This is a genomic window from Pseudomonas sp. AIG, assembly GCF_977020205.1.
Genome location: NZ_CDROCK010000031.1, coordinates 1 through 57,544, shown reverse-complemented (window position 1 = coordinate 57,544; position 57,544 = coordinate 1). Strand labels below are relative to the sequence as shown.

At 58.7% G+C, this 57,544-nt stretch carries 54 protein-coding genes and 1 pseudogene (1 of these 55 cut by a window edge); 34 read left to right on the top strand and 21 right to left on the bottom strand.

Features of this window, described 5'->3' with window-relative positions; all coding sequences use genetic code 11:
- Positions 1–613, top strand: partial view of a c-type cytochrome gene (locus ACWR1S_RS18355; protein WP_454564496.1) — the 3' portion only. The gene continues 209 nt to the left of window position 1, outside the view; the window shows 613 of its 822 coding nt (coding positions 210–822); its start codon lies beyond the left edge, outside the window; the stop codon is at positions 611–613.
- A 59-nt stretch (positions 614–672) separates the two neighbouring features.
- Here ACWR1S_RS18355 and ACWR1S_RS18350 read toward each other — a convergent pair whose 3' ends face one another.
- The 10 genes from ACWR1S_RS18350 to ACWR1S_RS18305 form a co-directional block, all read right to left on the bottom strand.
- Positions 673–1,476, bottom strand: coding sequence for a transglutaminase family protein (locus tag ACWR1S_RS18350; protein WP_454564469.1), 804 nt, complete (start codon positions 1,474–1,476; stop codon positions 673–675).
- Positions 1,473–2,423 carry an alpha-E domain-containing protein gene (locus ACWR1S_RS18345; protein ID WP_016982907.1) on the bottom strand — a complete coding sequence of 317 codons (951 nt, stop codon included), beginning with the start codon at positions 2,421–2,423 and terminating at the stop codon, positions 1,473–1,475. The genes ACWR1S_RS18350 and ACWR1S_RS18345 overlap by 4 nt, the downstream gene beginning before the upstream one ends.
- Before the next feature lie 12 nt (positions 2,424–2,435).
- Positions 2,436–3,845 carry a circularly permuted type 2 ATP-grasp protein gene (locus ACWR1S_RS18340; protein WP_007914061.1) on the bottom strand — a complete coding sequence of 470 codons (1,410 nt, stop codon included), beginning with the start codon at positions 3,843–3,845 and terminating at the stop codon, positions 2,436–2,438.
- Between the two features lie 489 nt (positions 3,846–4,334).
- A complete protein-coding gene (locus ACWR1S_RS18335) occupies positions 4,335–4,682 on the bottom strand; it encodes a ribonuclease E inhibitor RraB (RefSeq protein WP_008080948.1) in 348 nt (115 codons plus the stop codon).
- Positions 4,683–4,891: 209 nt separating this feature from the next.
- The gene (locus ACWR1S_RS18330; RefSeq protein WP_007914057.1) at positions 4,892–5,125 is read right to left on the bottom strand and encodes a hypothetical protein; all 234 of its coding nucleotides are present in this window, start codon (positions 5,123–5,125) and stop codon (positions 4,892–4,894) included.
- Positions 5,126–5,370: 245 nt separating this feature from the next.
- On the bottom strand, positions 5,371–6,246 hold the full coding sequence (speE, locus tag ACWR1S_RS18325) for a polyamine aminopropyltransferase (protein ID WP_454564468.1): 876 nt from the start codon (positions 6,244–6,246) through the stop codon (positions 5,371–5,373).
- A gap of 240 nt (positions 6,247–6,486) precedes the next feature.
- A complete protein-coding gene (locus ACWR1S_RS18320) occupies positions 6,487–6,678 on the bottom strand; it encodes a PLDc N-terminal domain-containing protein (RefSeq protein ID WP_007914053.1) in 192 nt (63 codons plus the stop codon).
- A gap of 71 nt (positions 6,679–6,749) precedes the next feature.
- Positions 6,750–7,280 (bottom strand): hypothetical protein, encoded by a 531-nt coding sequence (locus tag ACWR1S_RS18315; RefSeq protein WP_454564467.1) that lies wholly within the window; start codon positions 7,278–7,280, stop codon positions 6,750–6,752.
- Positions 7,281–7,366: 86 nt separating this feature from the next.
- Positions 7,367–7,885: an ankyrin repeat domain-containing protein gene (locus ACWR1S_RS18310; RefSeq protein ID WP_454564466.1), complete on the bottom strand. Its 519-nt coding sequence runs from the start codon at positions 7,883–7,885 to the stop codon at positions 7,367–7,369.
- 97 nt (positions 7,886–7,982) lie between these two features.
- The gene (locus ACWR1S_RS18305) at positions 7,983–9,821 is read right to left on the bottom strand and encodes a long-chain-acyl-CoA synthetase (protein ID WP_454564465.1); all 1,839 of its coding nucleotides are present in this window, start codon (positions 9,819–9,821) and stop codon (positions 7,983–7,985) included.
- A gap of 390 nt (positions 9,822–10,211) precedes the next feature.
- Here ACWR1S_RS18305 and ACWR1S_RS18300 point away from each other — a divergent pair, with 390 nt between their 5' ends.
- Positions 10,212–10,490, top strand: a complete 279-nt coding sequence (locus ACWR1S_RS18300) for a DUF3509 domain-containing protein (protein WP_008080936.1) — start codon at positions 10,212–10,214, stop codon at positions 10,488–10,490.
- A gap of 185 nt (positions 10,491–10,675) precedes the next feature.
- Here ACWR1S_RS18300 and mtnC read toward each other — a convergent pair whose 3' ends face one another.
- The 5 genes from mtnC to aroC all read right to left on the bottom strand — a co-directional run bounded on the left by mtnC (position 10,676) and on the right by aroC (position 14,898).
- Positions 10,676–11,359: an acireductone synthase gene (gene mtnC, locus ACWR1S_RS18295; RefSeq protein ID WP_454564464.1), complete on the bottom strand. Its 684-nt coding sequence runs from the start codon at positions 11,357–11,359 to the stop codon at positions 10,676–10,678.
- Between the two features lie 4 nt (positions 11,360–11,363).
- Positions 11,364–11,909 carry a 1,2-dihydroxy-3-keto-5-methylthiopentene dioxygenase gene (locus ACWR1S_RS18290; protein ID WP_141129882.1) on the bottom strand — a complete coding sequence of 182 codons (546 nt, stop codon included), beginning with the start codon at positions 11,907–11,909 and terminating at the stop codon, positions 11,364–11,366.
- A gap of 94 nt (positions 11,910–12,003) precedes the next feature.
- On the bottom strand, positions 12,004–12,630 hold the full coding sequence (locus ACWR1S_RS18285; protein ID WP_085710648.1) for a methylthioribulose 1-phosphate dehydratase: 627 nt from the start codon (positions 12,628–12,630) through the stop codon (positions 12,004–12,006).
- Positions 12,627–13,772: an MFS transporter gene (locus ACWR1S_RS18280; RefSeq protein WP_454564463.1), complete on the bottom strand. Its 1,146-nt coding sequence runs from the start codon at positions 13,770–13,772 to the stop codon at positions 12,627–12,629. Before ACWR1S_RS18280 ends, ACWR1S_RS18285 begins: the two co-directional genes overlap by 4 nt.
- A gap of 34 nt (positions 13,773–13,806) precedes the next feature.
- Positions 13,807–14,898 carry a chorismate synthase gene (aroC, locus tag ACWR1S_RS18275; RefSeq protein WP_454564462.1) on the bottom strand — a complete coding sequence of 364 codons (1,092 nt, stop codon included), beginning with the start codon at positions 14,896–14,898 and terminating at the stop codon, positions 13,807–13,809.
- A gap of 130 nt (positions 14,899–15,028) precedes the next feature.
- On the opposite strand from aroC, the gene ACWR1S_RS18270 reads away from it, so the two are divergent.
- Both ACWR1S_RS18270 and ACWR1S_RS18265 read left to right on the top strand, forming a co-directional pair.
- Positions 15,029–15,982 carry an alpha/beta hydrolase gene (locus ACWR1S_RS18270; protein WP_454564461.1) on the top strand — a complete coding sequence of 318 codons (954 nt, stop codon included), beginning with the start codon at positions 15,029–15,031 and terminating at the stop codon, positions 15,980–15,982.
- A gap of 99 nt (positions 15,983–16,081) precedes the next feature.
- Positions 16,082–16,873: a hypothetical protein gene (locus ACWR1S_RS18265; RefSeq protein WP_454564460.1), complete on the top strand. Its 792-nt coding sequence runs from the start codon at positions 16,082–16,084 to the stop codon at positions 16,871–16,873.
- A 137-nt stretch (positions 16,874–17,010) separates the two neighbouring features.
- On the opposite strand, the gene prmB is transcribed toward ACWR1S_RS18265, so the two are convergent.
- Positions 17,011–17,919: a 50S ribosomal protein L3 N(5)-glutamine methyltransferase gene (gene prmB, locus ACWR1S_RS18260; RefSeq protein ID WP_454564459.1), complete on the bottom strand. Its 909-nt coding sequence runs from the start codon at positions 17,917–17,919 to the stop codon at positions 17,011–17,013.
- A gap of 239 nt (positions 17,920–18,158) precedes the next feature.
- On the opposite strand from prmB, the gene ACWR1S_RS18255 reads away from it, so the two are divergent.
- The 3 genes from ACWR1S_RS18255 to ACWR1S_RS18245 all read left to right on the top strand — a co-directional run bounded on the left by ACWR1S_RS18255 (position 18,159) and on the right by ACWR1S_RS18245 (position 19,832).
- Positions 18,159–18,749 (top strand): cysteine hydrolase family protein, encoded by a 591-nt coding sequence (locus tag ACWR1S_RS18255; protein ID WP_007914026.1) that lies wholly within the window; start codon positions 18,159–18,161, stop codon positions 18,747–18,749.
- Positions 18,750–18,879: 130 nt separating this feature from the next.
- Positions 18,880–19,200 (top strand): hypothetical protein, encoded by a 321-nt coding sequence (locus ACWR1S_RS18250; protein WP_007914024.1) that lies wholly within the window; start codon positions 18,880–18,882, stop codon positions 19,198–19,200.
- A gap of 74 nt (positions 19,201–19,274) precedes the next feature.
- Positions 19,275–19,832: a Smr/MutS family protein gene (locus ACWR1S_RS18245; RefSeq protein WP_454564458.1), complete on the top strand. Its 558-nt coding sequence runs from the start codon at positions 19,275–19,277 to the stop codon at positions 19,830–19,832.
- A 142-nt stretch (positions 19,833–19,974) separates the two neighbouring features.
- On the opposite strand, the gene ACWR1S_RS18240 is transcribed toward ACWR1S_RS18245, so the two are convergent.
- Positions 19,975–20,595, bottom strand: a complete 621-nt coding sequence (locus ACWR1S_RS18240) for a hypothetical protein (protein ID WP_454564457.1) — start codon at positions 20,593–20,595, stop codon at positions 19,975–19,977.
- Positions 20,596–20,844: 249 nt separating this feature from the next.
- Here ACWR1S_RS18240 and ACWR1S_RS18235 point away from each other — a divergent pair.
- From ACWR1S_RS18235 to ACWR1S_RS18225, 3 genes and pseudogenes are all read left to right on the top strand, one after another.
- A pseudogene (locus ACWR1S_RS18235) lies at positions 20,845–21,093 on the top strand (site-specific integrase); the annotation flags it as partial.
- Positions 21,094–21,115: 22 nt separating this feature from the next.
- Positions 21,116–21,661 carry a GTP cyclohydrolase I FolE gene (gene folE, locus ACWR1S_RS18230; protein ID WP_010456659.1) on the top strand — a complete coding sequence of 182 codons (546 nt, stop codon included), beginning with the start codon at positions 21,116–21,118 and terminating at the stop codon, positions 21,659–21,661.
- Between the two features lie 104 nt (positions 21,662–21,765).
- Positions 21,766–22,137, top strand: a complete 372-nt coding sequence (locus ACWR1S_RS18225; RefSeq protein ID WP_454564456.1) for a glutathione S-transferase N-terminal domain-containing protein — start codon at positions 21,766–21,768, stop codon at positions 22,135–22,137.
- A gap of 174 nt (positions 22,138–22,311) precedes the next feature.
- Here ACWR1S_RS18225 and ACWR1S_RS18220 read toward each other — a convergent pair whose 3' ends face one another.
- Entirely contained in the window at positions 22,312–23,478 is a 1,167-nt protein-coding gene (locus ACWR1S_RS18220; protein WP_454564455.1) for an aminotransferase-like domain-containing protein, read from the bottom strand.
- A gap of 82 nt (positions 23,479–23,560) precedes the next feature.
- On the opposite strand from ACWR1S_RS18220, the gene ACWR1S_RS18215 reads away from it, so the two are divergent.
- The 8 genes from ACWR1S_RS18215 to ACWR1S_RS18180 all read left to right on the top strand — a co-directional run bounded on the left by ACWR1S_RS18215 (position 23,561) and on the right by ACWR1S_RS18180 (position 37,837).
- On the top strand, positions 23,561–24,007 hold the full coding sequence (locus ACWR1S_RS18215) for a MarR family winged helix-turn-helix transcriptional regulator (protein ID WP_454564454.1): 447 nt from the start codon (positions 23,561–23,563) through the stop codon (positions 24,005–24,007).
- Between the two features lie 213 nt (positions 24,008–24,220).
- Entirely contained in the window at positions 24,221–25,570 is a 1,350-nt protein-coding gene (locus ACWR1S_RS18210) for an NCS2 family permease (RefSeq protein WP_454564453.1), read from the top strand.
- 86 nt (positions 25,571–25,656) lie between these two features.
- Positions 25,657–26,286, top strand: a complete 630-nt coding sequence (locus ACWR1S_RS18205) for a LysE family translocator (RefSeq protein ID WP_454564452.1) — start codon at positions 25,657–25,659, stop codon at positions 26,284–26,286.
- Positions 26,287–26,512: 226 nt separating this feature from the next.
- Positions 26,513–30,040 carry a calcium-binding protein gene (locus ACWR1S_RS18200; RefSeq protein WP_454564451.1) on the top strand — a complete coding sequence of 1,176 codons (3,528 nt, stop codon included), beginning with the start codon at positions 26,513–26,515 and terminating at the stop codon, positions 30,038–30,040.
- Positions 30,041–30,198: 158 nt separating this feature from the next.
- Positions 30,199–32,058, top strand: coding sequence for a hypothetical protein (locus tag ACWR1S_RS18195; RefSeq protein ID WP_454564450.1), 1,860 nt, complete (start codon positions 30,199–30,201; stop codon positions 32,056–32,058).
- 241 nt (positions 32,059–32,299) lie between these two features.
- Positions 32,300–33,973, top strand: coding sequence for a hypothetical protein (locus tag ACWR1S_RS18190; RefSeq protein ID WP_454564449.1), 1,674 nt, complete (start codon positions 32,300–32,302; stop codon positions 33,971–33,973).
- 53 nt (positions 33,974–34,026) lie between these two features.
- Positions 34,027–35,880 (top strand): hypothetical protein, encoded by a 1,854-nt coding sequence (locus ACWR1S_RS18185; RefSeq protein ID WP_454564448.1) that lies wholly within the window; start codon positions 34,027–34,029, stop codon positions 35,878–35,880.
- A 181-nt stretch (positions 35,881–36,061) separates the two neighbouring features.
- Positions 36,062–37,837, top strand: coding sequence for a hypothetical protein (locus ACWR1S_RS18180; protein WP_454564447.1), 1,776 nt, complete (start codon positions 36,062–36,064; stop codon positions 37,835–37,837).
- Positions 37,838–37,952: 115 nt separating this feature from the next.
- Here the strand turns inward: ACWR1S_RS18180 and uraH are convergent, their stop codons facing one another.
- A complete protein-coding gene (gene uraH / locus ACWR1S_RS18175; protein WP_008080901.1) occupies positions 37,953–38,306 on the bottom strand; it encodes a hydroxyisourate hydrolase in 354 nt (117 codons plus the stop codon).
- Between the two features lie 420 nt (positions 38,307–38,726).
- Here uraH and puuE point away from each other — a divergent pair, with 420 nt between their 5' ends.
- The 8 genes from puuE to ACWR1S_RS18135 all read left to right on the top strand — a co-directional run bounded on the left by puuE (position 38,727) and on the right by ACWR1S_RS18135 (position 46,896).
- Entirely contained in the window at positions 38,727–39,653 is a 927-nt protein-coding gene (gene puuE, locus ACWR1S_RS18170; protein WP_095120001.1) for an allantoinase PuuE, read from the top strand.
- Positions 39,650–40,165: a 2-oxo-4-hydroxy-4-carboxy-5-ureidoimidazoline decarboxylase gene (gene uraD, locus ACWR1S_RS18165; protein WP_454564446.1), complete on the top strand. Its 516-nt coding sequence runs from the start codon at positions 39,650–39,652 to the stop codon at positions 40,163–40,165. The genes puuE and uraD overlap by 4 nt, the downstream gene beginning before the upstream one ends.
- Positions 40,166–40,252: 87 nt before the next feature.
- Positions 40,253–41,248 (top strand): allantoicase, encoded by a 996-nt coding sequence (gene alc / locus ACWR1S_RS18160; protein WP_095120000.1) that lies wholly within the window; start codon positions 40,253–40,255, stop codon positions 41,246–41,248.
- A 141-nt stretch (positions 41,249–41,389) separates the two neighbouring features.
- Entirely contained in the window at positions 41,390–41,893 is a 504-nt protein-coding gene (locus ACWR1S_RS18155) for an ureidoglycolate lyase (protein WP_034151759.1), read from the top strand.
- A gap of 51 nt (positions 41,894–41,944) precedes the next feature.
- Entirely contained in the window at positions 41,945–43,261 is a 1,317-nt protein-coding gene (locus ACWR1S_RS18150; RefSeq protein ID WP_454564445.1) for a urate hydroxylase PuuD, read from the top strand.
- A gap of 165 nt (positions 43,262–43,426) precedes the next feature.
- Complete coding sequence (locus ACWR1S_RS18145; RefSeq protein ID WP_454564444.1) at positions 43,427–44,785, top strand: nucleobase:cation symporter-2 family protein; 1,359 nt, start codon at positions 43,427–43,429, stop codon at positions 44,783–44,785.
- A 163-nt stretch (positions 44,786–44,948) separates the two neighbouring features.
- Positions 44,949–45,734, top strand: a complete 786-nt coding sequence (locus tag ACWR1S_RS18140) for an outer membrane protein OmpK (RefSeq protein ID WP_016982869.1) — start codon at positions 44,949–44,951, stop codon at positions 45,732–45,734.
- Positions 45,735–46,110: 376 nt separating this feature from the next.
- Entirely contained in the window at positions 46,111–46,896 is a 786-nt protein-coding gene (locus ACWR1S_RS18135; protein WP_129391263.1) for an outer membrane protein OmpK, read from the top strand.
- Positions 46,897–47,029: 133 nt separating this feature from the next.
- On the opposite strand, the gene ACWR1S_RS18130 is transcribed toward ACWR1S_RS18135, so the two are convergent.
- Positions 47,030–48,202, bottom strand: coding sequence for a patatin-like phospholipase family protein (locus ACWR1S_RS18130; protein WP_454564443.1), 1,173 nt, complete (start codon positions 48,200–48,202; stop codon positions 47,030–47,032).
- Positions 48,203–48,237: 35 nt separating this feature from the next.
- Complete coding sequence (locus ACWR1S_RS18125) at positions 48,238–49,170, bottom strand: lipid A biosynthesis lauroyl acyltransferase (protein WP_016982867.1); 933 nt, start codon at positions 49,168–49,170, stop codon at positions 48,238–48,240.
- A 117-nt stretch (positions 49,171–49,287) separates the two neighbouring features.
- Between ACWR1S_RS18125 and minC the strand changes: the two genes are divergently transcribed.
- From minC to ACWR1S_RS18085, 8 genes are all read left to right on the top strand, one after another.
- The gene (gene minC / locus ACWR1S_RS18120; protein ID WP_454564442.1) at positions 49,288–50,025 is read left to right on the top strand and encodes a septum site-determining protein MinC; all 738 of its coding nucleotides are present in this window, start codon (positions 49,288–49,290) and stop codon (positions 50,023–50,025) included.
- Between the two features lie 169 nt (positions 50,026–50,194).
- Complete coding sequence (gene minD / locus ACWR1S_RS18115; RefSeq protein WP_007913953.1) at positions 50,195–51,007, top strand: septum site-determining protein MinD; 813 nt, start codon at positions 50,195–50,197, stop codon at positions 51,005–51,007.
- Positions 51,007–51,261: a cell division topological specificity factor MinE gene (minE, locus tag ACWR1S_RS18110; RefSeq protein WP_003223146.1), complete on the top strand. Its 255-nt coding sequence runs from the start codon at positions 51,007–51,009 to the stop codon at positions 51,259–51,261. The genes minD and minE overlap by 1 nt, the downstream gene beginning before the upstream one ends.
- Positions 51,262–51,352: 91 nt before the next feature.
- A complete protein-coding gene (locus ACWR1S_RS18105; protein WP_311997802.1) occupies positions 51,353–51,988 on the top strand; it encodes an RluA family pseudouridine synthase in 636 nt (211 codons plus the stop codon).
- Between the two features lie 198 nt (positions 51,989–52,186).
- The gene (locus tag ACWR1S_RS18100) at positions 52,187–53,476 is read left to right on the top strand and encodes a M18 family aminopeptidase (RefSeq protein ID WP_454564441.1); all 1,290 of its coding nucleotides are present in this window, start codon (positions 52,187–52,189) and stop codon (positions 53,474–53,476) included.
- A 166-nt stretch (positions 53,477–53,642) separates the two neighbouring features.
- Complete coding sequence (locus ACWR1S_RS18095; protein ID WP_016982863.1) at positions 53,643–53,819, top strand: hypothetical protein; 177 nt, start codon at positions 53,643–53,645, stop codon at positions 53,817–53,819.
- Between the two features lie 77 nt (positions 53,820–53,896).
- A complete protein-coding gene (locus ACWR1S_RS18090) occupies positions 53,897–56,050 on the top strand; it encodes a mechanosensitive ion channel domain-containing protein (protein WP_454564440.1) in 2,154 nt (717 codons plus the stop codon).
- A gap of 64 nt (positions 56,051–56,114) precedes the next feature.
- Positions 56,115–57,449, top strand: coding sequence for an amidohydrolase (locus ACWR1S_RS18085; protein ID WP_454564439.1), 1,335 nt, complete (start codon positions 56,115–56,117; stop codon positions 57,447–57,449).
- Positions 57,450–57,544: the final 95 nt, after the last annotated feature.

The window sequence follows — 57,544 nt, the reverse complement described above, 5'->3', positions numbered from 1 at the left end:
GGCCGCGCTGCTGACCGGGATCAAACCGCAAGATCACTTGCAAGCGGTGGCACTGGACGGGTTTGCCGCAGAACTGGCCGCTGCGCCGTTGCTCAACCGTGAAGGTGCGCGCGCATGGTTGGCCATCGAAGATCCAGCGCAACCGTGGCCACCGCTGTCGGCAGACAAACACAGCGCCGGGCCGTTCTATTTGGTCTGGACCGACCCCCAGGCCGGCAATATCAGCCCGGAGCAATGGCCGTTCCAGGTCGCGAGCATCAAGCGCATGGCGCCAGTGGCCGAACGCTTCCCGGCCCTGCTGCCGGATCCTGCATTGACGGCGGATGACCCGGTGAATCTGGGGTTTGCGCTGTTTCAGAAGAATTGTCTGGCGTGTCACCGGTTGAACGGTGCGGGCGATGCGCAGTTCGGGCCGGACCTGAATATTCCGTATAACCCGACCGAGTATTTCGGTGCGGATTTCCTCAAGCGTTACATTCGTGATCCGCAGAGTCTGCGTCAGTGGCCGCAGGCGAAGATGCCGGGGTTTTCAGTGGGAGTGTTGCCAGAGGGGGATCTAGAGATGCTGGTCGGGTATCTCAAGCACATGGCCGGACGCAAAGTTAAGCCCTGACGCCATTTCCCTTGTGGGAGCGAGCCTGCTCGCTCCCACAAGGTTTGGTATGAAGCAAACTACTGTTGCTGGACGGAGATGATCGGGGTCGGCGAGACGAACACTTTCGCATGCATCTGCTCACACCCGCCGCCCCGGCGCATACCGCGCACCGGGCAGGCATCCAGATAATCGAGGCCCACCGCCAGCTTCAGGTGCCGCTCCGGCCGCGCCAGCTCATTGGTCACGTCAAAGCTGTACCAGGCGTCATCCAGCCAGGCTTCCGCCCAGGCATGGCTGGCCAGATGCTCGCAATCTTCGCTGTACAAATACCCGGACACATAACGCGACGGCACGCCCAGACTGCGCGCGCAGGCCAGAAACGCATGAGTGTGATCCTGACAGACTCCCGCGCGCCCGGCGAAGGCCTCAACGGCGCTGGTGTCGACCTCGGTCGAACCGGGCGTATACGTCATGTGCTGATTCAAACCGTGCATCAAATCGATCAACGCCGTGCGATCGCGCCGCTGCTTGCAGGACCTCTCGGCGAACGCGCGCAGCGCTTCGTCGGCTTCGGTCAATCGGGTAAAGCGCAGAAACGGCAGCGCCGACTGGCTCTCATGCTCGGCCTCGCGCAGCTCATCGATATCAACCTGACCTCGCGCACCGATGATGATCGCCTCGTGCGGTTCGTCCATGGTCAGCACGTGCAGGATATTGCCGAACGGATCGAGTTGCGCGCGCACCGGGCGCGGCAGGTCGAGCTGCCAGCTCAGCACGTGCTGCCGCTCGCTGTCGTGGGGTGTCAGTCGCAGGTACTGGATGCTCGCGCGCACCTGATCTTCGTAGTGATAGGTGGTCTCGTGGCTAATGGAGAGTCTCATGCAGCCTCCAGGTAGGAACTGTGAATGGCGTTGCCCAACTGGCGCACCAGCGGGATGAATTCGGTCAGCCAGGCGTGCAGGCCTTCCTCGAGAATTTCGTTGATGCCGGTGTAACGCAGGCGTGCGTCCATTTCTGCCGCGAGGCGCTGGGCCGGGCGGCCGTTGGCCCCAGGCAGTTGCGCGAGAATCTGGTCGATCTCCTCGGTGCAGGCGCGCAGTGAACGCGGTACGTCGGCACGTAACAGCAGCAACTCGGCAACATGCCGGGCGCCCGGCGCATCGCGGTAGATTTCGGTGTAGGCCTCGAAGGAGGACAAGGCGCGCAGCAAAGCACTCCACTGGTAATAGGCGTGGGCCGTGCCGTCGCTGACCGCTTCGGCCTGATCGCCGGCCATTTCGTAGCGCGCATCGAGCAGTCGCAGCGTGTTGTCCGCGCGCTCGATAAACGTGCCGAGGCGAATGAAACGGAATGCATCGTTACGCATGATCGTGCCGTAAGAGGCGCCACGAAACAGGTGCGAACGCTCCTTGATCCATTCGCAGAAGCGGCTCATGCCATAGCGACTGAGGCCTTGTTCGGCGATCCCGCGAATCTCCAGCCACGTCGAGTTGATGTTCTCCCACATGTCCGCCGTGATGCGTCCACGCACCGCATGCGCACTGGCCCGCGCCGCGCCGAGGCAGCTGTAAATGCTCGCCGGGTTGGCCGCATCGAGGGCAAAAAAGTGCAGCAGGCGTTCCGCATGCAGCGCGCCGTGACGCTCCAGGTAATCGTCGAGCGTACCGGTGATCAACAGCGGCATAGCCAGTTCGTGCAGACCGTCACCGCGACCGTCCTGCGGCATCAGCGACAGCGAATAGCTGATGTCGAGCATCCGTGCGAGGTTTTCCGCCCGCTCCAGGTAACGCGACATCCAATACAGATCCGAGGCAGTTCTACTTAACATGGCAAGCTTCCTTCAATCCTCGACCACCCAGGTGTCCTTGGTTCCGCCGCCCTGTGATGAATTCACCACCAGAGAGCCTTCACGCAGCGCCACGCGGGTCAAGCCGCCGGGCACCACGCGGGTTTCGCGACCGGACAAGACAAACGGACGCAAGTCGATGTGGCGTGGCGCGATGCCGTTTTCGACAAAGGTCGGACAGGTCGACAGCGACAGCGTCGGTTGCGCGATGTACGCGTGGGGTTTGGCCTTGATGCGTTCGCGGAAGGCATCGATTTCGGCCTTCGTCGACGCCGGTCCCACCAGCATTCCGTAACCGCCAGAGCCTTGGGTTTCCTTGACCACCAGATCTGGAAGATTGGCCAGCACATGGGAAAGTTCAGACGGGTTGCGGCATTGCCAGGTCGGCACGTTCTTCAGGATCGGTTCTTCGTCGAGGTAGAAACGGATCATGTCGGTGACAAACGGATACACCGATTTGTCGTCCGCCACCCCGGTGCCGATGGCATTGGCCAACACGACGTTGCCCGAGCGATAGGATGACAGCAGCCCCGGCACGCCGAGCATCGAGTCCGGGTTGAACGCCAGCGGATCGAGGAATGCGTCATCGAGGCGGCGGTAAATCACGTCCACCGCTTTCGGTCCGTCGGTGGTGCGCATGAAGACCTTGTCGTCACGCACGAACAGATCCGCACCCTCGACCAGCTCCACGCCCATTTCCCGCGCGAGAAACGCGTGCTCGAAGAACGCACTGTTGAAGCGCCCGGGCGTCAGCACCACCACACTTGGGTCGTCGATCGGGCTGGAGCTTTTCAAGGTGTCGAGCAACAGGTTCGGGTAATGATCGATCGGCGCGATACGCTGGGCGGCGAACAGTTCCGGGAACAGGCGCATCATCATCTTGCGGTCTTCGAGCATGTAGCTCACGCCGCTCGGAGTGCGCAGGTTGTCTTCAAGCACGTAGTAAGTGCCGTCGCCATCGCGCACCAGATCGACGCCGGAAATGTGCGAATAGATATCGCGGTGCAGATCCAGCCCCTGCATCGCCAACTGATATTGCTCGTTGGCCAGCACCTGTTCGGCGGGAATGATCCCGGCCTTGATGATGCGCTGTTCGTGATAGAGGTCGGCGAGGAACATGTTCAGCGCCTTGACCCGCTGGATGCAGCCGCGCTCGACGATCCGCCATTCGCTGGCGGGAATGCTGCGCGGAATGGTATCGAAAGGAATCAGGCGCTCGGTGCCCTGCTCGTCGCCGTAGAGCGTGAAGGTAATGCCGGCGCGATGGAACAGCAGATCGGCCTCACGTCGCCGTTGGGCCAACAGTTCGTCAGGCGTGTCAGCCAGCCATCGGGCGAACTCCCGATAATGCGGGCGAACCTGGCCGCCGGCATCGTACATCTCATCAAAATAGGTGCGGATCATGCCGTACTCCTTGTCACCCGGACCTACAGGCCTTCGCAAGGCCCGTGCCATCGGCATAAACGCTTTGATTTCAATCGGTTGGATATTCGCTTCGCAGCCACCGCACCATTCCTGTGCGGCAAATGCCCCAACCGGATTGCCCCCGCTTCATTGCGACGCACTGCATCGCCTATCACCAGCATAGTCAGAGTTGATTTCACTGCCCGGCATCGGCCGCGGATAATCCGCGCATTCGCTGCAAAACTTCGCCGACTACAACGTCACGAAGCGCCCAGCTCAACTGATTGGGATTGCCTCGGCAGCCCGCCCCGCTGTAACCCTGACCGGTTTCCTCTCCTTATCGGTCTTCCCTTTTAGCCACCTTCTCCGGTGGCTTTTTTTTGCCCCGGATTCTTGTTTCAGGGTTTTGCCACGGCGTTTTTACGGACGCCGGAAACGACAACGGCCGACCCAAAAGGTCAGCCGTTGCTAAACAGTTGATTCAAGAGATCAGTTTAAACGGTGGCGGCTACGCACCTCCTGTTTCACGCCCCAGCCCTCGATGATGCCGCCCAGCGGTTCGACCACGGCGGAAAAGCCCTGCTCGAAATCGCCAATATCGTCATACGTCGCGTACATCACTTTGCTCAATTCCAGCGCCCACGCACCGTCATCACGCACGCTGACCTGGGCATTGATGGATTCACCGCGAAATTTTCCTGCCGCCCTGCGCGCCCGCTCCTCGTCCGGGAAAATGGCGTAGAACTCGATGGGATGGAATCGGGAAAAATCGAAACCGCCTTCTTTCATGCGGCGCAGAACATTGCTGCTGATGTCTTCTTGATAGGCTGTGCTCATGAATCGTCCCCCTCGCATAGATGGATAGACTTTCCGTATTCCCGCCCCGGGCCTTTGGCCAAAGTACGACGGCAACGTGGTTGCACGCGGGAACAAGCATGTAGCTGACAAGACCAGACCTTAGCGATCCGTTCGCTGATCTCGCTTGCAGAGTAGCCCCAAGTCAGAGCTGCTGCCAAGGCCTGGTGTTAAAGGTGACAGGAAGAATGTCAGATGGGAGTGATGCTGCGGATTTCAATGCTGTTCTGGGTTTTCAGGCTTTTCACGCCCGCATCGGCGGTGCGCCCTTCCAGATCGTTCAGGTCCAGTTCGGCGGCGACGGGCAGAAGCCGTGCCTTGATCAATCGAGCGGCCTCATCATCGCTGGGGCATTCCGCGCGCTCGAACACCTCATCGACAATTTCACCATGATCGTCCACGAAAGTGACTTTCCACTTTTGCATCGGTGCCTCCTCGATCAAACCCGCAAATGGGCTTACACCTATCTCGACTGTTTACGCCGAAAGTTGGTTCAAAAGGATTACAGCGGACAAAGATGAAAAAAACGACATTTACTGTAAGGGGAAGCAAATGTGCGAGCCGGCTCCGGGCGGCGTTCCGACGAAGGCGGTGTGTCAGCAACATTTTTGTTGAGTGACGCACCGCTTTCGCGAGCAGGCTCGCTCCCACAGGGTATTGCAGTGTTTTTTTAGTCGTTGCTTGGCTTGTTGATCGCCTGCAGCACGTACTGCGGCAAGGCGAATGCGCCGATGTGGATTTCCGGGTTGTAGTAGCGCGTGACGATGCCGCTGCCGATGAAGCGCTGTTGCAGGGTTTCACGGCTCAGTTTGCGGTACGCCGGGTTGGACGAACCCCAGGCGAAGGTCATCGAACCGCCGATGTAGGTCGGTACGGCCGCCTGATAGAAGTGCCAGTCCGGGAACAGGCTGTTCAGGCGCCCTGCAGTGGTCTTCACTTCGTCGATCTGCATGAACGGCGTGCCGTTCTGGGTCACGAGGATGCCGCCCTCGTTCAGGCAGCGGTGGCAGGCCTGATAAAAGTTCTCCGAGAACAGCACTTCGCCCGGGCCGATCGGGTCGGTGGAGTCGGAGATGATCACGTCGAATTTTTCCGTGGTGGTGGCGACGAAACGCATGCCGTCGTCGATCACCAGGTTCAGACGCGGATCGTCGTAGGCGCCGCTGGAGTGGTTCGGCAGGAACTCTTTGCACATGTCGACCACGGTGCCGTCGATCTCGACCATGGTGATGTGCTCGACGCCGGCGTGCTTGGTCACTTCGCGCAACATGCCACCGTCACCACCGCCGATGATCAGCACGCGCTTGGCGCTGCCGTGAGCGAGGATCGGCACGTGAGTGAGCATTTCGTGGTAGATGAATTCGTCGGCTTCGGTGGTCTGGATCACGCCGTCCAGCGCCATGACACGGCCCATGCGCGGGTTCTGGAAGATCACCAGGTGCTGGTGTTCGGTGCGCACTTCGTGCAGCAGTTTTTCCATGCGAAAACGCTGGCCGTAGCCTTCGTAGAGGGTTTCCAGGTACTCGCTGGTTTTGGTGACGGTCATGGTCAAGTGCTCCGATGAATGCGCGGGCGCCAATCGTGGGGACGATTGCCCGGGAAAGGCGCGCATTCTACGTTGCCGAAGATGACAGGTCGAACCTCACTTCATCGGCAACCCGCAATCCCTTGTAGGAGTGAGCCTGCTCGCGATAGCGGTTTTTCAGTCACTGACTCATTGACTGAAGGATAGCTATCGCGAGCAGGCTCACTCCTACAGGGTATTGCGGTGTTCTCGGGATCAGTGTCAGATCCGCACGTTGCCCCGCGGTCCGGCGATCGCCCAGATAATCAGGCCCAGTACCGGCAGGAGGATGATCAGCAGCACCCAGACGATTTTCATCCCGGTGGTCGCGCCGCTTTTCAGCACATTGATGATGGCCCAGATGTCGAGGGCAAGGATGATCAGGCCAATCAGACCGTTGAACGTGGAACCCATGGTGTCGCTCCAGAGTAGTGGCATGCACTTTTAGGATAGACGGTCGCGCGCAGGGTTCCCTTTTATTGCACTCAGACGTGAACGGCGATCTTCAAGGCTTCGAGCGAGGGCGCGGCGGCGATGCCGACTTCGGCGCAGAGTTCCAGCACCCGAGGCACGTCGTTGCCGTAGACCAGCACCATTTGCAGTTCGTCGTCGAGCAACTGGCTGAAGTTCATCAGCGTGTAGCCGCCGTTTTCCTTGTTCATGCTGCTCATCTGCACCTGGATGCGATTGAGTGCAGTCAGCGCTTCGGTCTTGGCCAGTTGCTTGGGCTTGAGGTTGAAGTCCACGCCCGGGCCGAACGAAGCAACGATCTGCGCAAACAGGTCGACGTAAGTGTCAGCCTGGAACAGCACGGTTTCCGGCAAGCTACCGACCACGACCCACTCGCCCAGCGGGATCGGGAAGGTGTCGTCGTAGTTGATGTCGGGGTTGGCTGCCAGAAAAGCACCGGAATCGGCGTAGGCCTGTGCCGCTTCGTCGGCGACGTTCAGGATCTCGTCCTCGCCCATGCAGCCGGAGCTGATTTTGCTGATGAGTTCGACGAGTGCGGCTTTCATGAGGGCGGATCCTGTGGCGAAGGTGAATTTCGAGGGCGCGAAGGATAGCGCATTCTCCCCTTCGCCACAGTCCATCAGAAGGGATTTCAGCCCGACAGCTTTTCCAGTTGCGCAGTGGTATCAACCGCGCCCATGGTGCGCGCCGCATCCAGCGCGGTCACGCCATTGGCGTCCTTGGCCTGCGCATTGGCGCCTTTGCTGAGCAGGTATTCGACGATTTCGACACGGTTGAACATCGCCGCCATCATCAGCGCCGTGCGGCCATCAAACGACGAACCTTCAATCTCGGCGCCCGCCTCGACCAGCGCCTTGACCACCGCCAGATCACCTTTGAACGCCGCACCGGCAATCGGACTCTGGCCGTTACCATTGCGCATTTCCGGATCGGCTTTGTGTTTAAGCAGCACCTGCACCGCATCGACGTGGCCGTAATAGCTGGCCAGCATCAGCAATGTGTCGCCCTTGCTGTTTTTCAGGTTGACCGGCAAACCGGCCGTGACCAGACGATCAAGCATCTCGGCATCACCGTCGCGCGCCTTGTTGAAAACCTGCTCGGTGAATTCGGCAGCTTCTTCAGGGGTCATCTGGCGGCTTTGGTCGGACATGGGGCAACTCCACTTTCGGTCAATCGGAAAGCCGACAGTTTCCCGAGCGAGACGCTGGCTGTCACCCCCTTTTTCTCAAGTCAACCCATAGCCAGATTCAATAACGATGCTTTCCCTGATGAATTTCCGCCAACACTTGATCGGTGACTCGAACATAAGTGTGCGTGCCGGGCAGCCAGGCGTAGATCGGGTCATCGCCCGTCTGACCGGGATCGAACCCTTCATTTTTTAGTCGGGTTTTCTGGTATTTGAAGGTGCCGGTGGTTTCCATCTTGACCTTCACTCGCAGAAACAACGGCACCGCATAGGCCGGCATGCGCTCCCGGGCAAAGGTCAGCAACTCGGCGAAATCCAGCGTCGCAAGGGATTCCGCTGGCGTGATTGCCGCCATCCCGGCACGGCCGTTGGTGTTGCGGATTTCCACGCCATACGCCACCGCCTCGGAGATGTGCGGATGTTGCAGCAGCAGGTTTTCGACTTCAGTGGTTGAAACGTTTTCGCCCTTCCAGCGATAGGTATCGCCGAGCCGATCAACGAATTGTGCATGGCCGAACCCGATGTTGCGCAGCAGGTCACCGGTGTTGAAGAAGCGGTCGCCCTTGGTAAATACGTCGTGCAGCACAACCTTGGCGGTTTTCTGCGGATCGGTATAGCCATCCAGCGGCGCCTTCTCGTCGATCCGCGCCAGCAGCAAGCCCTGCTCGCCCTTACCGACCTTGCGCATGAAACCGTCAGCGCTGCGGATGGGTTCGCCGCTGTCATGATCGTAGGCCACCAGCTCCCAGGCCATCAGCGAAAAACCGATGGTGTTGTCGAAGTTGAGAATGTTGGTGAAGCCGATGTTGCCGTCACTCGCCGCGTACAGCTCACAGATGTGCTCGACGGCAAAGCGCGTCTTGAACTCGGCCCAGGCGCCGGGGCGCAAGCCGTTGCCGATCATCTTGCGCACGTCGTGGCGGCTGTCATCGGCACTGGCCGGTTGATCGACCAGATACCGGCACAACTCGCCGACGTAACCGAGGGTGGTCGCGCGATAACGACGCACGTCGTTCCAGAACTGGCTGGCGCTGAATTTGCGCCGTATCGCGAAGCCCGAGGCGCCGTTGACCGCAGACCCCCAACACACGCAGAGACCGGTGGCGTGGTACAGCGGCAAGGTGCAGTAGACGACGTCGTCGGGGCCCATATTGAGGGCGATCATGCCGAAACTGGCGGAGCTGCGCATCCAGCGTCCATGCTTGAACACCCCGGCCTTGGGCAGACCGGTGGTGCCCGAGGTGTAAATGTAGAAACACGGGTCGTCGAAAAAAATCTGCTGGCTGCTCGGCGGATTCTCGCTGGAAGCATCGGCACTGGCGCTGACCAGATTGACGTAACCTTCGGGCGCAATGCCCGGCTGGCTATAGGTGTCCTGATCGGCGACAAACCAGGTGCGCGGCGCGGTAATCGTCACTTGATCGCGAATCGCCGCATAAGCCGGAACCAGTTCTTCACCCAGCACAATTGCTACCGGCGCCACCAGCTTCACGCTGTGGATCAGGGTGTCGCGGGTTTGTGAGGTATTGAGCAGCGCGCTGACCGCGCCGACCTTGGCCAGCGCCAGAATGGTCACCAGCAACTCAGGACGATTTTCGATGAATACCGCGACCACATCGCCCTTGCCGATACCTTGCCCGTTCAGATAGTGAGCGATGCGGTTCGCCCACTGGTTGACCTGCGCATAGGTCAGCCGCACATCACCCTGCAATAACGCCGGACCCTCGGGATTGCGCAGCGTCGCTTGTTCGAATGTCCAGCCAAGGCCACAGCTTTGGGTCGGATCCGTGACGTTGGCCACCTTCATGCCCTTGACCACCCGTGGGATGGCTTTGGCAATCATCGGCAGTTTGCGGAGCATCATGCTCCAGGTAATCGTGTCGCTTGGCGCGTGACTCATGGACGCTCCCCGTTCGACCTTGGCGTGCAGGTCGATGTTTTTATTTTTCGGGCTTGGGCTTGAAGCAACCGACGCGTGCGAGCGTGGGTCGAGATCGAAAATACGTCAGCGCTTCTCACGCTGTACATGCGGTTTTTGCAATGTTTTGTATCCGCTGATCTGGCGGCTGACGCGCTGATCTCCGGGTCAGCGATTGGTTCCGTTGAATCGACAACGATCCCGCAAAATGCAGGATGCACGATGGCCATTCATGCAGTTTGCACGACCCCTGCAAATCGCATTGTTTTTAAGCTATTGATTTATAAACATTTTTTATTTAACAAATGCTGGCACAATCGCTGCAACCTCCTCTGCATGCTTGCCATTCAAGTGCATACGGAGCTGAAAGACATGAGCCTGATCCAAGAAAAATTTACCTCCCTGTTCTCCAACTTCGACGTCACCACTGCGCCACGCCCTGATGGCGGGATCCTGCTGACTCTGCGCAGCAGCGACGGCAAAGTGTTTAAACGCGCTCTGACTTATCAACAACTGCATGCCGGCGACCAACTGTCGTGGGCGATCAGTGCGATTCGCCGTGACTTGGCTGAGCAAGCCAGTGAGCTGCCGCAAATTGCCATGCTGCAGAGCCAGCAGCGTTTTGCCCTGCCGACATATCACTCGCTGTAATTTTTCAAACGCTTTAAACAAAACAGGCCGTGGAGCTTTCGCTTCACGGCCTGTTTTTTTTTGTGCCTGACGCCAATCCCCTGTGGGAGCGAGCTTGCTCTCGAAAGCGGTGTGTCAGGGAGAAATTTTTATCTGATACTCCGCCTTCGCGAGCAAGCTCGCTCCCACATTGGGTTTTTGTGTGGTCAGAAGGCTTCGGGTTCGATGCCGGTGAAGGTGTCGACGGTGATGTGGCTGCCCAGCTCGCCGCCTTCGCGGGCCAGGCCGCAGGTTTGCAGACCTGCCGACTGAGCGGCGTCGAGTTCTTCAACAATGTCCGAGAGAAACAGGATTTCCCCTGGTTCAACACCGATGGCTTGCTGAATATTGGTGTACGACTGCGCCTCGCGCTTGGGCCCCGATGTCGTATCGAAAAACCCGCTGAACAGCGGCGTCAGATCCCCCGCCTCCGAGCAGCCGAAAATCAGCTTCTGCGCCTGAATCGACCCAGACGAGTACACAAACAGTTGATAACCCGCCGCATGCCAGCGTTGCAGCGCTTCAACAGCGTCCGGGTAGACATGCCCTTTCAACTGCCCGGCGTGATAGCCCTGGGCCCAGACCATGCCTTGCAAAGCCTTGAGCGGCGTGGCTTTGCGGTCTTCTTCGATCCAGCTCAGCAGAATTTCAACAACCCGTTCAACATCGGCCTGTGGTGCATTGCTGTCACGGCGCACGGCGTCGAGTTGCTCGGCCACATCGGCACGTTCAGCGTTCTGGCGGACGAAATCCGGCAGGTGTTTAGCCGCGTACGGAAATAGCACATCAAACACGAAACTCACCGCGCTGGTGGTGCCTTCGATGTCTGTGACTATGGCTTTGATCGACATCGAATCAGTCCTCCAGGCGCGGGAAGCGGCCGGCGATGTCTTCGCCGGTGAAGTTGGCAACCCAGCCTTCCGGGTTGTTGAACAGGCGGATCGCCACGAAGTGCGGATGCTCGCCCATGTCGAACCAGTGCCTGGTGCCGGCCGGCACCGAAATCAAATCGTTCTTCTCGCAGAGTACGGCGTAGACGTAATCATCGATGTGCAGGGTAAACAACCCACGACCAGCGACGAAAAATCTGACTTCGTCTTCGCCATGGCGATGCTCTTCGAGGAACTTGGCGCGCAATTCGGCTTTTTGCGGATGATCGCTGTTCAGGCTGATGACGTCGACAGTGATGTAACCGCGCTCGGTCATCAGTTTGTCGATCTGTTCTTTGTACGCGCTGATCACTTCTTCCTGGGTGGCGCCGGGCTGAATCTTCGCGGCGGCTTGCCAGCGGTCGAAGCGCACGCCCTGCTCGGCCAGGGTCGAGGCGATGTCTTCAAAGTGGGTCAGCACTTTGTTGGGAATGTCGGGGCTGGAGACGTGATAGACGGACAGGCTGCTCATTGGGGCAATTCCTCGGTATCGGCCTTGCCGTCCGGTTCTTGCAGACCGGTCGGGCACAGCATTTCATCAGGCAAATGGGCTACTTCCGGTGAAGTCAGCCTTGGCGGTTCATAACGCTGCGGGTTTTCAACTCGCATTCAAACAAAAATTCAAAGGCCTCGATCTGCCGCAGCGCGTCGCTCATCTGTGCGCCCCAGGTGTAGAGGCCGTGGCCGCGAATCAGATAACCGACGCAATCGGGATGGGCGTCGAGCCAAGGCTGCACCTTGGCGGCGAGGCGCGCAATGTCCTGATCGTTGTCGAAAATCGGCACGCGCACACGCGATTCATGGGTCGAGATGCCGCTGAAGGCTTTTTGCAGTTCGTAGTCTTCGAACTCGATAAAGTCTTCCGGGGTCAGGCGCGACAGCACCGTGGCGTTGACCGAATGGGTGTGCAGCACTGCGCCGATCTCCGGCCGCCAGCTATAAAGCTGAGTGTGCAGCAGGGTTTCGGCGGACGGTTTTTTACCCGGTTCCAGGCTGTTGCCCGACAGGTCGGTGGCGAGCACATCGTCCAGACCCAACTGGCCCTTGTGCTTGCCGGACACGGTCAGCAGCGCTTCGCTCGGCGACAGGCGTGTCGAGTAATTGCTGCTGGTGGCTGGCGACCAGCCGCGACCATAAAGAAAACGCCCGGCGTCGACGATTTGCTGGGCAAGCTGTTCACGCGTAAGGCTCATGGCCTGTCCTCTTGCATACGTGTGGCAATGATAACGGCAGCAGCGAGCGCCGCGAGACTGGCAATACTAAAGGTCAATGTCGCGCCGAGGGCATTCCAGCTGTAACCGGAATACAACGCGCCCAAGGCACCGCCGGTGCCGGCCAGTGCGGCGTACAACGCTTGGCCCTGCCCTTGCTGGCGCGCGCCGAAGCTACGTTGCACGAAAGCGATGGCAGCGGCGTGAAAACTGCCGAAGGTCGCCGCATGCAGAATCTGCGCGAACAACAGCACCGACAGAAACTCGGCGAACGAACCTAGCAGCAACCAACGCAGCGCCGCCAGCAGAAAACTCGCCATCAGCACCCGGCGCAGGGAAAACCGCGCAAGAATCCGGCTCATCGCCATGAACATCAGCACCTCGGCGACCACACCCACGGCCCAGAGCATGCCGATGGTGCCGCGTGTGTAGCCGAGTCGTTCAAGGTGCAGGGTGAGAAAGGTGTAATACGGGCCATGGCTCATTTGCATTAGCGCCACGCAGCCGTAAAACGCCAGCACGCCGGGATTGCGCAGTTGCTTGAGAAAACCCTCGCCGTTCGGCCGATTGCCCTGCGGCGGTTGCGCGTTTGGCACCCACAAACTGCTGAGGACGATGCCGGTCATGATCAGCACCAGCGCCGCCGGGTAAATGTCGAGGCTCAGCCATTCGAACAGCCGGCCCAACACAACCACGGTGATGATGAAACCGATCGAGCCCCAGAGGCGAATCTGGCTGTACCGCGAGGTCTGCCCCTGCAAATGCGCCAAGGTGATGACTTCGAACTGCGGCAGTACCGCGTGCCAGAAGAACGCGTGCAACGCCATGACCATCGCCAGCCAGGCGTAGGTCTTGCTGACGAAAATCAGGGAAAACGTCAGCAGCGTACACACCGCGCCAAAGCGCACGATGGCCAGGCGCTTGCCGGTGTAATCGCCAAGCCAGCCCCAGATGTTCGGCGCCACGCAGCGCATCAGCATCGGGATGGCGACCAGTTCACCGATCCGCGCCGGACTGAAGCCGAGGTGATCGAAGTACAGCGCCAGAAACGGCGCTGTCGACCCGAGCAAGGCGAAATAGAAGAGGTAGAAACTGGACAGCCGCCAGTAAGGAAGCGCCGCCACGCCGGTTATGCCGCGACGGCTTTAAGGCCCGCCATCAAAGCTGACCCAGCACCGGCGTGCTCACACGCACATCGGCGTTCTGCCCACGGTGACGCAGCAGGTGATCCATCAGCACAATGGCCATCATCGCTTCGGCAATCGGCGTGGCGCGGATGCCGACGCACGGATCATGACGGCCCTTGGTGATCACATCGACCGGGTTACCGTGGATGTCGATCGAACGACCCGGGGTGGTGATGCTGGAAGTCGGCTTCAACGCCAGATGGGCAACGATCGGCTGACCGGAGGAAATACCGCCGAGGATGCCGCCCGCGTTGTTGCTGAGGAAACCCTCCGGGGTCATTTCATCACGGTGCTCGGTGCCGCGTTGGGCAACCGAGGCGAAACCGGCGCCGATTTCCACGCCCTTCACCGCGTTGATGCTCATCAGCGCGTGGGCCAGTTCAGCGTCGAGACGGTCGAAAATCGGCTCGCCCAGACCCGGCATCACGCCTTCGGCGACCACGGTAATCTTCGCCCCGACCGAGTCCTGATCGCGACGCAACCGGTCCATGTAGGCTTCCAGTTCTGGAACCTTGTCCGGATCCGGGCTGAAGAAGGCGTTCTCTTCCACCGAATCCCAGGTCTTGAACGGGATTTCGATCGGACCGAGCTGGCTCATGTAGCCACGAATGACGATGCCTTGAGTGGCCAGATATTTCTTGGCAATTGCACCAGCGGCAACGCGCATCGCGGTTTCGCGCGCCGAGCTGCGGCCACCACCACGGTAATCGCGCTCGCCGTATTTGTGGTGATAGGTGTAGTCGGCGTGGGCCGGGCGGAACAGATCCTTGATCGCCGAGTAGTCCTTGGACTTCTGGTCGGTGTTGCGGATCAGCAGGCCGATCGAGCAACCGGTGGTGCGCCCTTCGAACACGCCGGAAAGGATTTCGACTTCGTCGGCTTCCTGACGCTGGGTGGTGTGACGGCTGGTGCCCGGCTTGCGGCGATCGAGGTCGCGCTGCAGGTCTTCGAGGGAGATCTCCAGGCCCGGCGGGCAGCCGTCGACAATGGCGACCAACGCCGGACCATGGCTTTCGCCAGCGGTGGTGACAGTGAACAACTTGCCGTAGGTATTGCCGGACATGCAGGACGCTCCGTGAAATCAAACCCAAATTCGTGATGCGCGCCAGTATACGCAGGCTAACCGAGTAGTTCATCCTCGAACCTTAGTGGTGCTGGCGAGTCCAACCGGCACCTTGGCGAATGATGGCGTGATGATGCTGCGAGTTTTGATCTTGAGTCTTACCCTGTTTACGGGCTTTGCCCAAGCGACGGTCCTACAACGTCCGGTGACATTGGATACCGGCACCGGCGAACTTTTCGGTTCGCTGCTGCTGCCAAAATCTGACAACCCGGTGCCGGTTGTCCTGATTATTTCTGGCTCGGGTCCTACGGATCGTGACGGAAACAACCCCGACGGCGGGCGCAACGATAGCCTCAAGCGCCTGGCCTGGGTGCTGGCCAAACACAACATTGCCAGCGTGCGTTACGACAAACGCGGGGTGGCCGCGAGCCTGGCGGCGACGCCGGATGAGCGCAATTTGTCGGTGGAAGCCTACGCGGCAGACGCCGTGGCGTGGGGGCAGAAACTCAAGGCCGACCCGCGTTTCGGCACGCTGATTCTGCTCGGCCACAGCGAAGGTGCGTTGATCGCCAGCCTTGCCGCGCCAAAAGTCGATGCGGCGGCGGTGATTTCCTTGTCCGGTAGCGCCCGACCGGTCGATCAGGTGATCCGCGAACAATTGGCCCGCAGCCTGCCGCCGCCACTGATGCTGCGCAGTAATGAACTGCTCGACAGCCTCAAGGCCGGCCACACTGATGACAATGTGCCGCAACCGTTGCAGGTCATTTTCCGTCCGAGCGTGCAGCCGTACCTGATTTCACTGTTCCGCCAGGATCCGGCAAAAGCCTTCGCGCAACTGAAGATGCCGGCGCTGATTGTTCAGGGCAGTAACGACATGCAAGTCGGCGTTGGCGATGCGCAGGCGCTGAAAGCCGCCAAACCGGACGCCGAACTGGCGGTGATCGATGGCATGAACCATGTCATGCGCATCGTGCACAACGATATGAAGCGGCAATTGGCCTCGTACAAGGACCCTAATTTGCCGCTGGCCGCCGAACTCGGCGCCAAAATCATCGAGTTTATTGACGGACTTCGCACCCGTTAAACGGCGTTTGCCCTCCAGTCCTGACAAAAACGGCCGATAAGCCTTTGTCGCCAGCGCAACGGCTGGCGGCAAGCAGGGCTTGGACAGGATCTCGCCGTTATGACTGATACCCAGACTTCACCCGACACCACCGCTGAAAAAGACGCACCGCCAGCGGTCGAGCTGCCGTGGGCGGATGTCCACGTCGAGCACCACAAGATGCTCCGCCTGGCCCCGCTACAGACCGACCGCAACACCGGCGGGCGCCCCTTGCGCTTCGTCGAATTCGGCTATGCCGAGCGCAACGGCAAAGAAAAAAGCCTGATGCGCATGGCGATCAAACTGCCCGGCCAGCGAGTGCGCAAAGAGCAGAATCAGCTGGACGTGTGGGTGGATCACACCACCAAGCGTGTGCACTTCGGCCCCGACAGCGGCTTGCAGATCGAACCGTTGAACCGTGGCATCGGCCGTTACATGGCCGCGCAAGGCATCAACTGGGCGAAAAAGCGCTGGCCCACTTACACCGTCGACGGCATGGACTTGAACAACAAGGATGCGCTGAACGAAGACACGCGTCTGCGTCGCGATCACTTCCTGCGTGTGCATGGTTTTGATGTGGTCTATGCCGACGCCCAGCATTTGAAGGGCAGCATCAAGGATGTGCTGGTTGGCGATCTGCTCGGTGACTGGAACAGCGAGAAACTGCAGATCGTCGAGATTCTTGAAGCGGCGCAGATGCTTCAGCAGGCCGAACAGAATCTGGCCGAGCAGGAAGTGAAGCTGAAGAAACAGGAAGACAAGGTCAGCAAGTTCAAGCGTGAAGACGCTGGGCTGCGTTTCACCATTACCTGTCTAGTGGCGTTTGCGGTGTTTCAGGCGGGGTTGTTGATCTGGATTGCCACGCACCGCTGATCGCTTGAAACCGCGTCGCGGCCATTCGCGAGCAAGCTCGCTCCCACAGGATTTGTGTCGTACACCGAACCTGTGGGAGCGAGCTTGCTCGCGAAGCTTTTGATCGTTCCCACGCTCCGCGTCGGAATGCAGCCCGATTAGACGCGGGAAGCGAACAAGGCCTGATGATCGCGGCACTGCTCCGCCGTCAGCATGAACACGCCATGCCCGCCACGCTCGAATTCCAGCCAGGCAAAATCGACTTCCGGGTACAACGCGTCAACGTGCACCTGGCTGTTGCCCACTTCGACAATCAGCAAACCTTTATAGGTCAGGTGATCCGCCGCTTCGGCGAGCATGCGTCGAACCAGATTCAGCCCATCATCGCCACAGGCCAGACCCAGTTCCGGTTCATGTTGATATTCGTCCGGCATATCAGCGAAATCTTCCGCATCCACGTAAGGCGGGTTCGACACGATCAGGTCGAAACGCTGACCCGGCAGCCCATCGAAACCATCGCCCTGTACGGTGTAGACGCGCTCATCGACGCCATGTCGCTCGATGTTCTGGTTGGCCACTTCCAACGCTTCAAAGGACAGATCGGCCAGTACCACTTCAGCGTTCTGGAACTCGTAGGCGCAGGCAATACCGATGCAACCGGAGCCGGTGCAGAGGTCGAGAATCCGCGCGGGTTCGGTGCCAATCCATGGGGCAAAGCGGTTTTCGATCAGCTCGCCGATTGGCGAGCGCGGGATCAACACGCGCTCGTCGACGATGAACGACATGCCGCAGAACCACGCTTCGCCCAACAGGTAAGCGGTGGGAATGCGCTCTTCGATACGGCGCTTGAGCAGGCGTTGCAGGTTGACCAGTTCGTCGTCTTCCAGCGCGCAATCGAGGTAGCTGTCGGCGATTTCCCACGGCAAGTGCAAAGCGCCAAGCACGAGTTGCCGGGCTTCGTCCCAGGCATTGTCGGTGCCATGGCCGAAAAACAGATCCTCCCCATGGAAGCGGCTGACGGCCCAACGGATATGGTCACGCAGGGTACGAAGGCGGGAAGTGATCACGGCGCAGAACTCCAGAAAAAACGACTGGCGATTCTAGCAGCCAAAACGCCTGACGACGACGCGGGAAAAACATCGCGACGACAGTAGGAGTTTTCTGTTTTTTGCATCAGCTATTGAACAGAACGTGTAACTTGACAAGGCTGCAGGCCAATAACGACGGTGCCTACGATGGTAGCGATTCACAGAACCGCTCAGCCAGAGGACAATGTCGCAAAAGCCCCACCCCAAGGAGCCCCAGAATGTCCGTTCCAAAAACGATGTTTCAACTCAGCGGTCGCGGTTACGCAGCGGCCACTCTGAGCCATGCCACCGTGGTCATCATCGATGCCCAGAAAGAGTATCTCAGTGGCCCGCTGGCCCTGAGCGGCATGGACGCGGCCGTCGCGAACATCAAACAAGTGGTTGCCGCAGCCCGTGCAGCCGGTCGGCCGATCGTGCACGTGCGTCACCTCGGCACCGTCGGTGGCCTGTTCGACCCGCAGGGCGAGCGCGGCGAATTCATCCCTGGCCTCGAGCCGCAGGGCGATGAAACCATTATCGGCAAACTGCTGCCGAGCGCGTTCCATGGCACCGAGTTGCTCGATCGTCTGCAAAACCTTGGCTCGCTCGACTTGATCGTCTGCGGTTTCATGAGCCACTCCAGCGTCAGCACCACCGTGCGCGCGGCGAAGAACCTGGGTTTCCGCTGCACCCTGGTGGAAGACGCCTGCGCCACCCGCGATTTGCCGTTCAAGGGCCGCGTGCTCAGCGCCGCCGTGGTGCAGGAGGCCGAAATGGCGATCATGGCGGACAACTTCGCCACTCTCGCGTTGACGCAAGACCTGATCTGATCCGCTCCGATGGGCGGCTCAGCGCGCCGCTCATCTGCAAAATCCTCTCATTTGCCGCAAATGCCATAGCCTCAGGAACAACCCGGTCAACTCCCGGTCGAAGGGCCGATACCCATTGAGGAAGGTCGGAATGAAGTTATCCGATGGATTTGACGCACGCCGCTTGCGGCCCAAAGGCCAAAGCAACTGGCGTTTTCGATTCGGCGCAGCGATCGCGGCCATTCTGGCGACGTTCGGTGTACTGCTGGCGATGGCTGGAGCGGCCAGCCTGCTCGGGCGCCCGCCGGCGCTCGGTGACTTGAATGCCACGCCGATGGGCTCGGCGATCATTCTGGCGGTCGGTTTGCTGTTTCTGTATTTCGGCGTCGCCTTGTGGCGTCGCTGCCGCCGTCGCGCACGGCAATCGCGGGAACTGAACATGTCCCCGCACCTGATGAAAAAACACGACTGACTCACCGGCCTGGCTTTTTGCCGGGCCGTTTTGTTTCGACTTGGGTAAACTGGCCGCCCTTCGCGGAGGCTGACATGCAAGACGACGATTTTTCTCTGTTCAAAAACGAGTTGCGCGGCGTCAAGCCGATCAAACACGACCGCGCCGACACCGGCAAACCCAAGGCTGACCGCGCGCAGATCGCCAAGCTGCGCCAGTCCGCCACCGTGCGCACCGACACCGCGACCGTTGATGGCCTGTCCGATCAGTTCGTGATCGACGTCGGCCCGGAAGACGAGTTGATGTGGGCGCGTGACGGCGTGCAGGAAAGTCAGATGCGCAAGCTCAAGGTCGGCCAGATCCCGTTCGAAGGCAGCCTCGACCTGCATGGCATGAGCGTCGAGAAAGCCCGGGAAACACTTTGGGCGTTTCTTGCCGAAGCGACCAAATTCGAAATCCGCTGCGTGCGCGTCACCCACGGCAAGGCTGTGCGTCTGGACGGCAAGCGGCCAATGATCAAAAGCCACGTCAACACCTGGCTGCGCCAACATGCGCAGGTGCTCGGTTTCTGCTCGTGCCAGGCCAGACACGGCGGTGCCGGCGCGGTTTACGTAATGCTTAAACGCACGATGATGGAAGGTCGCGACGAATAATCCGCCCCCTCTGAAGCCCCGCATCGTTAGTCACGATGCGGGGCTTTCACTTTGCTGAAGCTGTTCGAATGGCGGTGCTGAACGGCAGCTTTCGGCAGTCGGCTATGCACCCACTGCTAGCGGCCGCCGCGATAGGCGGGATTCAATGAGTGACAGGCGATAGCGCATCGTTTGCTGACGATGAGGGCACATAAACTGAGTTGCTCTGCTCATGTTCCTCTTGGTGAGCCTTTTCGATGCGGTACGTAAGTTCTTCTTCAAGGTTCTCATAGTCGACGTTTTTGCCGTCCTCGTCGCGCAGCCCCCCATAGTTGAACACGACGAGATGCTTACGAAAGCCTTTGCCCTTACGCGCACTTGGCATCTTGAAAAAGATCTTCCACCGGCTGTCGTTAAAGTTCGGCAGGGTGTCAGCCTTTTCGGCAATGATATGAAGTACAGTATTGAGCTGCATCTGAGCTATTCCGCTGTACGATTCGACCTCTGTGGCTTCAATCGATGTGTAGGGGACTAACCCATCAGCATTGAAAAACCAGATGCCTTTGTCCTTGAGGATCATCAAGGTTTGCGAGCCCGCGTTGCGATTCAGCCACGCCATGCCCAAATACCATAACGAACACACCAGCAGCAGCGCAGCGATTCCATTGGACTCCATACGGAACCCCTGGATGGCCATAACCAAGAATAGAACTCCACCTAATAGAGCTCTCACAGGCACGCGGCGACGCTCGGTAAACGCCATATCATTGATTGTACTTTCCATGATTTTCCTTTGGCTAACGGGCGCGAAAATCGCATCCCGGTCATGCAAAAGGCCCTTTCGGGCCGTCGTTTTAATGAACCTTTCACTCAACATTTGTTGCCTTCCACATGCCAAGGCTCAGCCTCGACACGCAGCCGTTCTGCGGGCTCTTTACACGGTAAAGATGACCTGCGGTCCGCGATTTTACTCGATAAAATCGCTGAAGCGAGAGATCGGGTCTGGCGCTCTGGGTGTCGGTGACCGTTTCAGGCTGCGCTGATCGAATTGGGGATTCGCGCCCGCCGGCAATACAACTGCCGACACACATACGCTACCATGTGCCTCATGGCGGGTATGAACCCTGCGTTTATTGCCACTCAGCTCGGTCATAGCGTTCAGATGTTGCTATCGACTTACGCCCGATGGCTCAATTCCAGCACTGACTGGGGTGAACTCGGTAAGCTCGAAAACAGCTTGATTGGTACAAAATTGGTACAGACAGAAACAGTACCCCTCTGAAACCCTTATGGAATCAGCCCCTGTGACACTGGAACAGAACTACACCGCGATTCTCGGCCAATTGGGCGAGGACGTGTCCCGCGAGGGCCTGCTCGACACGCCAAAGCGTGCCGCCAAAGCCATGCAGTACCTCTGCCGCGGTTATGAACAGACGCTCGAAGAGGTTACCAACGGTGCCCTGTTCAGCTCCGACAACAGCGAAATGGTGTTGGTCAAGGACATCGAGTTGTACTCGTTGTGTGAACACCACCTGCTGCCGTTCATCGGCAAGGCGCACGTTGCGTACATCCCGAGCGGCAAAGTGTTGGGCCTGTCGAAGGTCGCGCGGATCGTCGACATGTACGCCCGCCGTCTGCAGATTCAGGAAAACCTCAGCCGTCAGATCGCCGACGCCGTCCAGCAAGTCACCGGCGCGCTGGGCGTTGCCGTGGTGATCGAGGCCAAGCACATGTGCATGATGATGCGCGGTGTCGAAAAGCAGAATTCGTCGATGATCACCTCGGTGATGCTCGGTGAGTTCCGTGAAAACGCCGCGACTCGCAGCGAGTTTCTCAGCCTGATCAAGTAATTCGCAGCACGAAAAAAACCGGCATTCATCGCCGGTTTTTTTTCGCCCGGGAAAAATCGGGTAAGCTGCGCGCCTTTCTCAATCTGCACCGTGAGGCTTTCAACGTGTTCGTCAAAGCGCTTCGTGTCGGCCTCGGCCAACTGGTTATCTTCATCGACTTCATCACCCGTCCGGGCAAGAAAAAACGCCCCGCCGCTGCTCAGACTCAGGTCGATGCAGCCGCGAAGGATCTGACGCTGTATCAGTTCCACGCCTGCCCGTTCTGTGTGAAAACCCGCCGTACTCTGCGTCGTCTGAATGTGCCGGTAGCACTGAAAGATGCGAAGAATAATGAGCAGGATCGTCAGGCCCTGCTGGAACAGGGTGGCCGTATCAAGGTGCCTTGCCTGCGCATTGAAGAGAATGGCCAGACCACCTGGATGTATGAGTCCAAGGTGATTATTGATTATCTGGACAAGCGCTTCGCTGCGGTCTGATGATTATGTGGTGGGCTGATTGACGCCTTCGCGAGCAGGCTCGCGCCCACCCTTTGGAATGCATTTCCACTGTGGGAGCGAGCCTGCTCGCGAAGAGGCCCGCACAGACACAGCAAATTCCAGACAAAAATAAACCGACCCTTGAGCCAGGCCCTTGAGCCGGTTTATTTGTTTTCACGCCGCTTTATCGATCTGCGCCTGACGCACCACCGCCGCCAATCGCTTCAACCCTTCATCCAGCCGCGCCGGATCAATGTGGCTGAAATTCAAGCGCAAATGCCCGTGATGCTTATCCGGATCCGGAAAGAACGGCTCGCCCGGCATAAACGCCACATCATTGGCCAACGCCTCGTTCAACAACGTTCGCGTATCCAGCGGCTGCTTCAGCGTCAGCCAGAAAAACAACCCACCCTGCGGCATGTTCCAATCCGCCAGATCAGCAAAATGCGTTTCCAGCACCGCTTGAAAGGCATCCCGCCGCTGTCGATAGAAGCCGCGCAACGCACTCAAATGCTGCTGATACTTTTCAGTACCGATCCACTGCAACGCCTGCCATTGACCGATGCGATTGGTGTGCAGATCCGCTGATTGCTTGAGTTTGAGCAAGTGCGGAAACAGATCGGGACTGGCGATCAGATAGCCGACACGCAAACCCGGCAGCAAGGTTTTCGACACGGTGCCGGTGTAGATCCAGCTGGATTTCTGCAGGCGCCCGGCAATCGGCTTGGCGCTGCCGCCATCGAAAGTCAGTTCGCGGTAAGGCTCATCTTCGATCAGCGTGACGCCAAACTCGTCGAGCAAAGCCGCTACCGCTGCACGCTTTTCTTCGCTGTAGCGCACGGCGGAAGGGTTCTGGAATGTGGGAATCAAGTAGATGAACGCCGGTCGATGCTGCTTCAGACGCTCGCGCAACTGCGCCAGGTTCGGGCCGTCAGACTCCTGCGGCACGGTCAGGCAATCGGCGCCGAACAGCTGGAATATCTGTAGTGCGGCCAGATAAGTCGGTGCCTCCAGCAAAATTTCCGTGCCCTTGTCGATGTACAGCTTGGCTGCCAGATCGAGGGTCTGCTGGGAACCGCTGACCACCAATACCTGACTCGCCTGACATTCCAGCCCAAGCGCCCTCGCCTCCGCCGCCAACGCTTCGCGCAACGCCGGCTCGCCTTCGCTCATGCCGTACTGACCAAGCGACAGCGGCATTTCAGCCCATTCGACTTTGGGCAACATGGCCTCGGCCGGCAAACCGCCAGCGAACGACATCACCTCAGGGCGCTGAGCGGCAGCGAGGATTTCACGGATCAAAGAACTTTTAAGGCGCGAGACACGTTCGGAAAAAGCCATGGAAGTCACCGATAGCGAGGCGTGTGAAAAATGAGTCAAACTGGTTGACTGAAACTACGACAGCTTGAGTGAGTACGTCAATATGCTTGACCTTAAAAACCCTGCAAGCCAACAACAGGCCATGGAAGCGTTTTTCTTTGGCTATCAGGCGTTCACCGCCAAGGCTGACGAAATGCTGGAACGCCGCGGCCTCTCTCGAGTGCATCAGCGCATTGTATTTTTCATCGCGCGTTACCCGAATTTGAGTGTGAAGGAATTGCTGGGATTGCTCGGGGTGAGCAAGCAGGCGTTGAACATGCCGTTGCGGCAGTTGCAGGAGATGCACCTGGTCGACAGCGTGGCGTCGCAAGCTGACAAGCGTAAGCGGCTGCTGGAGTTGACGGCGGAAGGCGCGAAGTTTGAGCAGGCCCTGCGGCGTGAGCAGGTGAAGCTGCTGGAGCGGGTGTTTGCCGAAGCTGGGGAGGCGGCGGTGAATGGCTGGTTGGCGGTGAATCTGGCATTGGGCAAAAGTCAGACGGCTCTCGATTGAAGGGCCGGCACAGGCGATATATCCCTATCGACGGAACTTTCGTAAACAAAACCAAAAACAATATTTGCTTTATTTGTACACAAAAGCATAATCCACAGCGTGCGAGTTCCTGACCGCATGGTCAACAAATTCGCGTATGCCTCAAAGGGCCGCTGCCACCCCTCATGGGTCCGGCCCTGGAAATAACAATAAAACTCTTGAGGAGTACTCGCTGTGGAAAGCCGCAAATCCGAAGCATCGACGCTGGACCTCTCGCCACCATTACGCAGTGGTCTGCTGGAACGTCTGTTTAAACTCAGCTTGCACGGCACCACGGTGAAGACCGAGCTGATTGCCGGTCTGACAACCTTCATCACCATGGCTTACATCATCTTCGTCAACCCGAACATCATGGCCGATGCCGGGATTGACCACGGTGCAGCCTTCGTCGCCACCTGTATCGCCGCGGCGTTGGGCTGCCTGTTGATGGGTCTGTACGCCAACTGGCCGGTCGGTCTGGCGCCGGGCATGGGCCTCAACGCGTTTTTCACCTACACCGTGGTCGGCACCATGGGCTACAACTGGGAAACCGCGCTCGGTGCGGTGTTTGTCTCCGGTGTGCTGTTCATGATCCTGACCTTCTCGCGGATTCGTGAGTGGCTGCTCAACAGTATTCCGGTCAGCCTGCGCTTTGCGATGGGTGCCGGCGTGGGGTTATTCCTTGGTCTGATCGGCCTGAAAACCGCAGGCATCGTCGTCGATAGCCCGGCGACCCTGATCAAACTCGGTTCCCTGCGTGAGCCTGGCCCGCTGCTCGCCGCCATCTGCTTCCTGATGATCGCGATCCTCAGCTATCACAAAGTGTTCGGCGCGATCCTCATCAGCATCATCACCGTGACCCTGGCCGGTTGGGGCCTGGGCATCGTGCATTACGAAGGAATCATGTCGCCCCCGCCGAGTCTGGCACCAACCTTTATGGCGATGAACGTCGCCGGCGTGTTCAACGTCAGCATGATCAGTGTGGTCCTGGCCTTCCTCTTTGTGCACATGTTTGACACCGCCGGCACCCTGATGGGCGTGGCCCAGCGCGCCAATCTGGTCAACGCTGACGGCCGTATCGAAAACCTCTCCCGCGCCATGAAAGCCGACAGTGCCTCCAGCGTGTTTGGCGCCGTGGTCGGTGTGCCTCCAGTCACAAGCTATGTAGAAAGTGCTGCCGGCGTGGCCGCTGGTGGTCGGACTGGTCTTACCGCCGTCACCGTAGGTGTGCTATTTATAGCGGCAATGTTTTTCGCACCGCTGGCCGGCATGATTCCCGCTTACGCCACCGCCGGTGCACTGATCTACGTGGCAATGCTGATGATGGGCGGCATGGCCCACATCGAGTGGGACGAAGCCACTGATGCGATCCCGGCGATTGTTACCGCAATCATGATGCCGCTGACCTTCTCGGTCGCTGACGGCATCGCGCTGGGCTTCATCACCTACGTGGCGTTGAAGGCCGGTACCGGCAAGTACAAGGAAATCTCCGTCAGCCTGTGGGTGCTCTGCGCGATCTTTATCGCCAAGTTCATCTTCCTGTAAGCGCTACGCGGTTCAGGTTTCAAACAGCCTCACCCTGGCGGGTGGGGCTTTTGTGCATCTTGATAACAATAGAAAGGAGCGAAACGATGATTCTGGAAACCTGGCTGCTGTTCAGCGGCGCTGCACTGGTGGTGATCCTCATTCCGGGACCACTGTCGTTGCTGATGATCAGCAACAGTCTGAATTACGGATTGCGCCGCTCCTATCCTGCGTTTCTTGGTGGTGTTACGGCGTCGATCTGTTTGCTCAGCGCTTCGGCATTGGGGCTGGGTGCCTTGTTGCTGGCTTCCGAACAGTTGTTCAGTGCCCTGAAAATAGTCGGCGGGCTGTACCTGTTCTACCTCGCCTGGCAAAGCTGGCAGCAGTCGCGCCAGCCATCGGTTGGCGCAGTCGTACCACAAGCCGCAGCCGTTCCACGCTTTCGCGCCTTGTTCGGACGCGCGTTTGTACTGGGCGCGAGCAATCCGAAAGACATCCTGTTTTTTGCTGCGTTTCTGCCGCAATTCCTCAGTGCCGAGCAACCCTTCCTCCCCCAGTTGCTGGTGATGATCACCACTTGGACCCTGTTGGATCTGCTGTGCAAACTGGCTTATGGCCTTGGCGCCCATGGCGCTGCGCGCTATCTGCGTAGCGGTAAAGGCCAGAGTTGGTTCAACCGGATCAGCGCCGGGCTGTTCGGTGGTGCCGGCGCTGCAGCGCTTTTGAGTAACCACTGAAACATTAGAAGCGTTACTTTGAATGACAAGTCTTCAGTTGCCCATTCCCTGATTTGAACGACTCAAGTCAACGAATGGGCACTGTTTCAGCCATTGAATTCCCCCACCCGACATCACTGGCCTGACGTGCAATACACCGCAACAACCCGCTGATGTACATCCCGCAAAATCCCCCCGTACTATCCCCTTCGGTTTAACCACATCCCGCCAGAACAAGGAAGTTCATATGGCCACGCTTATCAGCGAAGCATCGGTACTCATTGATCCCGTCGTGATCACTGACATGCGCCTTGAAAAAAACGAAACAACTGCTTCAACGCTGGATATAAAAAACAACCTTGATAACACCCCGGATCCGCAGATCAAACGTAAAGTCGAGCAGTTGAGAATCAACGACTCGATATTTGGCCCGTTGCAATTTGGCGATGTATCGATAACACGGGTTGCTCTGGATGCCCTGGGCGCGACCTTTGATAATCAGCCGTTAAATGGCAAGAACACGTTCTTCCGAGCCCCCAGGCGCTCATTTACCAACGCATTGCAATTCAGCGCAATCAATATTGAGCACCATATAAAAGTCTCTACCGACAGCGACAGCTATCTGTTGCCGACGCTCCTTTTCGAAATGGCTAGCCGGCGTCCGATAACGGCCCCCGGCATGATCAGAGAAAGCCTCGAAGTCGATACTGCCACCGGCAACTATCGCAACAAGTTGGTGAAACTTCTAAATTCCGCACAAAAACTCGATCTGACTCATGCTCATCTGCCGAAAAACAACCGACGCTGGGTGGAATTGACAAAAAGCTACTCCACGCTTGGCTCAAGTGTCGGCATCCAGGGCTTCGGCATTTTCATGGGAATGCGCGGTGTCGTCGATGCGATCAAAGCCAACAACAGGGCTGAAGTAGTCATCAACAGCGTTGGTATTGCATCGGAACTGGGCTCCATCGCGGTTGACATCACTGTCAGCAAGATCGCGACCGAAATGCTCACCGCCGGTCAAACCGCCTTCAGGGACTTTGCCAAAACCCGATTCGCCCTGAGACTGGGCCGCTCCGGCGGTTTGATCGGTGGCGCTCTGACTTTGCCATTCGACATTTTCACCGCAATCAGATCCTTCAGAGCCGCCGACAATACAACCGGCAAGGAAGCGATGGATCACTACATCAGCGCCGGTTTGAGCGTCACCAGTGCGGCCATGACCGTCATTCTCGGCGCAGCCGCCATGGCCGGGTTCTCGTTCGCCGGCCCCGTGGGACTCGCGGCCGGGGCCATCCTGGCCATCGGGTCACAAGTCTATGGTGCTGTGCGCGTCGTCGATGACATCGATGATTACATCGAACTGACCCTCGATGAGCGTTGGCGTACCGGCTGGTTCTCGTTCTGCATGATGGACATCGACCAGGACATTCAGGATCGCTACAACGCGGCCAAAACCCGACTTCAGCACTCGGCCCAGTTGCGGGAAACGGCCCGACGATTGTTGGACGGGCCACTGAAGGACAGCACCGAAGCCATCGTCCATGGCGAGTTTGAAGTGTTTCTTCAACCCACCCAGGTCTGGACGCGTAATTGGTGGACCAAGCAAGACAGTTGGAAAACCGTGAATGTCCCACAAACAAGAGGGACTGACGACGTCATTGATGCGCGCGATGGCGTCACCAAGGACACACCTGGTGCAGTGTTGGGAACTACTGCGCAAAACAAGGGTGTTCTGTGGTTGATCGGTGAGGGTCGCGACTCGATCAAGGGCGTGGAGAAAAAGCCCAACACCTTTCATTTTCGCTCAGGGAAGAAAGAGCTGAGCGGCGGTGAAAAAGACGACCGGTTCGTGTTCGAAAATGCCGGCGCTCTTCTTCGCGATGGCGTCCCTGTGTCGGAGTTTTCGACGTTGCGGGGCGGTGCTGGCAACGACACGCTGGCACTCGATGGCTATTACCACCGCCACAGCAAGAACAAAGCGGGATATGACATCGACCTGTTGGCGCAGACCCTGCAAACAATCACTGCTGACCCTGCTGCCGACAACGGCGAAAAATACGCCTTTCACAGTTTTCTGGAAGGAATCGAAAATACTGAAACCCTAAGCGGTGCTTCGAGTGTCGTAACAGGCAACGATGCCAACAACCTCATCAATTCGCGCGGCAAAGACAGGATCAATGCGGGGGCAGGCGACGATCAGATTCACCTGCTGCACCCGGGTGCAACTGCATCGGGGGAGGCCGGTGTCGATGAGTACTTCATCGCCCACTACGAAGGCCATACATCCATTCATGAAGACGGAGCCCAGGCTAGCATTATCGTATTGAAATGGCGCGAGGAGCTGATTGAAAGCTGGATCATCAAGAACAACGACTTGATCATCACTTCCCGCTTTTACTTTAATGATTGGCCCAAGAGCGTGCTGACTCTACATGACGTTTATGTACAGAACGCAGAGGCACGGCAACTCAAAAACAGCCAACTGACGTTTCTTACCCTCGACGGTTATATATTCAAACCAGTTCTTCCCGAAAAAATAACCAACGATGAAGACCTGCTCATCAGACCCATTCCTGTAAAAAAAGGCCAACCGGCAAAGGCAACCATTCTCTATGCGGCGGATTGCTGGATCAGGCATCAGCAGGATGTACGTTACTTCCTTCCGCGATCAGGTCAAAACATCCAATTCTATTCAGTCGAACGTGCCAACGCCGTGACCACGCTTTATCTGGATTACGCCAGCACTGAACTGACAAAAGCCGAAGCTCATTTCATTGCACGGCAAGGGGAAAAAAATCAGGAACTGTTCGCCGGGTGTGATCTCACCTACCACTTCGCAGAGAAGACACTGACGCTAAAATACTTTGCCGGCGCACGGGGAGGAAACGACCCGCAAAACATTATAAAAATCCTGCGGACCATGGCCATTCGTACCCATCACAAATACGTTCTGGTATTCAACGATGGTGTTGCCATGAATGCCGGACTGACACCAGAGACGGATGTGCCCCCTGCCGACGGCAACTACCCCACTTATTCGTTCAAGCAATGGACAACCCGTATCAACTTGCCATTGAAGCCTCGAACAGCCGAGTTTCCTTATGAACTGCCGACAAATGAGGCGCACGAACTCGGCAGCAAAAACGGATGCGCGATGCTCACGTCCTTGCCGGGGCAAACCGCCATGGAAAGTCTGGAAGGTGCAGGTGCGACCTACCTGATCCATCTTGTCGCCGATATGACATTCAAGATCTCTACTCCGGGCGCTTTGGCCAACGCCCTCGTCCGACTGCCCTATTCTTCAACCTGGGAGCTCGACGCCACTGGCTTGGGCAAGGTCGCGATCACCCTGGAGAACAACCAACTGTACATCGGTACCTGCATCATCCATTTGCCGGTTTACGAAAGCGAAGACCTGATTGATCAGGTGCGCGTCATTACCGAAAAAGGTGTCGTACATACCGTCGACCTGTCCTTCGACCGGATTTACCTGGACGGCCTTGATGCACGCTATTTCGAAGAACCCGACGCGGCCAAAACCTTGCCGGAAGCCTTGTCCTCAATGACAGACAAAACGTTGAAGGTCAGGAATATCACCATGATCGACAATGCCCATGATCCGGTGAGCTACAGCTTTGCCGCGCACGGCTGGATTCTGCGCAACGATAAATCCCGCGTTGAGTATTCGCAATTGCGGGTGATCAACCGATGCAGCCATCAAGACCAATACATCTTTACGCCCCGCCCCTTGATCAATGTGCCCCCCGCCTGACGCTGCACACATCAGGAACGATTTGCGCACTTCGAAGTTGAAATAACCAACTTCTCCATCACCTCTACATCCCGGATACGCCGGGATGTAGACCCGTACGCCTGAAACACGGCGAGACGCTTCCATGCGCTCGAACTTCTCCCCATGAGTAACTTCCAATGGCCAAACCGCCCAAAAAAGTGTCTGTGACCGCCGCAGCCGATACCACCGTGACCACCAGAGCCGAGCAATCGAATCCGGGTTACCGCTTTATCGGCAATACGCCTGACGCCTCACGCGTCGACTCAACAACGTCATCTTCCGCACTTGGCACTGCCACCGAGCCCGTTCCGCGCCAACCTGCAATCATCGTCAGCGAAATGCCCGGCAGCAGTGGCACGACCTACAGCGCCGCACAGCGTGTCACCGCCTGGCCCGAGACTCGCCTGAACGAACTGACGCCGATCGGAGAAAACACCGGACTGTTCATCGGGCCGGATCAACTCACCTACGCGCAGATCGGTAACGAAGGCCGATTCATCGTCGAGCAGGATCTGCACGGCAACTATTACGTCCCTCTGACCTTCTCGCCCGGCATACCCGGCCCGGTGGTGACAAGGGTCGGGGGCGAAGCGAGTTGGCGGATCGAGCACCCCGACTGGCAGCCCCGGCAGAGCGCGCGCGGTACACCTGCAGTGCCGCGAACACCGGTCTACCTTTCGTCCAGTGACGCGAGCACGCTGACCAAAGCAGACCTGGCAACCGGCGCAATACGTTACAACAAACTCAAGCAAACCTTTATCGATACGGCCGACGGCACGGTCATGGTGCGCAGAAACCAGAACGGCGAGTACCAGCAAGCCTTCGCGACGACCAGCCTCTCACCCGATGTATTTTTCGAACACATTCCCGGCAGCCTGCTCTGGCGGCAAAAAACAGCGGCCAACACACTTGGCGAACCCGCCGTCACGGAGCGTACGCGCCCCACCGCCGAGCCCGACGACGTCACCCCCGGCCCGAGCAAGCGACCAAGGCTTGACGAGTCCACGACACTGCTGCAATCGAACGACGCAACACTGGCTACAGCGGAGCCAACACCGTTCTTCTGGCTGTCGTGGGGCCAATTGAACAAGCCTGCAGAGGATTCTATCCAGCTCGGCTGGCTCCACTACCCCATCGTGCCCGTCGGTTCCAACCCTGCTCCCAAACTCTTCTTTGTGCAACATCCGGACTTTGCGCCAAGCCGCTTCGATGCATTCGAAAACATGCTGCAGACCGCCCCTTCACTGCAGCCAGTCGCCACGTTTCGCATCGGCAGTGACCCGGGAGAAATACGCCCCGGCAAACGGTTTTTCGAAAAGCCCCTGACCCGTTCCGTTGCCGAGGCCTTTCCGGATTTTTCCGATTTCACCGCGCGCGCGGTGGCGAGAAAACTGTTTGAAGTCTCGGACCACTCACCGGTTATAACAGGGACCGGACTGATACAAATTCAAGCTGTCCTGCATCAATGGAAGCAAAAACCGTTTCCTGCCACGCCGGTTTACGCCGACCCGCTGAACATGCTCACGATCGCGCCATCCATCGATCTACAAGGCAAAAAAATCATCCCCTTGCCTGCTCAGACAGAGGGCAATCTGCAACGACTCATCTTCGATCCGCAGCGTTTTTCCCTCGAGTGGAAGCACTACAAAACCTACCCGACCGATCTGAACCTCAGACGACTGCTCGGCGCCCTGCTGATTCGCGCTGGGTACGATCTTTATCCGCTGACGCACGAGCATCGCAAACCTACCCTGGTGTTCAAGCGCGACAATCATGATCAAGTGTTTTTTTTGAAACTGGGCTCGGTCGAACATGTCGGCCTGACTCATGCCTCGGGCAATGAGCTGGTTGAGCCCGGTCTGCCAGACCGTATCGGCAAGGACGCGTTTCTGGCGTTGATGAGCGCGCAAGCCAGGAACAAGGTGGTCTGGTTGATCGGTGGAGTGCTCAAAGTGCAGTCCGAACCGGATTCGGTGTTCATGCTCAGAGAGCGTTAAGCCCCGTTGTGACGCTCATCGTCAATTGACCGGTGCTGGCGCCTTTAAACACCGTGCAACAGCTTGTCGCCTTCGACTAGCGGTGCAATACATATGTACCGCACCCAACGACGTTTTTTTGCCGAACATCACGCCTTTGAAGCCGATGGGCCAGACAACCTCGGTGCCGCACAACGACTGATCGGTGTGCGGCACGATTTCCTGGTCCTTTGACTTATCAGCACTTCATCGGAGCAAATCAATGGCAAAGCCCCCCAAGAAAATCCCGCGTCAGGCTTCACCGCAACCGCCTCAGGCATCGCCGGATTCGGTGCCCAGTCCACACGTTGAAACGGTGCATTTCGACCCGGACACGACAACGGCAAATCCGCTGGCTTCATCTTTGTCGCAAGTTTTGCCGCCGACTGCTTCCCAACGTTCCACGGTCATCATCAGTCATGCGCAAAACCGAGAAGCACTGGCGCAAGCGAGCGTATCGCGCACGGCCGAGTGGGTGAGGCGGCACTCGATCGATACCGAACCCTTTGCACAAGCTGGCACGTCGAGGGATGAAAGCGTCTCGCACCCGGTCTTTATCAACCCCGAATCGGCAAACCAGCTCAAGTTACAGGCAGGCACCGAGGAAGGTTTGCGATACGACAAGCGCAAGAAGGCCTACGTCGAAATGCCGGGCGGATTTGTCATGGTGAGCAAAACCGCAGACGGCTGGCGACAGACCCATGCCGGGGAAGCGAGCCCTACGGGGGCAAGCGTTGAACAAATCCCCGGGACAATGCTCTGGCGTGAAGTCGAGACGCCGCAACCACGCCCGCAAACGCCGTCCCCCGCAACAGTAGAGGTGATCGCAGGACCCAGCAGGCATGCCCCGTTACCCGACGAACGCAGCGCCCTGGCAGACGCAAGCACGCTGGCCAGCAATCTTTTGTCTCAACAGTCCAGCGCACTGGACCTTTCCGCGGGCCAATGGAAGAACTGGGGAAAAGCTGCAAGGCCAGAGTCCGGCGAATCGATAGAAATCGACGGCAAGCACTATTCGATCGTCCCGCAAAGTATTCAACCCGATACCGGTCTTGTGTACTTGCAACACCCTGGATTTGCTCCGGAGCGCTTTGACGCTTTCGAAAACATGTTGCGCAACGAACCTTCGCGCCAGCCGAAATGGGCACTCAAACGCGATGGCCAATGGAGGGTTCTGGACAATCATCCACCGTTCGAAATGTCTGTCACCCAATACGTTGCCACCGCGTTCAGCTATCTGTCGGCGCAGTCGGCCAGCAACCTCGCCAGAGCGTTGTTCGATCGTGTCGCGTTACCTCAGGGTGTGAATGCACAAGGTCTTTCAGTGATGGCACTGACCTTCCGCCATTGGCTGGATCGGGAAAGTCACCAGGCACTCTTGCACCCACTGTCAGACCCTTTGGTCATGCTGCCGGTATTGCCTCCGCCGGCCGGTGGTCTGGCACGGGGAGGATTGCTTACCCTGCCTTCCGCCGACTCCAGCCTGCTACAGCGCCTGGACCTTGATTCGACACACTTCGCACAGGAGTGGGCCGCTTATGCCGCAGCCCCCACGGCTGGCGCCATGCGCGAATTATTCAAGACAGTCCTGCAGCGCAACGGCTACACCATCAATCCGACCTCACGTCAGCTCAGAGAAGGTGCGTTGATCTTTCATCGCCCCGGCGTTGCTGCTGTCTTCGTGCTGAAGCTGCCGCCCATTGTCGCCAACCAGGTGCCGCGTACCACGGCGCCGGGCTCGGAGTTTCGCGATCCCGACTTCCAGTCGCGACTCAGCGCAGAGCAGCAACAACGTCTTGAGCGCGATCTGAGCCGCACCGAAATCATCTACCTGATCGGCGGCGTTCAGCAGCTATCCGCTGACCATTCGACGTTGTTCATTGTCAGGGAAGGTTGACTCGCTAAAAACCGCAAATCGACTGCCGCCACCTTCCAACAGCGAGACACATAATGGCCAAGCCACCGAAACGTATGGCCGGGACACCCGTGCCCGAAGCCCCACCGCCTGCAGCAAACTCTGCCAGCAGCTCTCGAAGACTGCCGGGCGAAAACCAGCCCGGCGCAGACTCATCCACCGCTTTGGCGGATACACCCCCGCAACAGCCCTCGGTGCAAGTCAGCGCAATACCTGGCACTGCGCTGTCAGCACTGGCCGCTCTACGCTCGATTACCTGGCCAGCGGATCAAGTGCATTTACTGCAGCGCCTGGATGCCGACAGCGGACTGTTCTCCAGTCCCGATGGCAAGTTGTATGCCCATGTTGAAAATGAAGGGCATCTGTTGGTCGAAAGCCGTGGCGATGGCCGCTACCAGATCCCGTTCAGTTTCGCCCCGCACTTGCCTGGCCCCTTCCTGGTGAAAACGGAGCGTCAGGCCCTATGGACATTTGAACGCCCAAGCTGGCTTGCGCATAACCCGGACCACGAGCAGCGACATGCGATTGCTGAGCGACCAATGCCGGAGCAACCTGTCTACCTTGCGCCAGAAGCTGCGGCCCTGCTTTCGCCAGCACTGCAAACCGCTGACGGATTGCGGTATGACAAACATCGCAAAACCTATATCGACACACCTGACGGAACGGTCATGGTGCGCAGAAACGCTGACGGTCACTATCAGCAGGCCTTTGCAGGCGTACGCAAGGCTTTGCCAATCGTATTCGAACAGATTGTCGGTACACGGCTCTGGCGTCTTAAAGAGGAATCAGACCCGCCATTACCGGGACCTTCACACAAGCGCAAAGCTTCGACCGACAGCCCCGAATCTGCGCCCGGCCCGAGCAAACGAACGCCTCAGGAAGAAGCCACAGATCCGACTCAGGCCCTGACTGAAAGCCTGCTTTCCGCCAATCCCGAAGCGATCAATCTGAGTTACGGGTTATGGCGAAACTGGGGGCGAAAGGTTCCTCCCCAACTCGGCCAGCACATCGAAATCGATGGGCAATACTTTCGGATCATGCAACAGCATCCCGGACCGAACCCGAGACTCGTCTATCTGTTGCACCCTTTGTTTTCGCCGACCTTGTATGACACCTTCGAATACATGTTGCGCGACAGTCCGGCCTTGCAACCAAGGTGGGCGATCAAGCGCAATGATCAATGGACGGTTCTCGACAACATCGTGCCATTCGAGAAGCCGATCACTCAGTACATCTCAACAACCTTCAAGTACCTGTCGGATCAATCGGTCGGCGCGCTCGGCCGCGCCATGTTCAACCAGGCCAACCGCTCCGAGATCATCAACGGCCATGGTCTGGCCCTGCTCAATCAAGTGTTTCGCTTCTGGGCAAACAGGCAGCTTCGCCGCGCCCCACCGCGAGAACTGAGTGATCCGCTGCTGATGCTACGCAAGGCTGACGAACCTTCAGACACGCTCGCCATCCCTTCCTCGCTGGGTGAAGGCTTGATGCGCCTGGATTTTGATCCCGGGCGGTTCTCTCGACACTGGAACGAGTACGCCGCGGCGCGGACAACGCCCGACTTGCACAGGCTGTTCAGCAGGCTCCTGGAAGATGACGGTTACCAAGTGAACGCCACTGCTCAACCGCTGGGCGACGACGCATTGCTGTTTCATCGAAAGAAGATCGACCAGGTATTCGTGCTGAGACTGCCACCGCTTAGCAACGGCAGGCTCAAACGCGTGAAGGCGGAAAATTTTGAGTTCAGTGACAGCCAACTGCGAACCCTCATCACCGAGCAAAAGTCACTGTCCACGTACCGCGCAGAACACAAGGTCATTTACCTGCTCGGAGGGACTCAAACCGATGTGCTAGGGCAGACAACGCTATTTGTGATCAGAGATCAGTAATCAACCAGCGATCAAACAAGACAGTGAGCAATGTAACCATGACCCACGCTGAGACATTTCAATGATAAAACCGACAAAAACCACCGTTCGCCCCGCTTCGTCCAGTACTTCCACGACCACCCGAGTCGACGCTGATACTGGCGCGGGCGCCGTCAGAAATAGCGCAAATCCAGAGTCACTGATGCCTGGTCAGAATCCACAGCCGGCCACTTCAACTTCACTACCGCCAAGAACCGATGTTGTCGACGAGCCACGCGTGGTGGTGAGCTACATCTCCGATCCGGTCATTACCGAGGCCAATGCCAGGCTGGCAGAGATTGCGCTGCCAGGATTGCAAACCCACTTGCTGCAACCACACGATGCCGTCGACGGGTTGTACATTGCGCCAAGCGGTCAGACCTATGCTCATCTGGAGGAAGGCCGTTATTACCGCGTGGAACTCAACGCCGAGGGGAACTACCAGATTCCCTGGCCCGCCGCGCCGGGTGTGACACCGCCGATTCTGAAAAAAATCCCGGGACAATCACGTTGGCGCATCGAGGCACAGTGGTACGCAAGCGAGTCAGCACAGGTAAGCCTGTTCATGCCCCGACTGACCGCCGAAGAACCGCTGGCGATTTTCCACGTCGATCCAAACCTGGCAACGCTTCTCCCCGCCGCACATGAATCCGTTGACGGCATTCGAAAGGGCCCCCGTGGAAAAAACTACGTCGACCTCGCCGATGGCACTGTCATGGTTCGCCTAAACGAACAAGGTGAATACAAACTGGCCAGTGCGACAACGATGAACGTGCCCGACATATCGCTTGAACAGACTCCCGGGCAATCGGTATGGCGGCGCAAACTGCAGAGCAACAGCCATGCACAACAGGATCCGCAGCCAGGTACCTCTCGCGACATCACCCAAGCAGACGAGTCTGGTCCAGGTCCAGCTAAACGGCGTCGACTGCCCGCCAACAGTCATTCCCTTGATCCGTTCGAACTCATACGCATCAGTGAGCTCTGGCAACAATGGGGAAGCGCCACAAAACCGTTAACCGGTCACTCCATCGAAATCGGCGGCAAGCACTTTTCCATTGTTGAGCAGCCAACCCATGCCGTTGACGCCCTGGCCTTTATCAAGCCTCCGCAGTTTTCTGCCACTCATTTCGATGCTTTCGAACAGTTGCTGCTGACCACGCCAGAGTTACAACCCAGGGGCGTGGTGAAGTTGGCGGACAGATGGACGGGAGAAGACAGTGGCGCATGGAAAATTGTCGAGGGTCTGCCCTTTGAAAAAAGCCTTACTCAACATGTCAGCGATCAGTTCACCTACCTTTCTGATCACTCTGCAAACAAAGTCGCGCGGGAAATGTTCAGCCGGGCCAATCAATCCGATGAAATAACAGGGCCCGGGATCCATGCCTTGTTCGAGACGTTCAAGAAGTGGGGTAATCGCTTTACGTCCGATGGTGATCACAGGTTCACTCGTCAAGACCTGAGCGACCCGCTGATGCTCCTTTCGCCGCTTGCAACTGACGCCAATGGCAACATGCAGATGCCGCTACCGTCCGCTGAAGGCCTGCAAAGAATCGACTTCAATCCGAAACTGTTTTTCGGTTCGCAATATCGGAGGCAGCGCCAATCCACGCGATCGCTTTTCAAAGATCTTCTTCGCGGGCACGGCTACTCCATTACCCATGATTTTGGCGTCAATCTGGGGAATGCTCTATTGATCAAACGATTGGGTGTTGACGCTATTTTCATCATGTTTATGGACAGAGTTCATAACAATACTGTTCTGCTCCCTGATCCGATGACATGGCTCAAAAAAAAGGCACTCGTCAATAAAATGGACGCTCACGTCAAAGACGACCTCAGAGAGCATTTCCACAGCAACAAGATCATTTATCTGTTGGGCACCAACGAGCGTCTACCCACTCACGAAGACAACCTTATCATCACCCGACACAGCTAAATGACCCTGCAGATCATCAAGCCGCAGAAATAAAAAAAGCCCGCAGTGTGGGCGGGCGAAAGACCAAAGAAGCTATATGCGCAGTCGCTTCCCGGTGGGGGCAGCTGCTTGGGGGTCAGCTGCCCCGGTACGTGGAATAGCTGTACGGCGAAATCAGCAATGGCACATGGTAGTGATCCTGTTCGGCAGAGATGCCGAAGCGCAGCACAACCACGTCCAGAAAGGCCGGTTCCGGCAACTGCACGCCACGGGCGCGGTAGTAATCGCCCGCATGGAACTGAACCTGATAAACCCCGGTACGATAATCATCGCCCTGCAGCAGCGGTGCATCGACCCGGCCATCGCTGTTGGTGACGGCACTGGCGACCAATTCCAGTTGCGAACCTTCAACGCGGTACAGCTCGACCTTGATCGAACTGCCCGGGCAACCGTGTGCAGCGTCCAAAACGTGTGTAGTCAAACGTCCCATTGATTCTGCGCGCCTGCCTGCGTGGAGCAGTCAGACTTCGCGCCTCCCGAAGTCAGTTGAAAAGGAGACCGCACCGATTCGGAGCACGAAAAGTTGCGGCGAGCGACTGATTAAGACACTTTTCAAAAAAATTGTACACAATAAAAACGACATTTTTCACACCAACCCCGCCATTCGGGGGTTTCCCCGCGTTCTGCCAGCAACACGCCTATTCATTGAACCTCTTATCCATTAGCTGACTGGTCAGGCAGGTTTCTTGCAGGCTCACGCCATTAACAGTAAAAGATGACAGTCGGTGAAAAATGCGAAAATTCAGGCTTACAAATTGCGAATAAAGTTGTATACAATCAGCCCATCGCTGTGACGCCAGCCTGCCAGGCCGCCACACCCATCTGTCAACGAATAAGAAGGAAGACTGCAGTGAGCGCTGACTACCCACGCGACCTGATCGGTTACGGCAGTAACCCTCCTCACCCACACTGGCCGGGCAATGCCCGCATCGCCCTGTCGTTCGTACTCAATTACGAAGAAGGCGGCGAGCGCAACATTCTGCACGGCGACAAAGAATCCGAAGCCTTCCTGTCCGAGATGGTTGCCGCTCAGCCGCTGCAAGGCGCGCGCAACATGAGCATGGAATCGCTTTACGAGTATGGCAGCCGTGCCGGCGTCTGGCGGATCCTGAAACTGTTCAAGGAATTCGACATTCCGCTGACCATCTTCGCCGTCGCCATGGCCGCTCAGCGCCACCCGGATGTGATCCGTGCGATGGTCGATGCCGGTCACGAAATCTGCAGCCACGGCTACCGCTGGATCGACTACCAGTACATGGACGAAGCGCAGGAACGCGAGCACATGCTCGAAGCGATCCGCGTCCTCACCGAAATCACCGGCGAGCGCCCACTGGGCTGGTACACCGGCCGCACCGGTCCGAACACTCGTCGCCTGGTGATGGAAGAAGGTGGTTTCCTCTACGACTGCGACACCTACGACGATGACCTGCCCTACTGGGAACCGAACAACCCGACCGGCAAGCCGCATCTGGTGATCCCGTACACCCTCGACACCAACGACATGCGCTTCACCCAGGTGCAGGGTTTCAACAAGGGTGACGACTTCTTCGAATACCTCAAAGACGCGTTCGACGTGCTCTACGCCGAAGGCGCTGAAGCACCGAAAATGCTCTCGATCGGTCTGCACTGCCGCCTGATCGGCCGTCCGGGTCGCATCGCTTCGCTCAAACGCTTTATCGAATACGCCAAAAGTCATGAACAGGTGTGGTTCAGCCGCCGCGTCGATATCGCGCGTCACTGGCATGAAACCCAGCCGTACCAAGGGGCCGCCCAATGAGCCGCTTTCAAACCCTGCAACCGTCGAGCCTGAGCCGCGACGCCTTCGTCAAAGCTTTCGCCGACATCTACGAACATTCGCCATGGGTGGCCGAGAAGGCCTACGACCTCGGCGCGGACGCTTCGATCGACGAGATCGAAACCCTGCACCAGCGCATGAGCGACATCCTGTTGAGCGCCGATCACGCCAGTCAGCTGGAACTGATCAACGCTCACCCGGACCTGGCCGGCAAAGCGGCCGTCCAGGGCCAACTGACCGAAGCCAGCACCAATGAACAGGCTGGCGCCGGTATTCACCAATGCACGGCCGAAGAGTTCCAGCGCTTCACCGAGCTGAACGACGCCTACAAAGCCAAGTTCAAGTTTCCCTTCATCATGGCGGTAAAAGGCAGCAACCGGCATCAGATCCTCGCGGCGTTCGAAACGCGCATTCACAACTCGCAAGACACCGAGTTCAAATGCGCGCTGGCGGAGATCAACAAGATTGCCCTGTTCCGTTTACTGACTCTTTAGCAAGCCTGACCCGAGTGCATCAGACGCGGAGAGTACCCAGGGTCTTGCAAGCATCCCCAGCCACTTATTTAAAGGCAGACAAGAAGAATGAAAGCTTACGCCGTACCTTTCGAAAAATTCGTCAACCTGGCCGATGCCCGTCTGGGCACCAAAATCATCTCGGTCACCGATGACTGGTTCGCAGACGCCAATCGTCTGTTCCAACCGACCCCGGCCGTATGGAAGGAGGGCGTGTTCGATGACAACGGCAAGTGGATGGACGGCTGGGAATCGCGCCGCAAGCGCTTCGAAGGCTTCGACAGCGCCGTGATCCGTCTGGGTGTACCGGGCTCGATCAAAGGCGTGGACATCGACACTTCATTCTTCACCGGCAACTTCCCGCCATCGGCCTCTCTGGAAGCGTGCTTCCTGGCGTCGGGCGAGCCTGATGAAAACACCCAGTGGACTGAAGTGCTGTCGGCCGTCGAGCTGCAGGGCAACAGCCACCACTACCACGAAATCAGCAACGACCAGGCGTTCAGCCACCTGCGCTTCAACATCTACCCGGACGGCGGTGTTGCCCGTCTGCGCGTGTACGGTGTGCCGCATCGCGACTGGTCGGCGGTTGGCGACAACGAGCAAGTCGATCTGGCAGCAGCCCTGAACGGTGGCCGCGCCCTCGCCTGCTCCGACGAACACTTCGGCCGCATGAGCAACATCCTCAACCCGGGCCGTGGCATCAACATGGGCGACGGCTGGGAAACTGCACGTCGTCGCACGCCGGGCAATGACTGGGTCATCGTCGCGCTGGGTCACCCCGGCGAGATCGAGAAGATCGTCGTCGACACCCTGCACTTCAAAGGCAACTACCCGGACACCTGCTCGATCCAGGGCGCGTTCGTCAAGGGCGGTACTGACAGCCAGATCGAAACCCAGTCGCTGTTCTGGCGTGAACTGCTGCCAAGCCAGAAGCTGGAAATGCACGCCGAACACACCTTCGTCGAGCAGATCAAGGCACTGGGCCCGATCACCCACATCCGCCTGAACGTGTTCCCGGATGGTGGTGTGAGTCGCCTGCGCGTTCTCGGCAAGGTCGCTAAATAACACCGCAATGATCGTTCCCACGCTCTGCGTGGGAACGCATCACTGGACGCTCTGCGTCCGTTCTGGATGTGACGCGGAGCGTCACGGGCTGCATTCCCACGCGGAGCGTGGGAACGATCACTCAACGAAAAGAAGAACAGCATGCGCACACTAACGATTGAACCGCTGAGCAAAGAAGCCTTCGCCCCTTTCGGTGACGTCATCGAAACCGACGGCAGCGATCACTTCATGATCAACAACGGTTCGACCATGCGCTTCCACAAACTGGCGACGGTCGAAACCGCTCAGCCTGAGGACAACGCGATCATCAGCATCTTCCGCGCCGACGCGCAGGACATGCCGCTGACCGTTTGCATGCTGGAACGCCATCCGCTGGGCAGCCAGGCTTTCATTCCGCTGCTCGGCAACCCCTTTCTGATCGTGGTCGCGCCCGTTGGCGATGAACCTGTATCAGGCTTGGTCCGCGCCTTCGTCACCAACGGCAGGCAGGGCATTAATTACCATCGCGGCGTTTGGCACCATCCGGTGCTGACGATCGAAAAGCGGGATGACTTCCTGGTGGTTGATCGCAGTGGCACAGGCAATAACTGCGATGAGCATTTTTTCAAAGAGGATGAGCGTTTGATCCTCGCCCCCCACCAATAAGAGAAGGTCTGATCACTCGACAACAAGAGTGACAGGCGAGAGGTAAAGACTGTGGAAGCACATCTGTTGGAATGGCTGAACCTGAGCGTGCGCTGGGTTCACATGATTACTGGCGTGGCCTGGATCGGCGCGTCGTTCTACTTCGTCTGGCTGGAGAACAACCTCAACCGCGTCAACCCGAAAACCGGCCTGGCCGGTGATCTGTGGGCGATCCACGGTGGCGGTATCTATCACCTGGAAAAATACAAACTGGCCCCACCGTCGATGCCGGAGAACCTGCACTGGTTCAAATGGGAAGCCTACTTCACCTGGATGTCGGGTATTGCGCTGCTGTGCGTGGTGTTCTACTCCAATCCAACGCTCTACCTGCTGGCTCCGGGCAGCACCCTGAGCGGCCCTGAAGGCGTGGCCATCGGTATCGGTTCGCTGTTCCTCGGCTGGTTCATCTACTCCTTCCTGTGCGACTCGGCCCTGGGCAAACGCCCTGCTCTGCTCGGTTTCATTCTGTTCGTGCTGATCATCGGCGCGGCGTATGGCTTCAGCAAAGTGTTCAGCGGTCGTGGTGCGTACCTGCACGTCGGCGCGATCATCGGCACCATCATGGTCGGTAACGTGTTCCGCATCATCATGCCGGCACAACGTGCACTGGTCGCGGCGATTGCCGAGAACCGCACGCCGGATCCGGCGCTGCCGGCCAAAGGCTTGCTGCGTTCACGGCACAACAACTACTTCACCCTGCCGGTGCTGTTCATCATGATCAGCAACCACTTCCCGAGCACCTATGGCAGCCAGTACAACTGGTTGATCCTGGCCGGGATCGCGGTGTTGGCCGTGTTGGTGCGTCACTACTTCAACACCCGTCACGACAGCCACAAGTTTGCCTGGACCCTGCCGGTGGCAGCGGTGGGCATGATCACCCTGGCCTACGTCACCGGTCCAGCACCGATGCCGACCGCGCCGGAAGTGGCTAAAGCTCCAGCGAAAATCGAGTACCAACCGCTGCCGGAAACGGCTTTGGGCGGTGGCACGAAACCGGCTGAAGCGGCGGCACCTGCTGCACCCGCAAAAGCGCCTGCTGCAGCACCGGCGCAAGCCTCCAATGCAGGTCCTGGCTTTGACAAAGTGCACAGCGTGATTCAAGAACGCTGCGCGGTTTGCCACTCGGCCAAACCGACCAGCCCGTTGTTCAGCGCAGCGCCCGCGGGTGTGATGTTCGACACCCCTGAGCAGATCCGCCAGAACGCGGCGCGCATCCAGGCGCAAGCCATCACCTCGCAGATCATGCCACTGGGCAACATCACGCAGATGACCCAGCAGGAACGTGACCTGATCGGTGCATGGATCGCCCAGGGAGCACAGACCAACTAAGCAACAAAGCTTCGCGAGCAGGCTCGCTCCCACAGAGATCGCGCATTTCCTGTGGGAGCGAGCCTGCTCGCGAATCGCCTTAACGCGGTTTACCTGATGCAAAGAAACAGCTGTGAGCAACCCGGCAGCTGTTAATCACAAGAATAAAAAGATCCGAGGTGTTGCATGTCCGAGCTGTCCAAAGCGCGCATCCCCGACGCACCCGCCATTCAGCGATTGCCCCTTTTGCAACTGATCCTGGTCGGTTTGCAACATGTTCTGCTGATGTACGGTGGCGCCATCGCGGTGCCGCTGATCATTGGACAGGCCGCTGGCCTGAGTCGTGAAGAAATTGCCTTCCTGATCAACGCCGACCTGCTGGTCGCCGGTGTCGCCACCATCGTGCAGTCCATGGGCATCGGCCCGATGGGCATTCGCATGCCGGTGATGATGGGCGCCAGTTTCGCTGCTGTCGGCAGCATGGTCGCCATGGCCGGTATGCCCGGCATCGGCCTGCAAGGCATCTTCGGCGCGACGATCGCCGCCGGTTTCTTCGGCATGATCATCGCGCCGTTCATGTCCAAGGTCGTGCGTTTCTTCCCGCCGCTGGTGACCGGCACGGTCATCACCTCGATCGGTTTGTCGCTGTTCCCCGTGGCCGTGAATTGGGCCGGTGGCGGTGCTGGCGCTGCGCAATTCGGCTCACCGATTTATCTGGCCATCGCCGCCCTGGTGTTGGGCACCATTCTGTTGATCCACCGCTTTATGCGCGGTTTCTGGGTCAATATTTCTGTGTTGATCGGCATGTGCTTCGGCTACGTGCTGTGCGGCGCGATCGGCATGGTCGACCTGAGCGGCATGGCCAACGCGCCATGGGTTCAGTTCGTCACCCCGCTGCATTTCGGCATGCCGAAATTCGAACTGGCACCGATCCTGTCGATGTGTCTGGTGGTAGTGATCATCTTCGTCGAGTCGACCGGGATGTTTTTGGCGCTGGGCAAGATCACCGGCCAGGAAGTCTGCCCGCGCATGCTGCGTCGCGGCTTGCTGTGTGATGCCGGCGCCTCGTTTGTCGCCGGTTTCTTCAATACTTTCACCCACTCCTCTTTCGCGCAGAACATCGGTCTGGTGCAGATGACCGGCGTGCGCTGCCGTTCGGTGACCATCGTTGCCGGTGGCTTGCTGATCGTGCTGAGCCTGCTGCCGAAAGCGGCATTCCTCGTGGCGTCGATTCCACCGGCGGTACTCGGTGGGGCGGCGATTGCGATGTTCGGCATGGTCGCTGCGACTGGCATCAAGATTCTCCAGGAAGCCGACATCGGTGACCGTCGCAACCAGTTGCTGGTCGCGGTGAGCATCGGCATGGGCCTGATCCCGGTGGTGCGTCCGGAATTCTTCGCGCACCTGCCGCTGTGGATGAGCCCGATTACCCACAGTGGCATTGCCATGGCAACACTCAGCGCGCTGACGCTGAACCTGCTGTTCAACATTCTCGGTGGCAAAGAGCGCGCGGCGATCAATGACTGCCACGCGCACCAGCACTGACAGCAACACCGATGTACCCCCTGTAGGAGTGAGCCTGCTCGCGATAGCATTTTTTCAGTCAACTGATGTGTTGAATGTCATACCGCTATCGCGAGCAGGCTCACTCCTACAAGGGCAAAAAAAGCTCTGCGCCTCAAACAATAAAAACAAGAGGGAGCAACAGATGATTCGCACGCAAACCAACGTTCTGTTGAGTGGCGGCCTGCTGGCCGCGAGTCAGGCCATGGCCGGCGATCTCCTGCTGTGGCAAACCAACAGCCTCAGCTATCTGTACGGCAAGAATTTCGCGATCAACCCGTCGATCCAGCAGACGCTGACCTTCGAGCACGCCGACAAGTGGAAGTACGGCGACAACTTCCTGTTCGTCGACAAGATCTTCTACAACGGCAAAGAAGACGCGAACAAAGGCCCGCACGCCTTCTATGGCGAATTCACTCCGCGCTTCTCGTTCGGCAAGATCTTCGACCAGAAGCTCGAGTTCGGCCCGATCAAGGACGTGCTGCTGGCGATGACTTACGAGTACGGCGAAGGCGACAGCGAGGCCTATCTGATCGGCCCCGGTTTCGACCTCAAGGTGCCCGGTTTCAACTACGTCACCCTGAACATCTTCCGCCGTCAGACCGAAGGCCCGCGCCCCGGCGACGGCGTCTGGCAGATCACTCCCGGCTGGTCCTACAGCTTTCCTTTGGGCAATTCCGATGTGCTGATCGACGGCTACCTCGACTGGGTGGTCGACAACGATGAGAACTCGCGCGGCACCTACCACGCCAACCTGCACATCAACCCGCAGATCAAATATGACCTGGGCAAGGCGTTGGGCTGGAGCCACAAGCAGCTGTACGTCGGCACCGAATACAGTTATTGGAAAAACAAATACGGCGTCGAAAACACCCACAACTTCGACACCAACCAGAACACCGCCAGCCTGCTGGTGAAGGTGCATTTTTAAGATGGCCCGCAACCGTGCCCCATGCCTGTCGTCGGTGCTCTGTTGCGGGGCACTTGAGACCTGGCCGTTGAGTCAGTATTCTCCGCGGCCATCTGAATTCGGTCTAAAAAAAAGCCCGGATTTAATTCCTGACCGACGGGCCAACTTATCCCGGCCCCGGCCAGTACCGAGGCATCCCGAAAACGCGCGCAATCGACTGTTTTTCAGCAGCCGAGAGGGCGTTTTTTTGCGTTTCGAAAGCCTTGGCTCGGCTCTTGCTAACAGCAACGAAGCTGACCGATCGGATGACTTTTTTGCAGTAACGAAAAAAGGCGCCACACCAGAGCGCCGATCTTAAAAAAAATAAACGTGGAACACCTACTTTGGGAGCAACCGAATGAAACGTATGTGCACCAGCCTGATGCTCGCGGGATCGATGTTGGCCGGCGGCCAGGCCATGGCCGATGGCCTGCTGCAGTGGCAGAACAACAGCCTGACCTACCTCTACGGTAAAGACTTCAAGGTCAACCCTGCGATTCAGCAGACCGTCACCTTCGAGCACGCCGATGCCTGGAAGTACGGGGACAACTTCCTGTTCGTCGACAAGATCTTCTACAACGGTGACAAGGACTTCAACAACGGCCCGAACACCTACTACGGCGAGTTCCAGCCACGTATCTCGCTGGGCAAGGTGCTCGACCAGAAGATCGAGTTCGGCCCGATCAAAGACGTCCTGCTGGCGATGACTTACGAGTTCGGCGAGGGTGACACCGAGTCCTACCTGATCGGTCCAGGCTTCGACCTAGCCATCCCGGGCTTCGACTACTTCCAGTTGAACTTCTACCAGCGCCACACCGAAGGCTCGCGCCCGGGTGACAACGTCTGGCAGATCACCCCGGTCTGGTCCTACACCATCCCGGTCGGCGATTCGAACGTGCTGATCGACGGCTACATGGACTGGGTCGTCGACAACGACGTCAACAACCGTGGCGAATACCACGCCAACCTGCACTTCAACCCACAGGTCAAATACGACTTGGGCAAGGCGCTGAATTTCGGCGAGAAGCAGCTGTACGTCGGTGTTGAGTACGACTACTGGAAAGACAAGTACGGGATCGACGACACCCGTGCGTTCACCACCAATCAGAACGTGACCAGCTTCCTGGTGAAGTTCCACTTCTGATCCGGCGGCGTCCGCAAGGACGCCTTCGCGAGCAAGCTCGCTCCCACAGTGGTTCTATGTCGAATGCAAATGCCGCATACGACGCCGGACCCTGTGGGAGCGAGCTTGCTCGCGAATGGGCTCAAAGAAGATTTCAGGCGGGAGCCACCGCCTCGCTAATACCCAAAAACCGGCAAAGTTCTTCACGCTTGGCCAGCGCATCGCGTCGCCCCAGATCAATCAACTCGCTGCAATCCCCCGCCTCGAACAACAGATAACTCAGCACCCCTGCCCCACTGGTCTTCGTCGCCCCCGGCCCACGCAGAAACAAGCGCAACGCCGCCGGCAATTCCTGACGGTGCCGCGCCGCGATCTCATCGATCGGCTGACTCGGCGAAATCACCAACACCTCCACCGGCGCCACCCCTAGCTCGCGAGTCGGCGTGCCGGCGGGCATCAGATGACTGAACTGGTTGAGACGCTGCAGCAACTCGATATCGCTCTCGAGGCTGTCAATGAACGTGCTGTTGAGCATGTGCCCGCCAATCTGCGCCAGCGTCGGCTGTTGCCCCGTGTAGGCACGCTCCAGCGGCTGCTGCGGATCAAACCCGCGCGGGTTGCCGCTGACGCCCACCACCAGCACCCGGCTCGCGCCCAAGTGCAATGCCGGGCTGATCGGCGCTGATTGCCGCACCGCGCCGTCACCAAAGTATTCATCACCGATTTTCACCGGTGCGAACAACAACGGAATCGCCGAACTGGCCAGCAGGTGATCCACCGACAGTTGCGTCGGTACGCCAATGCGCCGATGCCGCAGCCATGAATCAATCGTGCCGCCACCCTGATAGAACGTCACCGCTTGTCCGGATTCATAGCCGAACGCGGTCACCGCCACCGCATGCAATTGCTTGCGCGCGATCGATTCGGCGATGCCGGGCATGTGCAGTTTTTCATTGAGCAGTTCGCGCAGCGGCGAACTGTTGAGCAGTGCCACCGGCAGTTGCCGACCAAGGCCAAGCAGGCTGTGGCTGACAAAGCGGCTGGCCTGACGGATAACCCCGGGCCAGTCACTGCGCAACACGCGATGGCTGCGAAAGCCCTGCCAGAACAGGGTGAGACGTTCGATGGCGGCACGAAAATCGGTAGCGCCACTGGCGAGACTGACGGCGTTGATCGCCCCGGCCGAAGTGCCGACGATCACCGGAAACGGATTGTCCGCGCCCAATGGCAGCAACTCGGCAATCGCCGCCAGCACCCCCACCTGATACGCCGCCCGAGCCCCGCCGCCGGAAAGAATCAATCCTGTGACCGGTTCAGCTGGGCTCATTGCAACACTCCATGGTGCTTAAAAAGTTGGATGCATCAACCGCGTTTGGCGTACAGCTTCGGCTCGCCCGGTGGCCGGCTCTTGAAGCGTCGATGTGCCCACAGGTACTGCTCGGGGCAGGCGCGCAAGGCGCTCTCGACCCACTGATTGATGCGGATGCAGTCGGCTTCTTCGGTTTCGCCGGGAAAATCTTCCAGCGGCGGATGAATGACCAAGCGATAACCGCTGCCGTCGGCCAGACGTTCCTGAGTGAACGGCACCACCAGCGCCTTGCCCAGACGGGCGAATTTCGTCGTCGCTGTCACGGTCGCCGCCTGAATGCCGAACAGCGGCACGAAGATGCTCTGTTTGGCGCCATAGTCCTGATCCGGTGCATACCAGATTGCGCGGCCGGAGCGCAGCAACTTGAGCATGCCGCGCACGTCGTCACGCTCCACCGCCAGCGAATCGAGGTTGTGCCGCTCACGGCCCTGACGCTGAACATAGTCAAACAACGGATTCTTGTGTTCGCGGTACATGCCGTCGATGGTGTGCTGCTGGCCGAGCAGCGCTGCGCCGATCTCCAGCGTGGTGAAATGCGCCGCCATCAGGATCACGCCTTTGCCTTCGCGCCGGGCCTTCTGCAAATGCTCCAGGCCCTCAACGTGGGCCAGCTTGGCCAGACGCTCGCGCGACCACCACCAGCTCATGGCCATTTCAAAAAAAGCGATGCCGGTGGAGGCGAAGTTTTCCTTGAGCAGGCGTTTGCGCTCGGCGGCGGATTTTTCCGGGAAGCACAGCTCAAGATTGCGCTTGGCGATGCGCCGCCGGTCGCCGGCCACGCGATACATCAAGGCGCCCAAAACTCGACCGATGGTCAGCAACGCCGGATACGGCAACTGCACGATCAGCCACAAAAGCCCCAGACCGCACCAGAGCGGCCAGAAGCGTGGCGATAAAAATGCTTTTCGAAAACGCGGGCGATCCATTAAAGCTTCCGTAAATACAGTGGCCGCGCATTCTACATCGTTCGACCCGGCTTGCGGCTCGCGGGCGTTCTCGTTATAAGTCTCGGCACTTTTAGTGACAAGCCGTTGTATGCCGACATGAGCCAAACCGAACCGTTAGACCAAGATCCCGTATTCCAGCTCAAGGGCAGCATGCTGGCCATTACTGTGCTGGAACTGGCCCGTAACGACCTCGAAAGCCTCGATCGGCAATTGGCCGCCAAAGTCGCCCAGGCGCCGAACTTCTTCAGCAACGCGCCGCTGGTTCTGGCGCTGGACAAACTGCCGCCGAGCGAAGGCGCCGTCGATCTGCCGGGCCTGATGCGCGTCTGCCGCCAACATGGCCTGCGCACCCTGGCGATTCGCGCCAGTCGCATCGAAGACATCGCCGCCGCCATTGCCATCGACATTCCGGTGCTGCCGCCGTCGGGCGCCCGCGAGCGGCCGCTGGAAACAGCGGAAGCCGAAGTCAAAAAGAAACCGGAAAAACCGCCGGAACCGACCATCAAACCGACCCGCGTCATCACCACGCCAGTACGTGGTGGCCAACAGATATATGCCCAAGGTGGCGATCTGGTCGTGGTGTCTTCGGTCAGTCCGGGGGCGGAACTTCTCGCCGATGGCAACATCCATGTATACGGCCCGATGCGCGGTCGGGCGCTGGCCGGCGTGAAGGGTGACACCAAGGCACGGATTTTCTGTCAGCAATTGAGCGCTGAACTGATCTCCATCGCCGGTCATTACAAGGTTTCCGAAGATTTGCGCCGCGACCCTATGTGGGGCTCGGGCGTACAGGTCAGCCTGTCGGGCGACGTGTTGAACATCATTCGGCTTTAACGGATACTGCCGCATTTTCCAAGCATCTCTAAAACGTAGCGAAAACGGCTCAAACGAAGTAGGAAAAAGGCTCAACGCCGAATTCCAGCCAAGGCTGTCCGACTGCAGTAGTTTTCAAGAGATGTTTTTCAGGGGCTAAAAAGTCCTTCTTCCTTAGGGGTGAAACACCTTGGCCAAGATTCTCGTGGTTACATCCGGCAAGGGTGGTGTGGGTAAGACCACCACCAGCGCCGCTATCGGTACCGGCCTCGCTCTGCGCGGCCACAAAACAGTGATCGTCGACTTCGACGTGGGCTTGCGTAACCTCGACCTGATCATGGGTTGCGAGCGCCGCGTGGTGTATGACTTCGTCAACGTGGTCAACGGCGAAGCCAACCTGCAACAGGCACTGATCAAAGACAAGCGTCTGGAAAACCTCTACGTACTGGCCGCCAGTCAGACCCGCGACAAAGACGCGCTGACTGTCGAAGGCGTGGAAAAAGTCCTGATGGAGCTCAAGGAACAATTCGAGTTCGTCGTCTGCGACTCCCCGGCCGGCATCGAAAAAGGCGCCCACCTGGCCATGTACTTCGCTGATGAAGCGATCGTCGTGACCAACCCGGAAGTCTCCTCGGTACGAGATTCGGACCGCATGCTCGGCCTGCTGGCGAGCAAATCGCGTCGCGCCGAACGTGGCGAAGACCCGATCAAGGAACACCTGCTGATCACTCGCTACCATCCAGAGCGTGTTGAAAAGGGCGAAATGCTCGGCGTTGAAGACGTCAAGGAAATCCTCTCGGTAACGCTGCTTGGCGTGATCCCGGAATCTCAGGCGGTGCTCAAGGCATCCAACCAGGGCGTGCCGGTGATTCTCGACGACCAGAGCGATGCCGGTCAGGCGTACAGCGATACCGTCGACCGTTTGCTGGGCAAAGAAAAAGCCCACCGTTTCCTCGATGTCGAGAAGAAGGGATTCTTCGAGCGCCTGTTTGGAGGTAGGTAATGAACCTTTTTGACTTCTTTCGTGCCAACAAAAAGCCAAGTACCGCCTCGGTAGCGAAAGAGCGTCTACAGATCATCGTGGCGCATGAGCGCGGCCAGCGCAGCACGCCGGATTACCTGCCAGCCTTGCAGAAGGAACTGGTCGACGTGATCCGCAAGTACGTCAACATCGGCAACGACGACGTACATGTTGCACTGGAAAGCCAGGGCAGTTGCTCGATTCTGGAACTCAACATCACCCTGCCTGATCGCTGAGTCGATCCGGCAGGTACGACGGCGGTTCAGGGGCCTCCCCCCCCCGGGAAGGCCCCGAACCGCCGGTGGCCTTTTTTTCGAGGGTGTTTTAATTCCGCTGTCCAACATCCGCATCATCCATCAGGACGCCGCCGTACTGGTGGTCGACAAACCGACGTTGCTGCTCTCGGTGCCCGGTCGCGCCGACGACAACAAGGATTGCCTGATTACCCGCCTGCAGGAAAACGGCTACCCGGAAGCGCGCATCGTCCATCGCCTGGACTGGGAAACCTCCGGCATCATTTTGCTCGCCCGTGACGCCGACACGCATCGCGAACTGTCGCGCCAGTTTCACGATCGCGAAACCGAAAAGGCCTACACCGCGTTGGCCTGGGGTCAACCGGCACTCGACAGTGGCAGCATCGACTTGCCACTGCGTTATGACCCGCCAACCAAGCCGCGCCATGTGGTTGATCATGAATTCGGCAAACACGCGCTGACCTTCTGGCGCGTACTGGAACGTTGCGGTGACTGGTGTCGCGTTGAGTTGACGCCGATCACCGGCCGTTCACATCAGTTGCGTGTGCACATGCTGTCGATCGGGCATCCGCTGCTCGGTGATGGCCTTTATGCCCACGAGCAGGCGCTGGCGGCATGGCCGCGCCTGTGCCTGCACGCGAGCATGCTCAGCTTCACCCATCCGCAAACCGGCGAACGCCTGCGCTTCGAGTGCCCTGCACCGTTCTGACAGACCACACTGAACCCCTGTGGGAGCGAGCTTGCTCGCGAAAACAATTGATCAGTCGACATTAATGTTGAATGTGATACCGCTTTCGCGAGCAAGCTCGCTCCCACAGTTTTTTGCATGCATTTCAAGACCGCATGTCATGCCCCAAGCTTCAAGCCGATGCGTTAAACTCCCGCCCATTGCTGTCTGGAGTTTCTTATGCGCGAAGAGTTGAACCAAGGCCTGATCGACTTTCTCAAGGCCTCCCCTACCCCGTTCCACGCCACCGCCAGTCTGGTGCAGCGTCTGGAGGCTGCCGGTTACGTGCGCCTCGACGAGCGCGAGCCATGGACCACCGAGCCGAACGGCCGCTATTACGTCACCCGTAACGACTCCTCGATCGTCGCGATCAAAATGGGCCGCACCTCGCCACTGCACGGCGGCATCCGCCTGGTCGGTGCGCACACCGACAGCCCGTGCCTGCGGGTCAAGCCGCAACCGGAGCTGCAGCGTCAGGGCTTCTGGCAGTTGGGCGTTGAAGTTTACGGCGGCGCGCTGCTGGCACCGTGGTTCGACCGTGATCTGTCGCTGGCCGGCCGCGTGACCTTCCGCCGCGATGGCAAGGTCGAAAGCCAATTGATCGACTTCAGGGCACCGATCGCGATCATTCCGAACCTGGCCATTCACCTCAACCGTGAAGCCAACCAGGGCTGGGCGATCAACGCGCAGACCGAACTGCCGCCAATCCTCGCGCAATTTGCCGGTGACGAGCGCGTCGATTTTCGCGCCGTACTCACTGATCAACTGGCCCGCGAACATGGCTTGAACGCCGACGTCGTGCTCGATTACGAGCTGAGTTTCTACGACACGCAAAGTGCTGCGGTTATCGGCCTCAACGGCGATTTCATTGCCGGCGCGCGCCTCGATAACCTGTTGTCGTGCTACGCCGGCCTGCAAGCCTTGCTCACCGCCGAAACCGACGAAACCTGCGTGCTGGTGTGCAACGACCACGAAGAAGTCGGCTCCTGCTCGGCCTGCGGTGCCGACGGCCCGATGCTCGAACAGACCCTGCGCCGCCTGCTGCCGGAAGGTGACGAATTCGTCCGCACCATCCAGAAATCCCTGCTGGTCTCAGCCGACAACGCCCACGGCGTGCACCCCAACTACGCGGAAAAGCACGACGCCAACCACGGCCCGAAACTCAACGCCGGCCCGGTGATCAAGGTCAACAGCAACCAGCGTTACGCCACCAACAGCGAAACCGCCGGGTTCTTCCGCCATCTGTGCATGGCCGAAGAAGTGCCGGTGCAAAGCTTTGTGGTGCGCAGCGACATGGGCTGCGGCTCGACCATCGGCCCGATCACCGCCAGCCACCTCGGCGTGCGCACTGTCGATATCGGCCTGCCGACCTTCGCCATGCACTCGATCCGCGAACTGTGCGGCAGCCACGACCTGGCGCATCTGGTCAAAGTGCTGAGCGCGTTTTACGCCTGCCGCGAGTTGCCTTAACCATTCGGGACCACTTGTTCCCTGTAGGAGCTGCCGAAGGCTGCGATCTTTTGATTCTGTTTTTAAGATCAAAAGATCGCAGCCTTCGGCAGCTCCTACTCAGATCAATACCGCTCCATCAAATTCGACCTAGACTTACATCATTCATTTCGACAAGGCAGTCTCCATGATCTCGATGTCTTCGTTCCACGCCATGCTCATCCCCATCCTGTGCGGAATGATCCTGCTGGCGATCGGTTTCAACTTCCGTGACAAGAACGCCGGTGTGTTTGCCATGTGGGTCGGCATGCTGACGATCCTCGCCACGGTGGTTTACAAGATCCTCGCCAAACTCAACGAATAAATCCGCGTCCGGCTCGCATTGCTTTAGTGGGCCTCGTACACTCCAGCGAATCCGCCCCTTGCGAGGTTGACCGCCTAGTGTTCGCTCGTCTTTTTGCTTTGCCCAGCCTGTTCCTCGTCTGCCTGATGACGCTGTTGCCGCTGGCGCCCGCCCACGCGGTCGGTTTGCCCGGTCTGCTCAACACCAACAAAGCCCAACCGGAAGCCCAGGAACCGCTCGGCCAGTCCCTCGACGAAGTCATCAAGTCGCTGGAAAACGACAAGCAACGCGCGCAACTGCTGACTGATCTGAAGAAGCTGCGCGACGCCACCAAAAAGGCCCAGGCCAGCCCCGAAGAAGGCGTGCTCGGCTTGATCGGCGGCACCCTGTCCAACTTCGAAAAACAATTCACCGGCGCCGACAGCCCGCTCAACCGCTGGGGCAACGAGTTCGATCTGGCCAAGGACGAACTGAGCGCAATGATGCTGCCGGCCAACGAATGGCTGCCGATCATCTTCGGTTTCGCCATGATCCTCGCGGTGTGGAGTCTGCTCGCCGCCGCGCTGATCTGGCTCGGCCACCGGGTGCGCATGCGCTTCGGCCTCACCGAAGAACTGCCGCAACACCCCAAGGCTCTCGATATGCTGCGCTTCGCTTTGCGCAAGCTCGGGCCGTGGCTGATCGCTTTGGTAATGACCGTTTACATGAGCTACGCGCTGCCGTCGTCACTGGGCAAAAGCCTGGCGATGGTGCTGGCCTATGCGCTGGTGGTCGGCACCTGTTTCTCGGCGATCTGCGTGATCGCGTTTTCCCTGCTCGACGGCCCGCACCGCCATCGCGCGCTGTACATCCTGCGTCATCAGGCGTTCCGGCCGTTGTGGCTGATCGGCAGCTTCGCCGCGTTCGGTGAAGCGTTGAACGATCCGCGCCTGATCGAAAGCCTCGGCGTGCATCTGGCCCACACCGCTGCAACCATCGCCAATGTCCTCGCGGCAATCTCGACCGGCCTGTTCATCCTGCGTTTCCGCCGACCGATTGCGCACCTGATCCGCAATCAGCCGCTGTCACGACGCCTGACCCGCCGCGCCCTCAGCGACACCATCGAAATCCTCGGCACCTTCTGGTACGTGCCGGCGCTGGTGCTGGTCGGCATCTCGCTGTTCGCCACCTTCGTTTCCGCCGGCGACACCAGCACTGCCTTGCGCCAATCGCTGATCTGCACCGTGCTGCTGGTGATGTGCATGGTGATCAACGGCCTCGTGCGCCGGCATTCCTTGAAACCGCAACGCGGACCGAAACGCCACGCGCTCTACTCCGAACGCCTGAAAAACTTCTTCTACACCCTCGCGCACCTGCTGGTCTGGCTGGTCTTCATCGAACTCGGCCTGCGCGTCTGGGGCCAGTCGCTGATCGGTTTCGCCGAGGGTGAGGGGCATGATGTCAGCGTCAAATTGTTCAGCCTGATCGGCACGCTGATTTTCTCCTGGCTGATCTGGATCCTCGCCGACACCGCGGTACATCACGCCCTCACCCGCTCGCGCAAAGGTCTGGCGAATGCCCGCGCGCAAACGATGATGCCGCTGATCCGCAACGTGCTGTTCGTGGCGATCTTCATCATCGCGTTGATCGTCGCCCTGGCGAACATGGGCATGAACGTCACGCCACTGCTGGCCGGTGCCGGCGTGATCGGTCTGGCCATCGGTTTCGGTGCACAGTCGCTGGTCGCGGACTTGATCACCGGCCTGTTCATCATCATCGAAGACTCACTCGCCATCGATGACTACGTCGACGTCGGCGGCCACCTCGGCACCGTCGAAGGCCTGACGATCCGCACCGTGCGCCTGCGGGATATCGACGGCATCGTCCACACCATCCCGTTCAGCGAAATCAAAAGCATCAAGAACTACTCACGGGAGTTCGGCTACGCGATCTTTCGCGTGGCGGTGCCGTACAACATGGAAATCGACGACGCGATCAAACTGATGCGCGAAGTCGGCCAGAAGATGCGCACCGATCCGCTGCAGCGGCGCAACATCTGGTCGCCGCTGGAGATTCAGGGGGTCGAGAGTTTCGAATCCGGCAGCGCGATTCTGCGCGCGCGGTTCAAGACCGCGCCGATCAAACAATGGGAAGTGTCCCGAGCGTTCAACCTGTCGCTCAAACGCCATCTCGACGAAGCCGGACTCGATCTGGCAACGCCGCGCATGAGCGTGCAAGTGATCACTGCCGGTGGCGGTCAGCCGAAGGAATAGCACTCAGGCGCGCGGTTGCAGTCACAGGCAGGGAAGCCCGACAACAATAATCAAGGAGAATCCGATGCAACTGACGCGCATTGCCCAGGCCGTTCTGCTCACCTGCTGCGCCAGCCACGCCGGCGCCGCAACACTGGAAAGCACCCGCACTACCATCGCCGAACAGGCGCAAAAGCTCGAGCCGGAACTGCTGGAAACCCGCCGCGATATCCACGCTCACCCGGAACTCGGTAACACGGAAAAACGCACCGCTGAGTTGGTCGCCAAACAACTGAAGGCCATGGGCCTGGAAGTGAAAACCGGCGTCGCCCGCACCGGCGTAGTCGCTGTCCTCAAAGGCGCCCTGCCCGGCCCGACCGTGGCCCTGCGCGCCGACATGGACGCACTGCCGGTCAAGGAAGTCTCCGACCTGCCGTTCGCCTCGAAAGCCAAAGGCACTTACCTCGACAAAGAAGTCGACGTCATGCACGCCTGCGGCCACGACGCCCACACCGCCATCCTGCTGAGCACAGCGAAAATTCTCACGGGCATGCGCGACACATTACCCGGCACCGTGGTGTTCTACTTCCAGCCCGCCGAAGAAGGCCCGAGCGACTTCATCCCCGACGGCAAAAACACCTGGGGCGCGAAAATGATGGTCGAGGAAGGCGTGATGAAATCACCGAAACCCGACGCGGTGTTCGGCCTGCACGTCTGGGCCGGCGTCCCCGCCGGCCAGATCGCTTACCGCCCAGGCGCCACCCTCGCCAGCTCCGACGACCTGCGCATCAAAATCCTCGGCAAACAGACCCACGCCGGCCGCCCATGGGACGGCATCGACCCGATCACCGTCGGCGCGCAAACCATCGTCGGCCTGCAAACTGTAGTCAGCCGCCGCACCGATATCTCCTCGTACCCGTCAGTGGTCAGCATCGGCACCATCAACGGCGGCACGCGCTACAACATCATTCCCGAATCCGTGGACATGACCGGAACGATCCGCTCCTACGACTACGGTATCCGCCAGAAACTGCATGCCGACGTACGCCAGACCGTGGAAAAAATCGCCGAAAGCGGCGGTGCAAAAGCAGACGTGACCATCATCGAAAAATACGACCCGACCATCAACAACCCGGCGCTGACAGAAAAAATGCTGCCGACACTGAAGTGGGCGGCCAAGGATGATGTGGTGAATGCACCGCTGGTGGGCGGCGCGGAAGACTTCTCGTTTTATGCCAAGGAAGTACCGGGATTGTTTGTGTTTCTCGGCGTGACGCCGAGGGACCAGGACATGAGCAAGGCCGCGCCGAATCACAATCCGGGGTTCTTTGTCGATGAATCGGCGTTGGTGGTGGGCGTGAGGACATTGGCGTCGTTGGCGACGGATTATTTGTATGCCAATGCGGGAGTGGGCAAGTAGGGATGAGGTGACGGTGGGGGCGCCATCGCGAGCAGGCTCGCTCCCACATTTGGACCGTGTGCAGCCTGTCAGAAACAGGTCGGCTGCCAGGCCGC

Coding starts and splice junctions, on each gene's coding strand:
- ACWR1S_RS18350 (WP_454564469.1), bottom strand. CDS start 1,476: ATGAGACTCTCCATTAGCCACGAGACCACCTATCACTACGAAGATCAG.
- ACWR1S_RS18345 (WP_016982907.1), bottom strand. CDS start 2,423: ATGTTAAGTAGAACTGCCTCGGATCTGTATTGGATGTCGCGTTACCTG.
- ACWR1S_RS18340 (WP_007914061.1), bottom strand. CDS start 3,845: ATGATCCGCACCTATTTTGATGAGATGTACGATGCCGGCGGCCAGGTT.
- ACWR1S_RS18335 (WP_008080948.1), bottom strand. CDS start 4,682: ATGAGCACAGCCTATCAAGAAGACATCAGCAGCAATGTTCTGCGCCGC.
- ACWR1S_RS18330 (WP_007914057.1), bottom strand. CDS start 5,125: ATGCAAAAGTGGAAAGTCACTTTCGTGGACGATCATGGTGAAATTGTC.
- speE (WP_454564468.1), bottom strand. CDS start 6,246: ATGACCGTCACCAAAACCAGCGAGTACCTGGAAACCCTCTACGAAGGC.
- ACWR1S_RS18320 (WP_007914053.1), bottom strand. CDS start 6,678: ATGGGTTCCACGTTCAACGGTCTGATTGGCCTGATCATCCTTGCCCTC.
- ACWR1S_RS18315 (WP_454564467.1), bottom strand. CDS start 7,280: ATGAAAGCCGCACTCGTCGAACTCATCAGCAAAATCAGCTCCGGCTGC.
- ACWR1S_RS18310 (WP_454564466.1), bottom strand. CDS start 7,885: ATGTCCGACCAAAGCCGCCAGATGACCCCTGAAGAAGCTGCCGAATTC.
- ACWR1S_RS18305 (WP_454564465.1), bottom strand. CDS start 9,821: ATGAGTCACGCGCCAAGCGACACGATTACCTGGAGCATGATGCTCCGC.
- ACWR1S_RS18300 (WP_008080936.1), top strand. CDS start 10,212: ATGAGCCTGATCCAAGAAAAATTTACCTCCCTGTTCTCCAACTTCGAC.
- mtnC (WP_454564464.1), bottom strand. CDS start 11,359: ATGTCGATCAAAGCCATAGTCACAGACATCGAAGGCACCACCAGCGCG.
- ACWR1S_RS18290 (WP_141129882.1), bottom strand. CDS start 11,909: ATGAGCAGCCTGTCCGTCTATCACGTCTCCAGCCCCGACATTCCCAAC.
- ACWR1S_RS18285 (WP_085710648.1), bottom strand. CDS start 12,630: ATGAGCCTTACGCGTGAACAGCTTGCCCAGCAAATCGTCGACGCCGGG.
- aroC (WP_454564462.1), bottom strand. CDS start 14,898: ATGTCCGGCAATACCTACGGCAAGTTGTTCACTGTCACCACCGCTGGC.
- ACWR1S_RS18270 (WP_454564461.1), top strand. CDS start 15,029: ATGATGCTGCGAGTTTTGATCTTGAGTCTTACCCTGTTTACGGGCTTT.
- ACWR1S_RS18265 (WP_454564460.1), top strand. CDS start 16,082: ATGACTGATACCCAGACTTCACCCGACACCACCGCTGAAAAAGACGCA.
- ACWR1S_RS18255 (WP_007914026.1), top strand. CDS start 18,159: ATGTCCGTTCCAAAAACGATGTTTCAACTCAGCGGTCGCGGTTACGCA.
- ACWR1S_RS18250 (WP_007914024.1), top strand. CDS start 18,880: ATGAAGTTATCCGATGGATTTGACGCACGCCGCTTGCGGCCCAAAGGC.
- ACWR1S_RS18245 (WP_454564458.1), top strand. CDS start 19,275: ATGCAAGACGACGATTTTTCTCTGTTCAAAAACGAGTTGCGCGGCGTC.
- ACWR1S_RS18240 (WP_454564457.1), bottom strand. CDS start 20,595: ATGGAAAGTACAATCAATGATATGGCGTTTACCGAGCGTCGCCGCGTG.
- ACWR1S_RS18220 (WP_454564455.1), bottom strand. CDS start 23,478: ATGGCTTTTTCCGAACGTGTCTCGCGCCTTAAAAGTTCTTTGATCCGT.
- ACWR1S_RS18215 (WP_454564454.1), top strand. CDS start 23,561: ATGCTTGACCTTAAAAACCCTGCAAGCCAACAACAGGCCATGGAAGCG.
- ACWR1S_RS18205 (WP_454564452.1), top strand. CDS start 25,657: ATGATTCTGGAAACCTGGCTGCTGTTCAGCGGCGCTGCACTGGTGGTG.
- ACWR1S_RS18200 (WP_454564451.1), top strand. CDS start 26,513: ATGGCCACGCTTATCAGCGAAGCATCGGTACTCATTGATCCCGTCGTG.
- ACWR1S_RS18195 (WP_454564450.1), top strand. CDS start 30,199: ATGGCCAAACCGCCCAAAAAAGTGTCTGTGACCGCCGCAGCCGATACC.
- ACWR1S_RS18190 (WP_454564449.1), top strand. CDS start 32,300: ATGGCAAAGCCCCCCAAGAAAATCCCGCGTCAGGCTTCACCGCAACCG.
- ACWR1S_RS18185 (WP_454564448.1), top strand. CDS start 34,027: ATGGCCAAGCCACCGAAACGTATGGCCGGGACACCCGTGCCCGAAGCC.
- ACWR1S_RS18180 (WP_454564447.1), top strand. CDS start 36,062: ATGCCTGGTCAGAATCCACAGCCGGCCACTTCAACTTCACTACCGCCA.
- uraH (WP_008080901.1), bottom strand. CDS start 38,306: ATGGGACGTTTGACTACACACGTTTTGGACGCTGCACACGGTTGCCCG.
- uraD (WP_454564446.1), top strand. CDS start 39,650: ATGAGCCGCTTTCAAACCCTGCAACCGTCGAGCCTGAGCCGCGACGCC.
- alc (WP_095120000.1), top strand. CDS start 40,253: ATGAAAGCTTACGCCGTACCTTTCGAAAAATTCGTCAACCTGGCCGAT.
- ACWR1S_RS18155 (WP_034151759.1), top strand. CDS start 41,390: ATGCGCACACTAACGATTGAACCGCTGAGCAAAGAAGCCTTCGCCCCT.
- ACWR1S_RS18145 (WP_454564444.1), top strand. CDS start 43,427: ATGTCCGAGCTGTCCAAAGCGCGCATCCCCGACGCACCCGCCATTCAG.
- ACWR1S_RS18140 (WP_016982869.1), top strand. CDS start 44,949: ATGATTCGCACGCAAACCAACGTTCTGTTGAGTGGCGGCCTGCTGGCC.
- ACWR1S_RS18135 (WP_129391263.1), top strand. CDS start 46,111: ATGAAACGTATGTGCACCAGCCTGATGCTCGCGGGATCGATGTTGGCC.
- ACWR1S_RS18130 (WP_454564443.1), bottom strand. CDS start 48,202: ATGAGCCCAGCTGAACCGGTCACAGGATTGATTCTTTCCGGCGGCGGG.
- ACWR1S_RS18125 (WP_016982867.1), bottom strand. CDS start 49,170: ATGGATCGCCCGCGTTTTCGAAAAGCATTTTTATCGCCACGCTTCTGG.
- minC (WP_454564442.1), top strand. CDS start 49,288: ATGAGCCAAACCGAACCGTTAGACCAAGATCCCGTATTCCAGCTCAAG.
- minE (WP_003223146.1), top strand. CDS start 51,007: ATGAACCTTTTTGACTTCTTTCGTGCCAACAAAAAGCCAAGTACCGCC.
- ACWR1S_RS18100 (WP_454564441.1), top strand. CDS start 52,187: ATGCGCGAAGAGTTGAACCAAGGCCTGATCGACTTTCTCAAGGCCTCC.
- ACWR1S_RS18095 (WP_016982863.1), top strand. CDS start 53,643: ATGATCTCGATGTCTTCGTTCCACGCCATGCTCATCCCCATCCTGTGC.
- ACWR1S_RS18085 (WP_454564439.1), top strand. CDS start 56,115: ATGCAACTGACGCGCATTGCCCAGGCCGTTCTGCTCACCTGCTGCGCC.